Raw genomic sequence first — 40,619 nt, 5'->3', positions numbered from 1 at the left:
CGGTGAAGCCGCCTCGCACGGTCCGTTCGGATGGTCAGCGGGACCTCCGGTCCCGCACGACTTGAGGCCGGAGGCTCCGCCTCGAAAACTGCTGAACCGGTTACTGGGATATTCAGGCTTCGACGCCGAGCTGTTGGTCTTCGTCGAGGGCGTCGAAGAGAACCTCTCGAATCATCATCGATGCCTCGATGAGCCGTTCGTCGCGGATCGCGTAGTAGCTCCGGTTTCCTTCGCTTCGCTTCGCCACGACACCCTTGTCTCGCATTTTGCGAAGGTGCTGTGATACCGTCGGCTGGGGGATGTCGGTGGTTTCTGCGAGATCTGTCACCGCCCGCTCCCCGTCCTTGAGGACGTAGAGCATCTTCTGTCGTTTAGCGTTGCACAGTACCTGGCAGAGATCGGCGTGCCGCTCGAAGATTTCATCGTCGGGGAGTTCGGTCATCTGTATATTCTAAGCTCCTAATGCCTAAAAAGGTGTGGTGGCTGCGTAGAATCGATGCCAAACCGTAATAAAAGGTTATAATTACCCTTGGACGCCATCGAGGTTCCACTCCGGTTCGGTGTCGGTTCGAGATTTACATTCAGCGGCACTGATCAATACGAAGATGCTCTGGATTTCTCCGTTGCGAATCTGACGAGTCGCTTCGGGAGGGATTCGGATGGCATCACCAGCTTCCATCGGGACTGGGTCATCGCCGACGATGACCGTTGCTTTGCCCTCGATCAGTACGTAGATCTCTTCGTGGTTGTTCTGGCTGTGATCGTGCGGACGGCTCTGCCAGTTTGGATCACACTGGGCGATGGTCACGCCGAGCCGATCGCTATCGAGTGGCTCCTTCAGAAAGTGCATCACTCCCGAGACCGGCTCGACTTCGCTGTAATTGACTCGGTTATAGGTTGACATTGTTCTCTCGGCAGCTCTTTTTGGTGTCGAGCTTCCATCTAAGACAGTTCTGCAGGGCTGGATAATGGTCCGCCATATTATATTCGAGTATTCGAATACCAATAATCCTTTGGGCTATTGGCGATCAGGCCGATCTAGAAGAATATCCTGATACTGACGAACAAAAGAATGTACACACGACGCACGAGGATCACGCCGTTCGACGGAGCGAACGGCGAATCACTCGTGAGTCGGTTTCATTTGATTTCGTCCACCAGTATGAATCGTCTGTAGGGCTTCAACGAGTCGCTCGTCACGGATTCGATATAGTAAACATCGTAACTACGTACACATCGATCGCACTGCCGCCGTGCGATCGAGTGTGTATTGTCTTCCGATGAGCGTGTCATAGAAGAGTTCTCATGATTTGCTGAATTAGCTTTGACGAGTTGAAATCGCCGTGCACTTGGTGCACGCTGTTCTTCGCTTGTCGTAGCTATGACGAAAGAGAAGTTCGGAGTCGCTGTTGACGAGGAAATCGTCCGAGAAGTGGATGAACTGGTCGGTGAGTGTGACGATCTCGGAGTCAGCCGCTCCGAGATCGTCGAGGCCATCCTCACAGCATTCGTTCAATCCGAGACAAACCACGTTGAACGGGTTCGAGAGATCATTATTCGGAAACGAAAAGGCACTCTCTGACTGTTTCTAAACGTCGTGCACTTAGTGCACGTATCTCTAAATCAGTAATACGCTATAATAGTAATCGTACTGATTATAGTATGTGAAGAGTTCTATGACACGCTCTTCCGATCTCTACTATAGTTCACCACACTCACATACGGTTTCCATGGTACGAAATGTTCCTGTTCACGCGTAGTGTTCCACGAGATAGTCGACGATATCATCACTCTCATACATCGTAATCTCGCGCTCGGTGTCGACGAGGTATGGAATCTGATCCTCACCACCGCCGGTGAGTTCATCGTGGGTGAGTTGGTTGGTCACGTCTCCACCCTCGTCACCGGGTAGACGCGGATTGTGAATGACATACGAGAGTCCGAGTTCCGACAGCTTCTCTCGAACCTTCGCACAGTACGGACAGCCCTCCGACTGGTAGAGTTCCAGCATGGTTACGATAGATTTGAAGATGCGAATATACTAAAGTGTTAGTTCTTAGGATGGGACGTGTCTCCAACTCAAATGTCTCGACGGACGGTCTTCCGAACTATTGTGCGCAGAAACCACACTGAAGCAGTTTCCACTGACCGAATAGGGCAAATTCACGCAGTAGACCACCGCTATACCCAGTGTAGTCTCAACTTCTACGAACCGGACGTCGAGACGGGTGCCATCGATGCATGCGCCGCAAGCCCCCGTCTGCTCGGTAGTTCGGAGTTAGTCGACCGGTTCGTCGGTCATCTCGAAGCCCTCGCTCGGTAGAACAAGAACGGACGTTCGAGACCCGATCCAGAGCAGTTCCCGGTCGCGGATTCGGTCAAAATCGCGCAGTACAGCGCCGGTGAATCCGGTGCAGTCTCACGTCCGAAAACTGGACGTCCCGGGCGAACCGGCCGGTGCCTTTCGAAGCGCTTAACCGCGCCTGTGGTGAAATCCGGGTATCTCGCCGGACGACGGGCACCGGTGGGCACCTGTCTACGCAGGTCGGGATGTGACTTCGGCGGGCGGCGTTGCCGTCGGGCGAAGTTGAACCACACAACGCCCGTGGTGAAACTATGGCACGAAGCTTCTACTCACACATCCGAGAGGCGTGGAAGACGCCCAAGGAAGGAAAGCTCGCGGAACTGCAGTGGCAACGACAACAGGAGTGGCGCGATCAGGGCTCCATCGAACGGATCGACCGTCCGACGCGCCTCGATAAGGCCCGCTCGCTCGGCTACAAGGCCAAACAGGGCGTCGTCGTCGCCCGCGTTTCGGTCCGGAAGGGTAGCGCCCGCAAACAGCGCTTCAAGGCCGGTCGCCGCTCGAAACGGCAGGGTGTCAACAAGATCACCCGCCGGAAGAACCTCCAGCGGATCGCCGAGGAGCGTTCGGGCCGGAAGTTCCGGAACCTCCGCGTTCTGAACAGCTACTGGGTCGGTGAGGACGGATCCCAGAAGTGGTTCGAGGTGATCCTCCTCGATCCCGAACACGGCGCAATCGAAAACGACGACGACCTGGGCTGGATCTGCAACAACAGCCAGCGCGGGCGGGCCTACCGTGGCCGGACCTCCGCCGGTCAGCGCGGCCGCGGTCAACAACAACGTGGCAAGGGCACGGAGCACACCCGCCCGAGCATCCGTTCGGACCGCAACCGCGGCAAATAACACGACGCGCGCCGCCTTGCGATGCGGCCGTTTTCTAGTTCATCGCCCGGACGTTTTCATCGCCCGGACGTTTATAACCGAATACGCGGCCAGGCGGCGTATGGGCCACCGGACACTCATCGCATACGAGCGGGACGGGTACGACCTCCACTACGCACACTGGGGCGTCGACCCGGGCGAACTCACCCCGGAGGAGCCCTTCGGCGGCCCGCCGGACGACGGGTGGGCGCGCGAGCGGGCCGAGGAGTTGCTCACGGTGGAGAACGGGCGGTTCACCGACGAGGACGGGACGGCCGTGGATACCGACCCGGTCGCGACGGGGCTGTCGTTCGTCGAATTGGAGGCGTACATCGATCCGATCGAGCACGAGGCGCTGTACGTCGTCGACAGCGATTTTTCCGTCCGGACGTACCTCGTTTTCGCACTGGATAGCCGTCGGTTCGGGCGGGCGGACGGTCCGGCGGTCGCACTCGTCGGCTACGACGGTGGGAGGGACGCGGCGTATCTCCGCGGCTGGCTGGCAGGCGGTCGCGCCGTTCGGGGGGTCTGTGGCCCCGGTGACGGGGTGGTAATAAAGGCGCTCAGGTGGCTCGATCCCGCCCGAGGAACGATCGTGTGGATCGCCGGGGGTCGGCCGGTGGACCCCGCCGGCGAGGGGACCGGCGCGTGAACGGTCCTGAACCGGGAGGCGATCGGGATCCGAGTGGACGACCGCGGGCCGGGAAACCCTTTTTTAGCACCCCCGGCTCTATCCGGTATGGATCCCCTCGAGGGCGAGGCGTCATCCCCCGTGGCGTACGAGCCGGTAAGCGTCAAGGACGTGCTGGTGGAGATGAAAGACACCGCCGAGTTACTCATCGACCTCTCGTACTCCGCCGTGTTGCACCGCAACACCGGCCTCGCCGGAGAGGTACTCCAACTCGAAGAGCGGATGGACGTCCTCGAAATGCGGGCCCGGATGAGCCTCCTCATGGCTGCCAGAAGCCCCGACGATGCCGAGCGGCTCGCGCCGGTGCTCAGTATCGTCGCCGCTACCGACCAGATAAGCGACGCCGCGGGGGATATCGCGAAGATCGTCCTCGAGGACATCCGGATTCCCGAAGCGATGCGGATGGCGCTGCCGGACGCGGTCGAGACGCTCGTCAGGGGCGTCGTTTCGACGACGTCGGCGTATACCGGACGGACGCTGAAGGACATCGACCTCGAATCCGAGACGGGCGTCCGGGTGATCGCGCTGCGCCGGGGGTCGGAGTGGCTACTGAATCCGGGGCCGACGACGCAGATCGAGACCGACGACGTTGCGCTCCTCCGGGGGCCGGAAGCCGAGGTAGAACAGGTGTATCGGTCGATGACGGGCGAGGAGTACGAACCGATCGAGTCGGAGTCGCCCGCGGTGGACGATCTCGAACGGGCGGTCGATACGATCGTCCACATGAAGAACCTCTCGGAACTCGCTGTCGATCTCGCCTACAGCAGCGTACTCTTCGACAGCGAGGAGCTCGCCGAGGAGGTCCAGAACCTGGAGATCGAAGTCGACGCGCTCGAATCGCGCTTCGAGGCGTGGGTGCTTCGGGCCGCAGCGAACGCCGACGACCCCGTTTCTCTCCGAGGGCTGATACATTTGGGCACCAGTACCGAGATGATAAGCGACGCCGCGATCGATATCAGCGAGGGCGTCCTGCGCGATATCGAGGTCCATCCGGTCGTGGGAATGGCCGTCCAGGAGAGCGACGAAATCATCACCCGCATCGAGATCGAACCGGGGAGCGACCTCGATGGCACACCGGTCTCGGCCGGCGTTCCCGACGCCGACGTGACGGTATCGGTCATCGCCATCCGCAGACCCGGCGAGGGATGGTTGCTGGTCGCCGACGCCGACGCGGACCTCCGGGCGGGCGACGTCGTGATCGCGAAGGGGACCCGGACCGCCGCCGAACGGTTCGACGAACTGTCGTCGGGAGGTTCGTGACGGCCATCGCAGCGACGAGAAAGCGGGGGCTCATCGCGGCGAGAGGCTCATCGCGGCGAGACGAGCGAAACGCGTGCGGGAACGGTGGCCGGCGATGCCAACTCAGATCGGCGTCGATACGGTGATCTCAACTCAACACCAGCGTCGATACGCCGATGAAAATCAACATCCCGAACACATCGACGACGTTCGTCACAATCGGGATCGTGGTATCGTCGGGGTCGATACCGAGCCGATAGGACCCGTACGTCGTGGCGAAACTGAACACGACGGCGATCACGGCGACGGACATCCCGCTGACGAGCGAGATCGTAAGCAACGCCGAAAGCGGCAGCGGCGCGCCGATCAGTCTCCCGATGATCCACGCGCCGACGGCGAGCGTCGTGAACACCGTCGCGGCGAGGGCCAAGACCGCCGCGACGTTCGCCCACAGTACCCGGTCGTGGAGATCCAGATTCGTCGTCCCCAAGTGGAGTCGCGTGGTGAGTCGCGAACTCAGGATCGTCCCGAGGTTACCGCCCGCGCCGACCATCGTCGGAACCATGACCGCGAGTACCCCGAACTCGTCGAGCAACGCCTCGGCTTCCTCCAGGGTGATCCCCGCCCAGAGGACGATCGTACATAACACGACCAACAGCGGGAGCATGTTCGAGACGATCGCTCGGGCATCCCACGTCCCGAGCGACCCGTCGGCGGCCGGCATCAGACGAACACCACCTCGACGACGGTGACGGCGACGAGCAAAAAGAGCATCCCGAAGACGTCGCCGAGCGTCGTGACGATCGGACCGACCAGGTTGTCGGGGTCGTAGCCGAGTTTGTATCCGCCGAAGAGGATCGCAAGCAGGCCGAAAATGAGCACGACGGACGTCAGCGTTCCGGCGATCAACATGATGGCGACGAGTTCGGAAAGTGCCGCCGACGGCCACCCGAGCAACTGCAGCGCGACCCAGGAGATGACGCCGATGACGCCCGAGATGGTGACTCCGTTGATGAAGGAGGCGACGACCGCGTTCACGAGACGTTCGTTCCACTCGAAATCGGGAGGTATGAGCCCCTGGTGGAGACCACTGGAGATCCGCCCACCCAACGCGCCGTAGACGTTGCCGCGGGTGGCGAGAAAGACGGGGACCATCACGAGGAGGCCGGGAAACCGGGCGACGCTCTCTAGGAGCTCTTCGAGAACCAACCCCGAAAAGAGCCCCCCGGCGAGCGCGACGAGCAGGATCGGCAACGCCTCGCGGTAGATAGCCCAGAACTCCTCCCGGAAGTTCATATCCGTGGATATCCCAGTTCGGGGTTAAATCTACCGAACGCGGGCGAATCGGGCGGCTCGTTCGCATCTAGACGCCGTTCTGTCGTCGCGGCGGTCGCCGGTACGGTTCGACGGCGGTGTATAAAAATCGACGACGGCCCGTCTCAGGGCCACCCCGAATGGTCCTCGTCGTCCTCCTCGGGATCACCGTCGTGGAGGAGCCATCCGGCCGTGTCGGCGGCCTCCGTTATCTCCCGGAACTCCCACTCGTGGCGCTCGGCGACCGATCGCATCCCCTCGTCCGCGGAGACGAAGACGTAGCGGTCGGCGTCGTGTTCGGGCTGGTGTCTGACCTTCGCGAGGCTCTCGGCCCGATCGCGGGGGCCCGGGAGGAAATCGGGGGTGAGCCCGTAGTCGCGGGCCCGCTTTCGAACCAGATGCGTCGGTTCGTCGCTTACGATCCCGAGGTGATCCGTCCACCGTTGGGTGTCCCGAAGGACGTCTGATGGATCCAAGAGCCGTTCGAGCGCCGCCAACTCGAATGCGAGCGTGATCGTTTCGGCGTCGTCTGGCATAGCCGTGGTTCGGCCGAGACGTCAAAAACGGTGTCGGTCGACGGGATGGCGGTGAGTATTTGGCCGGTGAGACACACGCTCGGATATGGACGAGGCGCTGGGGCCGCCACCCGAGATGGCCGAAAAGGCCGAGGAACTCACGCCGATGCTGTCGCAGTATCTCGAGTTGTGTGAGCGCTACGACGACGCGCTCGTTCTCTTTCAGGTGGGTGATTTCTACGAGACGTTCTGTGTGGCCGCCGAGGCGACCGCGAGGATCCTTGAGATCACGCTCACCCAACGGGAGGACTCGACCGGCACGTATCCGATGGCGGGGATCCCGATCGACAACGCCGAGTCGTACGTCGAGACGCTGCTCGATGCCGGCTACCGGGTCGCCATCGCCGACCAGGTCGAGGACGCCGAGGCGGCTTCGGGGCTGGTCGATCGGGCCGTCACCCGGGTCGTCACGCCGGGGACGCTCACCGAGACGGAACTGCTTTCGGCGGCGGACAACAACTTCGTCGCCTGCCTGACGGACGGCTACGGTCTGGCGCTCCTCGACGTCTCGACCGGCGACTTCTACGCGACGGAGCTCGACCGGATCGGTGCCGTCTCCGACGAGCTCGAACGGTTCGACCCCGCGGAGGCGATCGTCGGCCCCGATGCCCCGACGGAGCCGTTTGGGTCCGAGTGCATGGTGACCCCCTACGAGCGCTCGGCGTTCGACGCCGAGGCCGCAAAGCGGAAGGTCACCTCCTACTTCGGCGAGGGGTCACTCGCGGGCGAGGCGGAGACGCGTGCGATCGGGGCGCTGCTCGCCTACGCCGAGTACGCCCGTGGCGCTCGGACCGACGGCGAGACCGGCCGGCTGGAGTATCTCACACACCTCACCCGGTATGATCCCCGCGAGTACATGCTCTTGGACGCGGTCGCGCTCCGCTCGCTCGAGGTGTTCGAGCCACGGCACGTCCACGGGCTGGAGGGTGCGTCCCTGATCGAGACGATCGACGAGACCGCGAGCGCGCTCGGGGGACGGACGCTCCGGGATTGGCTCCGACGGCCGCTTTTGGATCCGACCCGGATCGAGGGGCGTCTCGACGCGGTCGGGGCGCTTCGGGACCGCGTCGGCGACCGAGAGCGTGCGGGGGAACTGCTCGCCGACGTCTACGACGTCGAACGGCTCGTCTCGCGGGTCTCGCGGGGTCGCGCCGACGCCCGCGATCTTCGGGCGCTCGAATCGACGCTGTCGGTCGTCCCCGACCTCCGGGCGTGCCTGTCGGCGGCCACGGAGGACAGCGAACTGTTGGCCGAGATCAAGGCCGAACTCGACGACTGTCCGTCGGTCAGGGAGTTGATCGACGCGGCGATCGCCGAGTCACCGCCGGTCGAGATCACGGAGGGCGGCGTCATCCGCGAGGGGTACGACGACGCCCTCGACGACCTCCGACGGACGGAACGCGAAGGGAAGGCCTGGGTCGATGCCCTCGAAACCGAAGAGCGCGAGCGGACGGGGATCAACTCGCTGAAGGTCGGACACAACTCGGTCCACGGCTACTACATCGAGGTGACTGACCCGAACCTCGAGTCGGTCCCCGAGGAGTACCACCGCAGACAGACGCTCAAAAACGCCGAGCGATTCTATACACCCGAACTGAAAGAGCGTGAGGACGAGATCATCCGCGCCGGCGAGCGCGCCGACGAGTTGGAGTACGGCCTCTTCAGGGAGGTCCGAAGCGAGGTCGCCGAAGCGACGGAACGGATGCAACGAACCGCCGACGCGATCGCCCGGCTGGACGCGCTCTGCTCGCTCGCGACCGTCGCCGCGGAGTACGGCTACCGCCGACCCGAGATCGGGGCGGCGGGGATCGAGATCGAGGGCGGGCGTCATCCGGTCGTCGAACGGAGCGAGGCGTCGTTCGTCCCGAACCCCACGGCGCTCCTGCAGGAGCAGCCGATGGCGGTTCTCACGGGTCCGAACATGTCGGGGAAGTCGACGTACATGCGTCAGGTCGCGCTCGTCGCGTTACTCGCACAGGTGGGCAGTTTCGTCCCCGCCAGACACGCGGCGCTGCCGGTCGTCGAACGGGTATTCACCCGTGTCGGTGCCTCCGACGACATCGCGGGCGGGCGCTCGACGTTCATGGTCGAGATGACCGAACTCGCCGCGATCCTGAAGGCGGCCGACGAGAACTCCCTCGTCGTCCTCGACGAGGTGGGGCGTGGAACCTCGACGCGGGACGGCTACGCCATCGCGCAGGCGGCGACCGAACACCTCCACGATTCGGTCGGCGCGTATACCCTCTTTGCGACGCATCACCACGAGTTGACCGACGTCGTCGAGGGGCTTCCACGGGCACGGAACTACCACTTCTCGGCGGTTCGAGACGACGACGGCGTAGAGTTCGAACACGACCTCCGGGCAGGTCCCGCCGAGGCCTCCTACGGCGTCGAGGTCGCCGAGATGGCCGGCGTCCCCGCGGGCGTCGTCGACCGGGCGAGCGAGTTGCTCGACGGTAGTGGTGCGTCGGCTCGGCCGGCCACGGCTGCTCGCCCCGAACCGGAGGCCGCCAGCACCGACGGCGGCCGGGAGGCGCTGCTCGCGGAACTCGCGGCCGTCGACCTCGCTGAAACCACGCCGCTGGAGGCGTTGAACGTCCTCTCACGGCTACAGTCCGAACTGGAGTAGCGGCTCTACGTTCCGCCATCGGGCGGAGTCAGCGGGACGAACTCGAGGCCCTCCTCGGCGAGAAGCGCCCTGGCCCGTTCGGTTACCGACGGTGCGACGAGCAGCCCTCGGATCTCCGCACCGGCATGAAGGTCGCGCTCGAGCGCCTCGACGTAGCGGGTGAGTTGGCCGACCGCGTCCGGCCCGACGCGCCGCCGCTTCAGTTCGAGGACGACTGTTCGGCCCTCGCTGTCCTCCCCGTAGACGTCGATGGCACCGGCGGGGGTCCGACGCTCCGTCGCGAGCGGCCTGAAGCCGGCTTCGACGAGCGACGGCTCCTCGAGGATCCGGCGTTTCAGATCCGCTTCGGTCCCGACCACGTCGAGAGACTCCTCGTCGGTTGGGTCGAACGCGGCCGCGAAGGCGAGCGCGGAAAACCGAACGGTGAGCCGCTCCGCCGGCGACGAACGGCGGCTCCCGACCACGAGATCCTCGCCGTCGAGCCGACAGTCGTGGACACAGCCGGGAGGCTGCCAGTTCACCGGCTTTTGCCCCTCGTCCGTGTGGACGAGCGCCGTCCCGTCGGGCTTCAACATGAGGTGTCTCTCCCCCGCCGCCAACGACGAGGCCGCTCGGCCGTCGTACTCGACGGTACACCGACCGAAGAGCGTTACGAGCGCGCCCCGCTCGATCGACTCGGCGACGAGCGAGGCGGCCTCGGACGCGTCGGGGTCGGAACGGATCCGGGGGCTTCGGTCCGTCTGCTCGTCCTCGGTCACAGCGCCCGATAGCCGTCTCGGGGCGTTAAACCCGGCGCTTGCCGGCCGCGAACCGCCGGCCGTGAGCGGGCGTTCGCTTTCGGGCTGTCTGGCATACGCCCCAGACGGGTGTCGAGCCCACGGTGACGGGGCAAACAGCCATATCCGGCAGTATACGCCGTCGTATCAGCCGTCGAGAACGAGCATGCGGGCGACGTAGACGAAGACGGCCACCACCAAAAGGATCGACCCCCAGACGAGCGCCGCAAAGACCGTGGGGCTGATGGCCGCGGCGACGATCATCGGCCCCCCTCCGATTTCTCGTCGCCGCCGGTGGTCGCCTTCGTCCCTCCGTCGGCGACCGGGTCATCGAGCGTGCGAACCCGTCCGTCGATCGCATCGAGGTCGACGTCGGCGTCCGAAAGCGCCGTCGAGAGGAGGGTAATCCCCGCCGAAACGGCCGTCGCGCCGACGAAGGCGACGAGGAACGACGGCTCCGGCAACACGCCGTCGAGGCCGGGGACGGTGGCGAGAGCCGCCCGCAACAGCGGGAAGTGAACGACGCCGACGGCGATGCCGGCGACGCTCGCGGTGATCGCGCCGGTGCCGGAGAGTCGCTCGGTATACAGCCCGGCGATGAAGGGAACGAACACCGCGGCGGCCAACAGATCCGCGGTCAAGAACAACTGGAGGACGCTGTAGCCCTGCGCCCCGATGAGGATCGCACCGGCCGCGACCGCGACCGTCAGCCCCCGGCCGCCGAGCCAGAGGGTGCGCTGGTCGGCATCGACCAGCCTGGCGAGATCGGCGGTGACGACGCTCGTGATGGCGTTAAGCATGGTATCGGCCGAACTCATCACGAGGAGCACGACGAGGACGACGATGGCGAGGGTGACCCACGTCGGGAACGCCGCATCGAGGACGAGAAAGAAGGCGATGCTCGCGGTATCGGGGCCGGTGAGGCCGAGAGCCGCCGCCGCGACGCCGAACAGTCCCGCGAGCAGAACCATCGGGACGACGACGACGGCGGCGACGCCGAGGCCGCGACGGAGCGACGCCTCGCCGTCGGCGGCGTAGACCCGTTGCCAGACTCCCTGATTCAGCATGTTCGCCCCGAGGATCGCAAAGGCGACGTAGATCCCGAACTCGATGCCGGGGCGAAAGGAGGGATCGAGCAGCGTCGCGTCGGCGGCGGTGGCGGCAGCGTGGAGTTCACCCGACCCGCCCAACGCGACCAGTGCGCCGCCGAACCCGACCGCCAACAGCGGGAGGACGACGAGCGTCTGGATCGTGTCGGTGACGATACTGGCGACGAGACCGCCGTAGACGGTGTAGACGAGGACGAACCCACCGATGAGCAGCGCCGTCTGCCACTGGGGGACGCCGGCGATGAGCGAGAGCGCGCCGGCGACGCCGGTCATTTCGGCGGCGAGAAAGACGAACATGTAGAACACCGACACGACGAGCACGAAGACGTACATGGCTGCGCCGAAGCGGGCGTAGGCGAACTCCGTCAGCGAGTGGCCTGAGGGCAGCACAGAACGGATCCGCAAACCGACGGGAATAAACAACAACAGCGGGATCGCGCTCCCGACCGCATAGCCCAGGATCGCCGGCAGGCCGCCGAAGGCAGCGCCCGCCTCGGCGGGGCTAAACAGGATCCACGCCCCCATCATCGAGGCGACGACCGTCGCAGTCACCGTCCCGGGACCGGCGGAGTCCCGTGCGGAGATGAAGTCCTCGACGGAGTGAACCCGGCCGCGGGTGGCGAGGAGACCGACCGCGGTGACCGCCGCGACCGTCACGGCCGTGATACCGAGGACGAGCGCGGTCGAGACCATCTCACGCACCTCCGGGATAGTGTGTATCGAAGAAGGCGACTTCGAGTTCGACGGCGCGGCCAAACAGGTGTTCGACGCGCCCGCGCCGGTCGGCCGACAGTTCCGGGCCGACCGAATCCAGTTGTCCCCGAAGCCACCCGACGAACGCACGGAACGAGTCGGTAGCGTGGAGGTCGATCCACTCGGCGTAGTAGAACGGGAGGCCAGCGCCGTCGCTCGGCGGGTCCGTCGCCGGATCGGCGTGGCGCTCCGCGGCCGCGGCCGCCCACGACTCGTAGATCCACTCCGCGGGCACCAACACGGCAAGCGTCTCCGCGTAGCCGCCCTCGCGGGCGGCCCGTTCGAGGAGGTCCACGAAGGCGTCGGTCGTCCCGGTCCGTTCGGGGGCCGTGTACCGATCAGCCGGCACGCCGAGCGCCTCGAAGGAGCGCTCGAAGTAGTCGCTCTCCTCATCGGTCACGACGTCGAGAAACTCGATCAAGGGACGTTTCGAGCCGATCCCCGGGGCTTCCCCGACCGCGAAGCCGAAGCCCCCGACGAGTGATTCGAGGAACGCGTAGTCCTGGAGCAGGTACTCCGCGAACGCATCAGTATCGAGCGTCCCGGCACCGAGGTCGACGGTAAAGGGATGTTCGACCGCCTCGCTAAAGGCCGGCTCGGAACGTTCCCGGAGCCAGTCGCTGAAACGCGGTTCGTCGGTCCGGTCGGCGTAGGTCTCGTACGTATCGGCAGCCGTCATAGCGTCACGATCGTGGCCCGGCGATATATAATTGACTAATATAACTAACGTATATTACGTGGCTACCGGTGCATTGGGGCCGGTCGCGAGCGACTCGCTGACCGCCAGTACTGCTGGCTGTCCGTCGCAAACGGACATCGTACCCGGGGGTCGTGACTCGCTCGACACGGGGGCCGCCAGCAGTATACGGAGTCGAGATGACACGGGACCCGTCCGTGGCGCCGATTCATCCCCGTCGTCTGGCGGATACGGACGGCGTATCCGGGCCGTTTCGGGCGTTTCACCGCGGCCCGCGAGGCGGTGCCCAACGCCCCCGGCGGCCGAGCGGGGGAGTACAAAAACGGGCTACCGACCGAGCTTCGAGCGCGAGATACCGACGCCACCGGGCGTGATGATGAGCTGGTCGTCTTCCTTTTGGACGATGTCGCCGCCGACCTCGTTTGCGACCTGTTTCAGCTCGTCGATGATGTGTTCCATCGTCCGGTCACTCGTCGTGTGTCGGATGATATCGGCGACGACGATGTCGCCGTCGTAGACGGCGTCTTTGATGTCGATGACGTCGTTTTTCTCGCTGATATCGGTGAACCGGACCTGTACCCGTGTGTTCGAGGCACCCGTGTCGAAGTCGTCGACGTCGAGTTCGAGGTAATCCTCGGTGCTGGACGAGCCGCCTCCGAGGAGTTTACTCATGAGTCCCATGTCTTTGACAGCGGTTGCCGGTGGCATAGGTCTTACGCGTCGTTCGAGGAGAAAGCCTCGCCGTTCACAGTGGTTGCCGAACCTCGGGGTGAGTGTCGCTGACTGCCAACAGCCCGTGTGGGCTCCGGTAGCTATCACGGAGGCTGGTGGCATTCATGTATATACGTATTGATATGGGGGGAGCCATCGACATTCATTTCGATCCATGTGTCCAGACGTAATCGCAGAGAGCATTGATTCGGCAACTACTGTTCAGCGCGGGGAGGATGTCAAACCTGAAACTCGTAGAGCTCGTCCCCGACGTGGTGGAGCGACTCGACGACGTTCCCCGACTCGCCGATCATCTCCGAGCCATCGGTCTCGGCGCGGCCGATCGCCAGCGCCTTTCCGTGGACCTCCTCGACGATGACGACGAGGTCGCCCGGTCCGATGTCGTCCGTCGCCTCCGTGATGCCGGGGCGCATCACGTTCGCGCCGTCGGAGACGAACGATATCGCCCCGCGATCGACGGTGACGACGTGGCTTTCGGGCGGGTAGGTGTTCGCGCCACGAACGGTCACGAACAGGTCGCCGTCGAAGGAGGCGACGAGCGGGTCGCCGTCGACGAGGATGACGTCCCGGTCGACGTCGGTGAACTCGACGCGTTCGTAGCTGTCGCCGTCGAGGTCGATTCCGAGTTGATCGGCGAGGGAGGCCTCCAGCTCGTCGATCTCGTCGGACCGAAGGTGGTGGCGGGATTTCACCTGCATACCTCTCTTTCGTCCCCGTGTCGATTAAAAACCGCCGGTCGGCCCGCCGGATCGAGCGCAGTCCTTTTGCGGCAAAGAGCCGTTGGAACACGCATGAGCGATTTTGATCGGGAGGCCGAACGCGAGAAACTCCGCGAGAAGTACGAACGGGACAAACAAAAACGGGAAGCCTCAGAACAGATGAGTGAACTCCTCCTCCAGGGGGCGACGATGACGAACCGTCACTGCCCGGAGTGTCACTCGCCGGTGTTCCGGTACGAGGGCCAGGAGTTCTGTCCGACCTGTCAAAAAGAGATTACGGAGGAGGGCGAACTCCTTGATGACGAAGACGAAACGGGGACACAGCCGGAGACGGAGGGGACCGACGCCGACGCCCCCGACGCCGACGCCGACGCCCCCGACGCCGACGCCCCCGACGCCGACGCCGACGCCCCCGACGCCGACGCCCCCGACGCCGACGCCGACGCCCCCGACGCCGACGCCGACGCCCCCGACGCCGACGCCGACGCCCCCGACGCCGAACCGGAGTCCGACCGCAGTACCGTCGAGTCCGGGCGTGCACCCGAGCGGGACTCGGCCAGCGGTTCGCCGCCGACTCCGGCCCGCGACCGTCGGCCCGCCCGCGTCGACCCGCCCGCGAGAAGGGAGACCGGGACGACTGACGAGGCGTCCGGACGCGACGTCACCGAGAACCGGGTGCGGACGGGGCAGCCCGGCTCCGAGCGCGGACAGCTCCGGGAGGCGGAGCGGACGCTCGTCGACGAGATCACCTCGCTAACTCGGCGGGCGGAGGAAACACGGGACGTCGGTCGAAAGCGAGATCTCCTCGCGGCGGCACGGGAGGCCGCCGAGACGCTCGAAACCGTCCGCAGGCTCTAGTCGCGGTTCGCGTATTCGCGTTTCGTCACGGTTCGGATCCGCTCTGCCGTCACCTCGCCGACGCCATCGGCCTCGCGGAGGTCGTCTTCATCGGCGCTCATGACCGCCTCGACGCTGCCGAAGTGCTCTAAGAGTGCCCGAGCGGTCACCGGGCCGACTTCGGCGACCGATCCGACGACGTACTCCTGTTGCTCGGCGAGGGTCTTGCCGCCCTTTTCGCCGTGAACGGAGACGCTTCGGTCATCGGCCTCTTGTTCGCGTCGGGCGATGACGTCGAGCAGGTCGGCGGTATCGTCTGCGTCTGTCGTCCGCATCACGCTCGCACCGAAATCGACCGCGAGCGAGGCAAGTGCCCCGCGGATCGCGTTCGGGTGAACGTTTCGGGTCTCATAGAGACGGTCGCCCTCGATGATCACGACCGGGCGGGCGTAGTATCGGGCCGCCGCGCCGACCTGTTCGAAAAGCGACCGGTCGCCCCCTACGAGCGTCTCGAGGAAGTCGTCGACTGCCTTGCGTTCGACGACGACCCGATCCGAGAGGACGTAATCGCCGACTTCGAGCGTTTCGAGCCGCGTCTCGATGCCCTCGCGGGTCGAGAGATCACGGGCGATGTGTGCGTCGAGTTCCCGCTGGTCGGCGACGATCTCGACTGTCTCGCCGTCCGGCGTCGCCTCGGCGACCGTCGGCTGTCCGGCGAAATCAGTGAGGCCTGCCTGTCCAGCGTCGTGTGAACCGTCCACCCCGGCGTCGTCGTTCGAGTCGGCGCTCGAGTCAGGTCGGCCGTCAGCGCCCGGAGCGTCCGCTCCGCCATCCGCTTCCGCGCTGTCGTCACGGCTTCCGCCGCCACCGTCAGAGCCGTCGAACTCGCCGATCCCGGCCTGCTGTCTGATTTCGGATTCGATCTCGCCTTCGAGGTTTTTCAGCTTCCGCAGTTCCTTCTCCATCCGCTTTTCCTCGTTCCGGGAGATCCAAAAGAACGCCTCGTCGCGGGTGTCCTCCGCGAGGAGGACGACGACGCGACCGTCGCTCGCACGCCCCGTGCGGCCCTTCCGTTGGATCGAGCGGATCCCCTTCGGTACCGGTTCGTAAAACAACACGAGATCGACGTCCGGGACGTCGAGGCCCTCCTCGGCGACGGAAGTCGAGACGAGCACCTCGAATTCGCCGCTTCGAAACGCATCGAGGGTGTCTTTCTGCTCGGTCTGGGTCATCCCATCGGAGCCGTCCTTATCGCCCTGACCGACGAAGCGGCGGGTCGAGAAGTGCTCGCCAAGGAACTCGGTCAGCGTCTCCGCGGTGTCGCGTGACTCCGTAAAGACGATCACCCGCTCGCCGTCCTCAATCCCGAGCGTCTGTGCGAGCAGGATTCGGGTCCGGCGGAACTTCGGATGGAGGTCGTCGAAGGCCTCCGCGCGGCGCATCGCCTCCTTGACTCGGGGGTCGCTGACGAAGCGCTGGCTGGCCTTCGAGGCACCGGAGGATCTGGCGTCTTCGCGCTGGCGTTCGAAGTACCGCCGGAGCGACTCGACGCTTTGGGTCTCGACCAACTCGACGGCACGCCGAAGCTTCATGATCTCGGCGTGGGCGCTCATCCCCTTGTACCCCTCCGAGCTGTCGTTGTTTATGAGCTCTTGAAGCTTCGCGCGGATCGCGTTGAGTTGGGACTGGGACATGCTCGGATCCGTCGAGTTCGTCACGCCCAGCCCCTTCAGCTTCGTCAGCCGCTCGGAGATCACGTCGTTGAGCGCGTCCCGGATGTGGATGACTGTCTCGGGGAGGTCGACGCGCTCCCACTCGACGTCGGTATCGTGGGTGTGTGCGGAAACGTCGGCGTCGTTCTCGGTCATCACCGCCACGTCACGGATCCCAAGGTTGTCACACACCGTCAGGATCTCCTCTTTGTCGCCACCCGGGGAGGCGCTCATCCCGGTGACGAGCGGCTCGTCCGCATCGGCGTGATAGCGGTCGGCGATGTAATTGTACGCGTAGTTGCCGGTCGCACGGTGGCACTCATCGAAGGTGACGTGCGTCACGTCAGCAAGCGAGATCCGGTTGCCGACGAGGTCGTTTTCGATCACCTGTGGCGTCGCACAGACGATCCGTGCCGACTCCCAGAGATCGGCGCGGTCGTCGGGACGAACGGCACCGGTGAAGACGACGATATCGTCGTCATCCACCGAAAGCGCCTCGCGGTAGAACGCGGCGTGTTGTTGGACGAGCGGCTTCGTCGGCGCGAGAAGCAGCGAGGTCCCACCGTGTTCGGCCAGCCGCTCGGCGGTGACGAGCAAACTGACCGCCGTCTTTCCAAGCCCGGTCGGCAGACAGACGAGCGTATGGTCCGTCGCGGCGGTTTCGGCGAGGCTGAGCTGATAGCTACGCTTTTCGAGTAGGCCGTCCACCAAGAGCGGCCCTTCGATGTACTCCGGCTCGCCGGAAGCTGTCGCCATCTACTGACGAGTTCGTCGCTTCACTGTATAAGGGTTCGGCCACCGAGGTGGAAGTGAACGTATCTCTCCCAATTGTTTATATACTGAGACGGGGGCAGACCCCACATCGTGTGAACGATCGTCGGCGATCCGCCGAGGCGGGAGTGCGGCGCACGGATCGCTGGAGGGCATGCGCCGCCTGTTTGCCATTTGCCACGGGAGCCGGGGCATCGTCATCGCGGGTCGGAAGGGGGCACCGCGAAGGTTCCGGTATATCGTCGAACAGGGCCGTCGACACTGTCGACCCGGAACGGCTCTCTATCGAACGTAGCGACCGTTCTGTCCGGCAACAGAGAGCCGGACCGATGGCGACGGTTCGCGTTCATTCGGGGACCGGTCCCTCGTTGAGGACGAATCGCTCGAAGAACGGCGAGTACTGCATGAGCATCGTTCCGAGGATGCTCATCACGAGGACGTATCCGACGGCGACGGCCGGGATCGTCTCGGTGAGAACGGTTCCCCCGATGACCGCGTCGGTCGCGATGGCTGCGATGATGAGCGAGAACTCCCCGCGTGTGATCATTCCCAGTCCGACCCGGACGTTACGCCGGTCGTCGAGGCCGTAGAGCCGGCCGCCCACGAACCCGGTGAACAGTTTCGTCGGCGCTGTTACGAGGACGAGAACGGCGATGATGCCCGCGACTGCCGGGAACACGGCCGGATCGGTGCGGATCCCGATCCAAAAGAAGAAGACGGCCGCGAAGACGTCCCGGAGCGGGATGAGCCGGCGCTCGAGGTCGTGGAGGTGGTCCGTCCCGGAGAAAGCCATCCCGACAAAGAACGCCGCGACGGCCTCGCTGACGCCGATCGCGAGGGCGAACCCGGCGACGAGGACGGTTATCGCTACCGCCCGGAGGACGAACATCTCCTCGGAATCGACGTCGAGAAACCGCTCGAAGTACCTGGCCCCGAAATGAACCGATCCCACGAGCACGAGCAAGAACGCCATCGCGGTGCCGACGTCGACGGCGATTGCTGCCAACTCGCCGCCACCAAGGAGGACGGCGGACAGGACGGCCAAATAGAAGGCGATGAACAGGTCCTCATAGACGAGCGTCCCGAGGATCGGGTTCGATTCGTCGTTCGCGATCCATCCCAGATCGATGAGCGACTTCGTGATGACTGCAGACGAGGAAACGTAGACGATGCCCCCGAGAACCAACGCCTCGAGCAGCGACCACCCGAGAGCGAGGGCGACCACGATGCCGGCGGGGAGGTTCACGGCCAGATCGAGCGTTCCCGCTTTCGCGATCCTCTCGCTCGATTCGACCAGCCGTTCGAGGCTGAACTCCAAGCCGAGAAAGAACAGCAAGAAGACGATACCCAGTTCGGCCAGCAGGGTGATGTACGGCTGGAGTTCGATCGCGTATCCCGCCACCGCGGGGACGTCGAGCCGGCCGAGGACGAATGGACCCATCAGCATCCCGGAGACTACATAAAACGGTATGACCGACTGGCCGAGTCCCCGTGCGACCGTTCCCGCGAGCGCGAGGGCCGCGAGTATGAGCCCGGTCTCGAGGAGGACCTCCGCCATGTCTCAGGCGCCGTCCTCGTCGTCAACCTCGCCGGAAGCGAGCGATTCCGCCCGGTGACACGCCTCCCGCGTTCCGAGGATGATCAGCGTGTCGTCGGCCTCGACGGCGGTCTCGGGACCGGGGTTGGATTCGGTGTCGTCGTCCCGCTGAATCGCGACGACCGATGCACCCGTGGCGTTGCGGAAATCAAGTTCCTCGAGCGTTCGGCCGACGATCCCCGAGTCGTCGGGGACGTCGACCCACTCAAGCAGCGAGTTGTCGTCCAGCATCGTCTCGGTCGTATCGGTGGCGATCGGCTGGAAGTACGCGCCCTCCAGGATCGAGCCGACCTGCCGGGCCAGCTGGTCTGTGATCTCGAACAGTTTCACGGAATCATCCTCGCCCTCGCGCCGGAACACCTCACGCTTGCCGGTGTTGTGGATGACGACGACGAGCCTCGACTCGTCGTCGAGGTCGATCTCGAACTTCTTTCCGACGCCCGGGAGATCGGACTCATATATACTCATACCGATCATTCCCTCCGGGGAGAATAAAAGCTATAGGCCGATATCGGGCGGCCAAGACAGCGGAGGTAGTGGCCGTCAAGCGCGGTTCACAGCTCCGATAGCGTCTCACCGGCGACGAGCCGGCCGATCGCGTCGGGGAGGTCCTCGATCTGGACCCGAGTCTGCTCCGTCGAATCACGCTCTCGAACCGTCACCGTGTCGTCTTCTTTCGTCTCGTAATCGACGGTAACGCAGTAGGGCGTTCCGACCTCGTCTTGTCTCCGGTAGCGCCGGCCGATGTTTCCGGTGTCGTCGTAGCTGACCTCGAAGCCCTCGACCCGAAGTCGGTCGGCGATCGAGCGGGCCCGATCGTCGAGGCCGTCCTTCGTCATCAGCGGGAAGACTGCGACCGTCGTCGGGGCCATCGTCGGCGACAGTTCGAGGAACGAACGCTCCTCACCATCTACAGTATCGGCCTCCAGGCCGTGGATCAACACGCTATAAACGAGGCGGTCGACGCCGAACGAGGGTTCGACGACGTGTGGCGTGATGTGTTCACCGGCTTCGGTCTGTTCTTCGACGGCGAAGCCGGTCTTCTTGACGGGGATCGTATACGTCTCGCCGTCGATGTTGACGCCGACCTCGTCGCCGTCGAACGCCGATCGGTCGCGTGCGGCGAGTGCCTCGAGTGCCTCGGCGATCGCGGCCGCCTCGCCGCCGAACTCCGGTCCGAGGTAGCTCATATCTGGGTCGACGGCCGCGCGTTCGACCGTCCGCGGCTCCTCGTACTGCCGAAAGATCGTGAACGACTCTTCGGCGTACTCGCCGTGTTTCGAGAGATCGTAGTCGGACCGGTAGGCGAAGCCGGTCACTTCGATCCAGTTGCCGCCGAGTTCCGTCTCGGCGTCCCAGCAGTCGGCGGCGTAGTGGGCCCGTTCACCGCTGAGGTGCTGGCGATACCGGAACCGATCCATGTCGATCCCGATCCGCTCGTAGAACTCCATCGCCCGCCCGAGATAATACGCGACCCACTCGCTTCCGACGATTCCGTCGTCGAGGGCCTCTCGGACCGTGTGGGGTTCAGGTTCGCCGTCGTCAGCGTGTTGTGCCGTCGCAGGGTACAGCGGCAACTCGACGTCGGCGACCCGATCGATCGGGGGTTCGTCGCGCTCGGGATCGATGAAATGCTCCAGTTCGGCCTGCGTGAACTCCCGGACGCGGACCAGTGCCCGACGGGGGGAGATTTCGTTTCGGTAGGCCCGCCCGATCTGGGCGACGCCGAAGGGGAGTTGATTTCTGGCGTACTCCTTCAGCCGGGGGAACTCGACGAAGATGCCCTGTGCCGTCTCGGGACGGAGATAGCCCGGCGACGCCGAACCGGGGCCGATGTTCGTCCCGAACATGAGGTTGAACTCATCGACAGGGGCGTCCGCGAGTTCGGCTTCGCAGGAGGGACAGACGACGTCGTGTTCGGCGATGAGTTCTCCGACCCGATCGGTCCCGAGCGCCTCCGCATCCTCGATATCGGGGACGGCGTCCTCGACGAGGTGGTCGGCGCGGTGAGTCGCACCGCACTCGGCACACTCGACGATCATGTCGTCGAAGCCGTCGAGGTGGCCGGACGCTTCGAACACCGCCTCGGGCATCACGGTCGGCGCTTCGAGTTCTACGTTCCCGAGTTTGCGGACGAAGAGGTCCCGCCAGGCGTCTTCGATGTTCCGTTTGAGGGCTGCACCCTCGGGGCCGTACGTATAGAAACCGGCGGTACCGCCGTACGCCCCGTTCGAGGCGAAAAAGAACCCGCGGCGTTTCGCGAGTTCGGCGAGAGCCGCCGTTTCGCTCATGCGAGCGCCTCCAAGAGGTCGACGTCCCGGACGATGCCAACGAGTTCGTCGCCCGAAAGCAGCGGGATCTGCTCGATGTCGTTCGAGAGCATCAACTGTGCGGTTTCGCGGGCGGTTCGGGTCCTCGAGACCGTAATTAGATCGTCGCTCATGAACTCCGAGACCGCGGTCGACGGGATTTCGACGTTCAGTGTCGGCATCGACCGGCTTTCGACCGCTTTGATTCCTTCCCACATCCAGTCGTCGTCCTGGTTTGCAACGGCGTCACCCGGATTCGACTCGCCCTGTACGACGCGGGCGACCTCGATGATATCGACCTCGGTTATCATCCCGGTTTGTCTGCCGTCATCATCCAACACGACGGCGTAGGGGACGTCCGCGTACGACAGTTCCCGTTCGGTGATTGGCAACGGCGTGTTCTGGTACACCGTGTTGATCTCCCGCGTCGCCAATCCACCGACCGTCGTTTCACCGTTCTGTTGGCCTTCGGCGATTGATCGGACGATATCGGTGACCGTTACGATGCCGACGAGTTCGTCGTCCTCGACCACGGGAATCCGACGTTCCTCGGAGTCGATGACGAGTTCCGCGAGTTTGGTCAGGGACTCGGATCGGCCGATCGTCGGGACATCCCGCGTGAGAAGCGCCAGTTGATCCTCGTCGGGCTGTTCGATGAGCGATTCGCGGGTCACGAGCCCACGGAACTGCTCGCCGTCGTCGTCCACCCGAATGACGGGTACCGACGAGAAGCCGCGGTCCTGTAGATATTCGAGTACGTCCTCGCGGGTCCCCGGAATCTCGACGGTGACCACCTCCGACCGTGGCGTCATCGCGTCTACAACGTTCATACCGACCCCCTTTCGACGCCTCCGTACTAAGTCCACCGACCTGTGCTGTTCCGGGCTGTAGGCCCCGCCGGCTGACTCCCCGCATCCGTCCGCCGTATCGGCGTGGGCCCTGCCGGGTTCGAACCGGAGCCACTTCACTCGCTTTGCTCGCTCGTGGCAGGGCCCGAACCGGCAGTGAATCGCTTCGCTCCTCACGTGCGTTCGTCGCAGAACGGATGGGCCCTGCCGGGTTCGAACCGGAGCCACTTCACTCGCTTTGCTCGCTCGTGGCAGGGCCCGAACCGGCAGTGAATCGCTTCGCTCCTCACGTGCGTTCGTCACAGAACGGATGGGCCCTGCCGGGTTCGAACCGGAACGAGACGTGCTCGCTCCGCTGTGCGCGACTCGTAGGATTCGAACCCGGCAGGCGTCGTTCAGCACTCCTCGCTGTCGCTCGGAGGCTTCATGGGCCCTGCCGGGTTCGAACCGGCGACCACTCGGTATCCCATCCCACCGCCCGGGGGCGGCCGGGAATATGAGCCGAGCGCTCTGACCACTGAGCTAAGGGCCCTCCGGTATCGGATACCGGCCCGTTCCTCTTCAGTCTGCCGGATATCGGACGGCAAAGCGCAGTCGGGCGGCGGACAGACGGCCCGTACCGAAGTCGGATCCGAGCGTCGGTCCGTACGATCCGATACGGCAGCGGCCGCGCTTCGACGCCGCGACTGCCGGTGAGACGTTCACGACGAGTAGACGCATGCTGCGGCGGCTGTGGTGAGTATAGTAGAGATCGGAAGACAAGACACACTCGATCGCACGGCGGCAGTGCGATCGATGTGTACATAGTTGCGATGTTTACTATAGCCGCGGAATATAGGTGGCCTCGCTCCTTACATGCGGTATGGAACTGCGTCGGCGTCACGCGATCGTCGGTGCTGTGGCCGCGCTTGCGGGCTGTTCGTCGCTCCGGACCGAGGTCGACGAGCGGGCCGACAGCGTCCTCGTCCCCGACGAACACCCGCTTGCGGGGGTGACGACGATTACGGTCACCGAGCGGAGCGAGAGCGATCACGATATCGAGACACTCTCGGCGGAGGCGGTCGAGTACTGGAACGAGAACGCCGCCGAATATGCCGGCTTCGACGTGTCGTTCGTGGTCGGCGAGGACACACCCGATGTCGAACTCGTCTTCTTGGATCGGCGGACCGGTCTCGAGGGGTGTCAAGAGCACGCATCTGCTGACGTGCTTGGCTGCTCACCGCTTTTGAAGCCCGAGCACAGGCCGGAACGGCCGGTCACCGTCGAGGTCGTCGCGTCCGATCGCCCCTACGGCGACGTGTTGACCACGACGAAACACGAACTCGGACACGCACTCGGGCTCGGCCACGACGACGATCCGACACACGTCATGTCCGACGACATCGAGGACAGGCTCCCGAAGTACGACCGCCGGGTGGACGTACTCGACACTTTCGGAAACGCCTGGAACGACAGGAACTTCGGGACCCGGGCGTACAACCGGGCAACCGATCGCTGGAACGACGGCGAGTACGACGCCGCCGTATCCGCCTTCGGGAGCGCCGCGGAGCGGTACCGCAGCGCAGTCGCGTCCATCGAGACCGCGGCGGCCCTAGAGGAGGGGTTCGACGGGATGGCCCGGCCGGACACCGTCGACCGGGAGGCGCTCGCGGACGTGTTGGAGCGCGCCCGCGAGTGGGCGACGCTCGCGACCGAACGCGCCGAACTGATGGCCGAGGCGGCAGCGGCGATGCGGGAGGGGAACGCATCGAGAGCCAGGGCCCGACGCCGAGCGGCCGACGGCGCGTCCACGGAACTTCGATCGATCGACGTTCCGGCACCGATCGAGGCCGCCGATGCCCTGGGGTTGCTCCCCGACGGCGGCGCTGACGCGTGATATCGGTGCAACAAACGGTGAGGCGACGAGAGCGTCGACGCCGCCGCCAGGTCTCGAACCTGGGACAACCACGTTAACAGCGTGGTGCTCTACCAACTGAGCTACGGCGGCCCTTCGCATTCCACCATACTTGGATTCGCTTGATATGGCTTTCGTTTCATCGCCGCCACGTCTGTCAATTGATCGCACTCGGGGCAGTGAGTTCCGCGGCTCGCCACCGACACGTTTTATAAATCGACGCCGAAACCGCGGGTATGTCGTTCGAATCGGTCGTCGAGGAGGTTCGCGACCGCGTCGTCCCCGAGGAGCCGGAGAGAGAGGCGCTTGAATCGGCCGTCGAGGGCCTCACAGAACGGGCGACGGCGGCCATCGCGGGGTTGCCGGTCACGGCCGAGACGCGACTCGTCGGGTCGACGGCCCGCGGGACCTGGCTCGCCGGGGACCGCGATATCGATCTGTTCGTGTTGTTCTCGCCGGATCTCGGCCGGGAGCAACTCGAACGGTACGGCCTCGAAGTTGGCCACGCCGTGCTCCCCGACGGCCACGAGGAGTTCGCCGAACACCCATACGTCAAGGGGCAGTATCGGGGATTCGACGTGGACTGTGTCCCGTGTTATGCCGTCGAGGACGCGAGCGAGATCCGGTCGGCGGTCGACCGGACACCGTTTCATACGTCGTATCTGGCGGATCGGATCGGCCCGGTCGCGGACGACGTTCGGGTCGCCAAGGCGTTCCTCTCGGCCATTGGAACGTACGGGAGCGACCTCCGGACCAAGGGGTTCTCGGGGTTTCTGACGGAACTGCTCGTGTTGGAGTACGGTGGATTCCGCCCGTTCGTTACGGCCGCCGCCGACTGGACCCCTCCGGTCCGGCTCGATCCCGAGGGCCACGGCCGTCGACCGTTCGACGATCCGCTCGTCGTCATCGATCCGACCGACCCGGAGCGAAACGTCGCGGCGGTCTGTTCGGCCCGAAACGTCGCCCGAACGATCCACTACGCGCGCGCGCTCTCGGAGGACCCCCGTCCCGGCCTGCTCGAGCCGCGCGAGCGCGACCCGCTGTCGGCGGCCGACGTTCGCGCGGCGGTCGCCGACCGCGGGACGACGCCGGTCGCGGTTCGGTTCCCGACGCCGGATATCGTCGACGATCAGCTGTATCCACAGCTGGAGAAGTCCCTCGACGGCGTCGAGGGTGCCCTCGGGCGTGCCGGCTTCGCGCCGCTACGGAGTGCGTGTTTCGCGGACGACGGCGGGGAGGCCGTCCTGCTCGTCGAGTGCAGCGTCGGAACACTCCCCGCGATCGTCCGACACGGCGGACCGCCGGTGGGCACCAGAGAACACGCCGAGGGGTTTTACGAGGCGTACCGTGACGACGACGTCGTCGGCCCCTACGTCGACGACGAGGGACGCTACGTCGTCGAACGGAGGCGGGAGGCGCGGACGCCGGCGGGGCTCGTCGAGACGAAGCTGTTCGACGTTTCGCTCGGGCCACACGTCGAGTCCGCACTAGAGACACGCCACGAGATCCTCGCCGGAGGGGATCTGACGGCGCTGTCCGAACAGTTCGGGAGGGAACTCGCCGAATACTTCGATCCGGATCCGTGATCGTCACAGCCCGTGGGCGTCCCGAACGTCGTCCATGACGCGTTCGGCCTTCGAGACGACGTCCCCGTCGGGCGTGATCGGTTCGCGGCCGTCGAAGACTTCGTGGACCATCCCGACGGACTCCGAGAGCGCGTCGAGTCCGTAGCCGCCCTCCAGGACGAACGCGAGGGCGGCGTCGTGGCTGTCGGCGATCGTCCTGACGCGATCGGTCAGATAGCCGTACCCCTCCGTCGAAACGCGCATTCGGGAGATAGGGTCGTTTCGATGGGCGTCGAAGCCGGCACTGACGATGAACAGGTCCGGGTCGAACCGCTCCATCGACGGGGCGAGAAGACCGTTGAGGAACGCGGCGTACTCGTCGTCGCCGCTCCCGCCGGGCAGCGGGGCGTTGAGGATCGTCCTCCGGGCGTTCGGCCCGCCGGTTTCGTCGACGTCACCGGTCCCCGGAAAGAGTCCCTGCTCGTGAATCGACGCGTAAAACACGTCGTCCTGGTCGTAAAAGATGTCCTGCGTGCCGTTTCCGTGGTGGACGTCCCAATCGAAGATGACCGCCCGGTCGACGCCGTTGCCCTCGTGGTTGATCGCCTGCTGGGCGGCGACGGCGGCGTTGTTGAAGAAACAAAATCCCATCGCCTCGTCGAACTCGGCGTGATGTCCGGGGGGCCGGCCGATGGAGAACGGCGTCCGGCGGCCGTTCGCGCCGTCGAGGGCCTCGTTGACGGCCCAGCAAGCGAGTCCGGCGGAGGCGAACGCTGCCTCCCACGTCTCTTCGACCGCAACGGTATCGGCATCCCAGGTGCCGCCGCCGTCGGCGCAAAACGCCTCGACGTCGGCGACGTACTCCGGGTCGTGGACCGCTTCGATAGCGTCGCGGTCGGCAAGCGACCCCTCCCGGTACTCGACGCCGTGACGTCTGGCTAATCCCCGACGGATCGCCCGAAGCCGGTCGGCCGTCTCCGGGTGCCGCGGGCCGGTATCGTGTTCCAGACAGATATCTCGGTAGCCGAACCTCATTCGAAGTACGGTTCGAGTTCGTAGTACGTGGTGATGTCATCGGCCTTGACCGTGCGCCGGTCCGCGTGCCGCGCGAGGATGGCGGCCGCGGTGGCGACGGTGTCGGCGTACGATTCGAGTTCGCCCGCGAGGGCGATTCGGGCGTTCATCGATACCCGATATTGGTCATCGATATCGAGTCTAGCGATCCGATCGATCGGCGCGATCGGTAGCTCGAGGAGATCTTTATCGACGGTTGTAGCGTCGAAATCCTCCGCCATCAGGGTTTTCCGACCGTCCTGGGTCGCCTTTCGGGCGGCGTCTTCGGCCAGTTCGGCCCCGCGGGCCTGGATTCGTCGGGCGAGCTCTTCGGCCGCGTCGGCGCTAACCCGAAGCTGCCCGGCGTTCCGTCGGATGACCGTATCGACCGGGGCGAACGGTAACTCGACGCTCATACACCACACCGGGGGCGAGTCGGCCTTAATCTTTGCGAGCCTCTGGCGAACTAGAAGACGTCGTCCGCCAGGAAAGAATCGCCGTCGCGGCGGCCCCGAACGGTGACTTCCTGGCCGAGATGGACCTCGGAGTCGGTTTCGACGCGGACAGTCTCCTCGCCGCTGTCGAGAATGACCGGATCACCGGGTTGGACGACGGTTCCGGTGAATGTCTCCGGTTCGCCGCCGGCCGCTCCGGACGGATCGCCGTCGCCGTCGCCGCCGGAAGCCTCATCGCCGCCGTTCGACGGGCCGTCGGCCGACGACGTATCCGCGGCCGAGCCGTTCGCACGCGCTCCGTCGCCGAACTGATCGAGCCCGGCCGATTCGGCCCCCCGCTCCGGCTCCGCGTCCTCGACGACGACCACCGTCGAGCGCCACCCGGCGGAGGCTTCGAGATCGTCCTGCCACCCCTCCTGTATCTCGACGTCGGCACAGAACACCTCGTCGCCGGGGGCGAGCTCGATGTCGGCCTTCTCGCCCCACAGCGCGACGCGGATATCGTCTGTCGTATCCTGTAGGCGGACGTTCCGAACCTGCCCCTCGCTGCCGTCGTCGCGATCGAACGTCCGCTTCGGATCGGCCGACCGAACGACGCCCGCGATATCGACCGTCTGGCCGATCTCGATCGAATCGATATCGGTCGCCTCGGGCGTGAACTCGACGGCCTCGTCGAGTTCGTCGATCTCGCTTCGGGAGCCGACGTGGAGCTCGAGCGAGCCGTCGCGCTCGCGGACGTAGCCGTCGACGATCTCGACGCTTTCGCCGGCCTCGACGCGCTCGACGGTATCAGCGCGCTCGTCCCACAGCGTCACCCGGACCCGGCCCGTCTCGTCGCCGAGCGTCAGATTCGAGACGCGCCCTTCGGTGCCGTCGTCCCGGTCGAACGTCCGAATCGATCCGGTGTCGAGGACGACCCCCCGGACGTTCACGTCGGACTGTCCCAGCGACAACGAATCCGCGGTCACCCGCCCGCCGACGTCGACGTCGACGGTGGCCTCCTCGTCGGGTTCGAGACGGTCTGCGCTGACCTCGACCCCGTTGTACCCGTCTTTTGGGCGGCCCTTGATGCGGAAGACGTCGCCGGCCGCGATCTCCGCCTCGGCGGCGACCGCGTCCGCATCCCACAGCGCGACCCGGACGGCTCCCGATTCGTCGGCGACGTCGAGGTTCAGGACGTGCCCCTCGTCTTCGCCGTCCTCGCCGTCGCGCTCGAAGGTCCGGAGCTCGCCGACCCCAGTCACCTTACCGAGGAACTTCACCTCCTCTAGGCCGGGTTCGATGTCGGCGACCGTCTCGACTTCGCCCCCGTCGAGATCGTGCGCGATGAGCATCGCCGCGGTCTCTTCGTCAGCGAGTCCGCCCATCTGTTCGACTTTCGCTTCGACGGCCTCACGGAACTCCTCCTCGGAGACGTCGGCGTCGAGGTCCGCATATATCTCCTCGATGGCGCCCATTGCTACGGAGAGCAAACACGGCCTCCCGAAAAGCGTTGTCGGTGTCGGTACGACCCGTGCCCGCGTCGGTGGGGCCCGTGTGGCCGATGCTCGCGTCGATGGGGCCCGTGTGGCCGATGCTCGCGTCGATGGGGCTCGTATACCCTGCGTCCGTGCCGGTACGACCCGCGTCCGTGTCGGTACGACCCGCGTCCGTGTGGACGTCTCATACGCCCGTTTGCTTCGTCTTCGCTTATATACCCTCGGTCGGCGGGGCCTCGAATCGTAACCCATATACGTTGAAGCGGGGTACGTAGAGACGAGTCCTGGTAGGGTAGTGGACTATCCTCTTGGCTTGCGGAGCCAGGGACCGGAGTTCAAATCTCCGTCAGGACGCTCACTCCTCGCGGTCGCTACGAACGCAGCGACCGCGTCGTCGTTCGGTCCTGACGTGCCTCGCACTCGCTCCGTTCGTGCGAGACTCCGTCAGGACGTTTCTGTCGACGCAACGCCACGAGCGACGCGAGCGGTGTTTCCACCGCGGACATCTCGCGAGAACGGGGAGACACCACAATCCATCTCACGCGCGCGGACCGCTTCGTCCGTATCACTGCGTACTCGCCCGTGGTTTTTTATCCGATACACCATAGAGAACCACTGCGCACGGAACGTGCGCCGAGAGGGGGAAGAGCCTGCAAGCATCTGCCCCTCTCACGCCGCTCCTGATACTGGTGGACGAAATCAAATGAAACCGACTCACGAGTGATCCGCCGTTCGCTCCGTCGAACGGCGTGATCCTCGTGCGTCGTGTGTACATTCTTTTGTCCGTCAGTATGAACGGAGCGTTCACTGGTTGGTGGTGGACGAATATATGTCTGATTGCCACCGGAGCGATGAACCGCGGCCAGTCGGCGTACGCTTTCGGGCGTAGGAGGATACACGCATGAGATTCACGATGGACTGTCTGTGCTGTGACGGACAACTCGAGTACGACGGGGACGGGGAACCGAACACGGCCATCAGCTGTGAGTGCGGTTCGCGGTACGCCGTGACGGTTTCGCTGATCCGGGAGTGAGCGCTCCCGGAGCGCTTACCCGAACCGGGCGATCAACTCGCTGCCCTCGACGTACGGAAAGCCGTTGCGATCGGCGTACGATCTGGCGGCCGCCGGCGAGAGCGCGCCGCCGCTCCCGTCGTCGAGCATCTCACAGACGACGACGGCCGGTTCGACGCCGGCCGCGTCGGCAAGCGCCAATCCGAGTTCGGTGTGGCCCTCACGATCCGCGAGGAGGTCGGGCGCGCCGCGCAACAGGTGGACGTGTCCGGGGGCACGGAACGACTCGGCGAAGCTTTCGGCGTCGGTCGCGATCGCTCCGGCCGCGCCGTCGCCCGCGACCCGTCGCTCGTGGGCGATCCGCCCGGCAGCAGCGCCGAGTTCCGAAATCGTGAGCGCGCGGTCGTCGTCGGTGATTCCGGTGAACGTCCCGCGGTGGTTGACGGTGATCGAGAACGACGACCGCTCGTCGTAGTCCAGTTCGTGGTCGGCCCCGGCCGGGTGATCGAGAAGCCCCTGGCTGAACGGTAGCCCCCAGGCCGCACAGACCGAGTCCGGGAGCGCCACACAGACGAGCCCTCCGGCGTCGTTCCGCATCCGTGAGACGTCGGTGGGCGCGACCGCCGCCGCCGGGTAGACGAGGTCGACCTCGCCCTCGCGGTCGGTCGCATCGTGGATCAAGACGGGGCCGCCGCTTGCGAATGCCGACACCGCCGCATCGACGCCGTGGCCGGCCCGCGCCGTGTTACTGCTCCGAGACATGGACGTTGAGTTCGTCGTCGTCCTCGATTTCGAGCGTTTCACGGAGCTTCTCCGGGGCGATCATTTCGAGTTGGTCCGCGTCGTGGTGGGTGCGTTCGGGAGCGATGACGTGGACGTCGTCGTATCGCTCGCCGTCGGTCGTCTCGACCGCCGCCGGCCAGCAGAACGCGGGGCCGTAAGTCCGTTCGTCGTCGGCCCAGCCGTCGATCTCGACCGGATCGAGCGCGTCCATCCGGGCGCGGGTTCGGATGCTTTCGTCGCTCAATTCGACGTTCAGCGTGCCGGGGAACGGCTCGTACCCGAGCCGCTCGCGGAACTGCCGCATGTATCCGGGCAGGGAGATGTAGTGTCGGCCCTCACCCATCCCGCTCGTGACGGTTCCCCGGAGCGTCACGTCGGCGTCGCCCTCGAAGAGCCGTCGGTAGTCGGCGTACTCCCGCTGGAGGGCGCGCTCCCCCTCGTCGGTGAGCGAGACGAGCTGTCCGTTGCCGGTCACCTCCCGGTGGAGATGTCCGGCGTCCTCGAGGCGCTGGAGCCGACGCGAGGCGGTCTGATTCGACGCGTCGAGCCGGTCGGCCAGCTCCGAACACGTGACGGTCGTCCGCCCCTCGAGCGCGCCCTCGAGCGCGACGAGTTTCAGCGTCGCCAACTCGTCGTGACCGACGCGCCCAGTCGTCTGTGACATAGGTCGACGTACGGCGTCCCCGGCCTTAACCGTAACGAATGTGGAATGCATAACAGATATGTGGGTGGAGACTGGGCCGCTCGGTCGGACTACGCGAGTGGCCATATAAAATGTGTCGGAGGTGGGGTGGCGACGTGGCCGACCGTCGGGGGCGGTGACGTGCCCGCGAATTCCGCGTACGCGTTCTGAACGTCCGCGTGTGCCTCAGGGCTCCGCGTACGGTTCCTCGCGCCAGAACTCGCTGTCGCCTTTCAGTTCGGGTACCATCGTGTCCGCATCGCGCGCGAGCAGGGCGACCCGGGAGGCTTCGACGTCCCGAACGACGGGATGTGTCGGCAGGTACGACTGGACGGCCTCGGCGAACCCGAGGACCGCTTCGTGGTCGGGCATCACGTCCCGGTCGAGCCGGCCACGGGAGTTCCCGACGTGCATGTAGGCTTTCAACTCGACGAAGTCGGCGTCCGCGCGGTCGTACATCGCCGCGTACCACTCCGGATGGTGGGTGTTGTGCCCCGACAGCAGCGTCGTCCGGAGGACCGTCCGCGTGTCGTCCTTCTCCGCGAGCACGTCGAGCGTCTCGATGAGCCGGTCCCAGGCGTCGCCCTCGACGGCCTTGACGACCTCCTCGAAGGTCCTCCGGTCAGCCGCGTCGACGCTCACGTACAACTGCGTCGGATCACACTGTGCGATGACCTCGGGGCGGGTTCCGTTCGAGACCAGAAACGTCGTGATCCCCCGCTCGTGGAACGCCTCGATGAGCTCCGGCAGGTACGGATACAGCGTCGGCTCACCGTCCAGTGAGATGGCGACGTGGCGGGGCTTCATCGCCTCCTCGAAGGCGGTGTCGGGGACCTTGTCGTTGCCGCCGAAGCCCGACAGCAGGTTCCGCTGGAGGTCGATCGAGGCCTCGGCGACGGCGTCGGGGTCGTCCCACTCGACGTCGCCGAGTTCGTAGGCGTGGCCGGCGTGGTCGCGCCAACAGAACACGCAGCGCTCGTTGCACTTGACGACGGGCGTCATCTGGATACAGCGATGCGATTGGATACCGTAAAAGTGATTTTTATAACAACGGCCCTCACCGCGGAGGGCGTTGGCCGTCCACCCGCAGGTCTGGGCGGCGGTGTGGTTCTCGCTGTGGTAGTCGGGATCGTCGACCTGCTTGGGCATACGTTTCCGTTGATACACAGCGTCCTAAAGGCCGCGGTCCGCCGACCGCGGGTCCCCGTCCTTCGAAAGCCCCTTTATCGGGTAGCGGGGAAAGACGGGTATGTTCATCGCTCTACGCGAGGAGGTCGAGGCGGCCCTCGCCGGCGCGCTCGCCGACTGTGGCTACCCGTCCGACGACCTCGGAATCGAGGAGCCACCCGAGGGACGGGAGGCCGTCTTCGCCTCCAGCGTCGCCTTCCGACTCGCCGCCGAGGCCGGTGCGCCCCCGCCGGCGGTCGCCGCCGAACTGCGCGCGGAACTGGACGAGGACGACTACACCTACGTCGGACGGGTCGACGTCGAGGGGCCGTATCTCAACTTCGTCCCGAGCGAGGCGTACTTCGAGGGGACGCTGGAGGCCGGCCAGAACGAGGCGTACGGCTCGCTGCCGGCGCGGGACACGTCCGTCGTCGTCGAACACACCTCCGCGAACCCGACCGGACCGGTCCACGTCGGCCGGGCGCGCAACCCGATCGTCGGCGACGCCGTTGCGAACCTGCTCGAGTACGCCGGCTACGACGTAGACCGGCATTACTACGTCAACGACGCCGGCCGCCAGATGGCCGTCTTCACGTGGGCCTACGAGACGTTCGACGAGAACGACCTGCCGGAACCGGCCCGCGACCGCGCGGAGTACCGGATGGTCCGGTACTACCGGAAGGGCAACGACTTTCTGGAGAACGCGGACCCCGACGCCGTCGAGGAAGCCGAAGCGGAGATCGAAGCGATCATGCAGGGGCTCGAAGCCGGCGACGAGCGGACGTACGAACGCGTCACGGAGGTCGTCGACACCGTATTGGACGGGATGCGCCGCTGTCTCGCTCGCCTCCCCGCGGAGTTCGACGAGTTCGTCAAGGAGACCCGGTTCATGCGTGACGGCTCCACGGACGACGTCGTCGCCCGCCTCAAAGACCACGATCGGGCGGTCTACGAGGACGACGCCTGGCAACTCGAGTTCGAGGAGATCGAAAAGAACCTCGTCTTCCTGCGTTCGGACGGCACCTCGCTGTACACGACGCGGGATCTCGCCCACCACGAGTGGAAGTTCGACACCTACGATCGGGCGGTGACGGTGCTCGGTGAGGACCACAAACTCCAGGCCCGCCAGCTCCGGTCGGCCCTGGAGGACCTCGGCAACGACACCGACGGCCTCGATACGGTCATCTACTCGTACGTCAACCTCCCGGAGGGGAAGATGTCGACGCGGGCGGGCACCGGAGTCCAACTCGACGACCTGCTCGACGAGGCGATCGGCCGCGCCCGTGCGGAGGTCGAAGAGCGGCTCGACGACCGACTCCGCGACGACGACCTCGACGAGGCCGACGTCGAACGAATCGCGAGACAGGTCGGGATCGGCGCAGTCCGCTACGACATCGTCTCGAAACAGCCGGCCAAGGCGATCACCTTCGAGTGGGAGCGCGCCCTCGATTTCGAGGCCCAGTCGGCACCTTACGTCCAGTACGTCCACGCGCGCTGTCGGGGGATCGAGAGCGAGGCCGAGGGGATCGAGCCCGAACTCGACGTCTCGGTGCTGTCGAGCGACGCCGAGCGCGACCTGCTTTCGGCGATCGCGCGCTTCCCCGGCATCATTGAGGGTGCCGCGGAGGCCCACGAGCCACACCGGATCGCGACCTACACCCGCGAGATCGCCGACCGCTTCAACGGGTTCTACCGCGAGTGCCCGGTCGTGACGGCCGAGGACGACCGTACGCGTGCGGCCCGGCTTGCGCTCGTCGTCGCGGCCCGACACACCGTCGCCAACGCCCTCGACGTCCTCGGGGTCGAAGCGCCCGAGTCGATGTAGGGGCGGGGGATTCATTTCGCTCGCGGGCGAAGCGTCGGTAGGAGGAACGATATATCCGTGTCCACCCGCGTCGTCTCCCTGCTGCCGTCCGCGACCGAGATCGTCGCCGCCCTCGGTGTCCAGCCGGTGGCGACGTCCCACGAGTGTGATCACCCCCCGGCGGTCGCCGACACCCCATCCGTCGTCGAATCGCGAATCGACGCCTCGGCGTCCAGCGCCGAGATCGACAGCCAGGTCCGGGAGTCGGCCGCCGAGGGCGGTGTCTACCGGATCGACCGGGAGGCGCTCGAAGCCGCAGACCCCGACGTCGTCATCGCACAGGGCATCTGTGACGTCTGTGCCGTCGACACCGTCGTCGTGGAGTCGGCGATCGAGGAGCTTGGACTGGCGTGTGAGCTCTTGACGACCGACCCCCACAGCGTCGAGGACGTCCTCTCGGATATCGAGGTGATCGGCGAGGCCCTCGGACGGCGCGGACGGGCGGCCGAACTCCGTTCGGACCTGCGGGACCGCATCGACCGCGTCGCGACGGCGGCCGACGAGCGTCCGTTCCGCCCGGAAGTCGTCGTCCTCGATTGGCTCGAGCCGCCGATGGTCGCCGGCCACTGGGTGCCCGAACTGGTCGAACTCGCCGGCGGCGAGTACGGACTCGCCGATCCCGGCGACGCCTCGACGCCGAGGGAGTGGGCGGAGATCCGCGAGTACGACCCCGACGTCCTCGTGGCCGCGCCCTGTGGGTTCGAACTCGACCAGACCGCCCGAAACCGGGACGACCTGACCGGCCGGGAGGGGTGGTCGACCCTCCGGGCCGTCCGCATGAACCGGATCTACGCGATCGACGGACACCATCTGATGAATCGCCCCGGCCCCCGCCTCGTCGAGACGCTCGAGGTACTCGCGGCGCTGATACAGCCGGAGACGTTCGACGTCCCGGAGCCGTGGATGAGCCGACCGCTCACGGCGATCCGACGGGACGCCTGAGCATGACGCTGGAACTCCCGAACGCACATCGTATGGCGCTCGTCGAACACGCCCGCGAGGGGGCTCCCGAGGAGGTCGTCGGCGTCCTCGCCGGGAGCCACGGGGAGCCCTCGGCCGTCGAGCGGACCGACCGGGCCCGAAACGCGGCCGAAACCCCACACACGCGCTACGAGATCGCCCCGAAAGCCGAACTCGTCGTCCTCGAGAGGATCGAGGCGGCGGGCCTCGACGTCGTCGGGTTCTATCACTCACATCCCCGAGGACCGCTCGAACCGAGCGCCACGGACGCCCGGCTCGCGGCGTGGCCGGGCTACTCCTACGTCATCGTCTCGCTGGCCGACGGCGGGGCGAATCTGGGAAGCTGGCGTTGGCGGGGCGGGCGCTTCGAGCGCGAGCCGATTCGGGAGTGATACCGCCGGCTGTTCGGATTGTACGGTACTCGCGCGCCGGTGACGTGGCCTCGTCACGGACGTATAGCCGGCAGCGTGACGTCGCCCCCTACTCGTCGACCGGCGTCTTGACCACCGTCACCGGCCGTTCGGCCATCCGGGTGACCCGTTCGGCGACGCTCCCGAGCAGGCGGCGGTACTCCCCGGACCGGTTCTTCGAGCCGATGACGGTGAGCCCGGCGTCGGCCTCCTCGGCGTACGCGAGGATCTCCTCGTGAGGGACGCCGTGTCTGATGGCGGTTTCCGTCTCGACGCCCGCCGCCTCGGCGGTCTCGACGATCGCCTCGACCGCTTCCTCGCCGGCCTGCTCGAGGGCGCTTTCGAGCCCCTCGAGTTCGTGGACGTACTCGTCGCCGGAGTAGGTACCGTAGGTGTCCGTATCGACGACGTAGAGCACGTGTAGGGTCGCGTCGTACCGGCTCGCGGCGTCGAGGGCGTGTTCGACCGCTCGGCCCATGCCGGCGCTGTCGTCGGTCGGCAACAGGATGCTGTCGTACATACTTTGGACTCCTTGGTGGGGATACCTATGTTTTTTGCCGGCTCCCGTCGAGCGAGAGCGGCCGAGCGGTCTGTCCCGTCCGCCGCCCGTCGCCATTCGAACCCGTTTACTTCCCTCGCGAGCAACGTGGGAACGAACCCGATGTACGACGACATACTCGTTCCGACGGACGGCGGCGAACAGATGGGCGCGGTCATCGACGCGGCGACCGACATCGCGATGCGACGAGAGGCGACGATCCACGCCCTCTCGGTCATCGATAGGGGCGTGTTCCTCACGCTGGAGGAGGGACTGACCGACGCCGTCGACGAGGAGCTCACGGCCAACGCCGAAAACGCGGTCGAGGGCGTCACGGCGGCCGCATCGGAGGCGGGACTCGAACACGAGGGCATCGTTCGACGGGGCCGCCCCGGCGAGGAGATCATCGCCTACGCCGACGAGATCGGGGCCGATCTCATCGTGATGGGGTCGCGGGGGGCCAACGGCCACGAGCGCCGGATGCTCGGCAGCGTCTCCCAGGACGTCATCACCGAGACCGACTGCCAGACGCTCGTCGTTCCGCTCGACGCGGCGTAGCCGACCCGGCGACGCCCATTTGTACACGTGGCCGGAAAGGGGAGACATGGACCGCATGCGGGTCGGAATCGCCCTCTACAATGCGGGACGCTATCTCGCCGCCCGCGAACCGCTCGAAGAACGGTGGCTCGGATCGCCCGCGGGCGAGCGCGGGGAGTGTCTCCGAGGGCTGGTTCAGGCGAGCGCCGCGGTATATAACTCCCGCGGGGGGAACGAGCCGGGAGCGCCCGACCTCGCAGAAAGTGCGCCCGACCTCGCAGAAAGCGCATCCGGGCACTTAGATGGCTGTGAGGTGATCGACGTCGACGCACTCGGTGGATGGCTCGATCGGCTCGCGGCCGACCCGACCCTCGGCGAGCGCGAGGAACCGCCCGAGATCCGCCTCGACGGCCCGGAAACCGTCGGCCCGGAGGCGATCGGTGTGTACGATCTCACCCCCGAAGGGGTCGTCGCCGCGGCCGAGGCCGTCGCCGGGACGACCGACGACGACCTGCTCCGTGCGGCGGCCGGCTACGCCGAATCGGCCCTCGACGACGGCGACGAGTCGAGCCCGTTCGTGACGCTGACGCTGGATTACGTACGCGATCCGACCCCGATCGTACGCCAGCGCTTGCGCGAGCACGTCGGCCGTCGTCGGACGCGGACGGCCGACGTCGAGGGACTGTTCGAGTGATTCGGGATGCGACCGTCCCGGTGACAGACGGATCGACACGGACGTCGGCCGGCGTACCGACTCCCTCGTCCGGCCGATCGAGATCACTCTGATCAGTCGAGACTACTCCGGTCTATCGAGATCACTCCGACCGATCGAGACCACTCCGGGCGAGTCGGCGGCATCCGGTCGATTGATGATAACAGTTTACTTTCGCAGGTGATTATCCGTAATCAGCAATCGATGTATGGTTTTGACACGGTCGCCCGCCGGCTTGGGGGGCGTGCCGACGATCCGATGGGGACGGAGACGCTATTCGTGCGCAAACGTCGGGTGCTGTTGTTCTGTGCGGTGTTTTCTCTCGCTCTCGGGGGGCTCGCTACCGCGTCGATATCCACGTCCGCAGCGCAGGCGAACGGCCAGATCTCCTCGGTGAACGTGACCACCGACGAACCGATCACGGGCGACAGCGTACTCATCGAGACCACCGTTTCTAACCTCGAAAGCAGCGACGGGACCCTCGATATCAACGACGTGTACGTCCGAACGGCGCCGGGGGCGAAGACGTTCACCCGGATCGAAGACGTCGGCACCCTCGATCCGGGCGGTTCGGTCACGATCCCGGTATCGGTGACGTTCGGGACGCCCGGCGAGAGAGACCTCACGGTGAACGTCGTCGTCGAAAGCGAGGACGGCACGATCCAGACGTATCAGAGCCCGCTGATACTCGACGTCGACGAACCGAGGGTACGTGCCCAACTGGATGCCGACGCCGACAACGGCCAGTACGGGACGACCGACCTGGATATCACGAACGCCGGCAACACGGAGTTGACCGACGTCGAAATAACGGCCAGCGCGGACGACGCGGTGATCGACCGGGCGTATCTGTTCGACATGGAGCCCGAGACGAATCAGACGGCCGCCTTTGACACCAGGGGCGTCTCGGACGACGTCGTCACGTTCGAGGCCACGTTCACGGCGAACGATCGAACACATACCGCCACCCACACCATCGACCTGCGGGAGCGAGAGCAGGTACTCGGCGAGGTGCTGCTCACGAGCGTCGAGGCGACGCGAACGGCGACGGGGGTCACACTCGAAGGTGACGCCTCGAACGTCGGCGGTACCGACGCCGGGTCGGTACTCGTAGAGATCCCGGATACCGGGGGCGTACGGCCGGTCTCCCCCTCCGGTAGGTACTTCGTGGGGGAGGTCGAGGCGGGCGAGTTCGCGACCTTCGAACTCACGGCCGAGACGCCGGCGAACGCGTCGTCCGTCCCGGTCGAGATCTCGTACGTCGCCGAAAACGAGCGGATGCGGACGACTCAGCGCATCGACCTCTCGGGGGCCGGCGGGGTGACGCCGGCGGTCGAAAGCGGCGGGGACGGCGGTTCGGGCGGGGGAGGTGGCCTACCGCTCGAGGCGATCGGAATCGGCCTCGGCGCGATCGTGGTACTCGTCGTGGGTGTGCTCATATGGCGCAGACAGTAAACGTCATCGAGATCGAGAACGTCGTCAAGCGCTACGAGAGCGGTCAGGGCGTCGTCGAGGCGCTGAAAGGGGTCGACTTCCACGCCCGCCACGGCGAGATGGTGACGATCATCGGGCCGTCGGGATCGGGAAAGAGCACGCTGCTCAACATGATCGGACTGCTCGATACGCCGACCGAGGGAACCGTGCATCTCGACGGCACGGACGTGACCGACTTCACGGAGGACGAACTCACCGAGGAGCGCCGCTCGAAACTCGGGTTCGTCTTCCAGGCGTTTCATCTGTTACCTATGCTCACCGCGGTCGAGAACGTCGAGCTCCCGTCGCGGTGGGATACGTCCGTCGACAGACGCGACCGGGCGGTCGATCTGCTCGAACGGGTCGGGCTCGGCGACCGGACCACGCACACGCCCGAGGAACTGTCCGGCGGCCAGCGCCAGCGCGTCGCCATCGCCCGGGCACTGATAAACAAGCCGGACGTCGTCCTCGCCGACGAACCGACGGGAAACTTAGATCAGGACACGAGCGATACGGTCCTGACGGAGCTCACCCGGTTGAAAGACGACGAGGGCGTCGCGATCGTCGCCGTCACGCACGACGAACAGCTGCTCGAGTATACGGATCGGGTCGTCGAGTTGATCGATGGGAGGATCCAGTCGTGACCCGCCTGGGTCTGTTGCGTCGGTTTCCGAGCGTCGAGATCGCGTGGCAGAACCTCGGGCGCAACCGCGCCCGAACCGGCCTGGCGACGCTCGGGGTCATCATCGGCGTCGTGGCTATCGTCTCCCTCGGCATGGCCGGGGCGGCGATCCAACAGCAGGCGAATACGAACCTCGGCAGCCTGACGAACGAGGTAAGCGTCTCGTCGGGAGCTGACAGCGACGAGGACGGCGTCACCGACGGCCAGGTGGACGACATCCGGAGCGTCGTCGTTGACGCCGACGTGGTCCCGCAAAAATCCAACGCGACGACGCTTTCGACACGGAGCGGCGAGCGGACGCGCGTCACCGTCTCGGGAGTGACACGGGCGGACGTGCTCTATGAGACGTCGGCCGGCGTCGCCCCCGAGCGACTTCGCTCCGGTGCGCTGTTGAGCGCCGATACGGCGGCGGAACTCGGTCTCGAACTCGGCGATCCCGTGGAGTACGACGGAACGCTGTACCGACTCCGGGGGTTCATCGAGTCCGACGAAGGGTTCGGACCCGGAGGCGACGAGCTCGTCCTCCCGGTCTCTGCGCTCTCCGAGCAGGAGCACTACGATACGGTGACGGTCGTCGCCGAGGACGGCAACGCCGCCACCGACATCGCCGACACGCTCGAAGCCGAGTTCAACGACGAGGACGAGGAGATACTAAGCGTCACGAGCTTCGCGGGAACCCAAGAGGACATCAACTCCTTTCTGGGGACGCTCAACCTGGCGCTGCTCGGGATCGGGCTAATCTCGCTCGTCGTCGCGAGCGTCGCGATCCTCAACATCATGCTGATGAGTACGATAGAGCGCCGCGGCGAGATCGGCGTGTT

The 40,619-nt window shown here is 65.5% G+C and carries 40 protein-coding genes and 3 tRNA genes (1 of these 43 only partly in view); 18 read left to right on the top strand and 25 right to left on the bottom strand.

The annotated features are described in order from the left end of the window. Positions 1–112: 112 nt before the first annotated feature. Positions 113–442 carry an ArsR/SmtB family transcription factor gene (locus HZR14_RS10185; RefSeq protein WP_181692761.1) on the bottom strand — a complete coding sequence of 110 codons (330 nt, stop codon included), beginning with the start codon at positions 440–442 and terminating at the stop codon, positions 113–115. A gap of 81 nt (positions 443–523) precedes the next feature. Further along, complete coding sequence (locus tag HZR14_RS10180; protein WP_181692760.1) at positions 524–904, bottom strand: cupin domain-containing protein; 381 nt, start codon at positions 902–904, stop codon at positions 524–526. A gap of 477 nt (positions 905–1,381) precedes the next feature. On the opposite strand from HZR14_RS10180, the gene HZR14_RS10175 reads away from it, so the two are divergent. Beyond that, the gene (locus HZR14_RS10175) at positions 1,382–1,582 is read left to right on the top strand and encodes a ribbon-helix-helix protein, CopG family (RefSeq protein WP_181692759.1); all 201 of its coding nucleotides are present in this window, start codon (positions 1,382–1,384) and stop codon (positions 1,580–1,582) included. 168 nt (positions 1,583–1,750) lie between these two features. Here HZR14_RS10175 and HZR14_RS10170 read toward each other — a convergent pair whose 3' ends face one another. Beyond that, positions 1,751–2,011, bottom strand: a complete 261-nt coding sequence (locus HZR14_RS10170) for a glutathione S-transferase N-terminal domain-containing protein (RefSeq protein ID WP_181692758.1) — start codon at positions 2,009–2,011, stop codon at positions 1,751–1,753. Positions 2,012–2,616: 605 nt separating this feature from the next. Here HZR14_RS10170 and HZR14_RS10165 point away from each other — a divergent pair. The 3 genes from HZR14_RS10165 (at position 2,617) to HZR14_RS10155 (ending at position 5,176) form a co-directional block, all read left to right on the top strand. Beyond that, positions 2,617–3,207 carry a 50S ribosomal protein L15e gene (locus tag HZR14_RS10165; RefSeq protein WP_181692757.1) on the top strand — a complete coding sequence of 197 codons (591 nt, stop codon included), beginning with the start codon at positions 2,617–2,619 and terminating at the stop codon, positions 3,205–3,207. 100 nt (positions 3,208–3,307) lie between these two features. Beyond that, complete coding sequence (locus HZR14_RS10160; protein ID WP_181692756.1) at positions 3,308–3,877, top strand: DUF6735 family protein; 570 nt, start codon at positions 3,308–3,310, stop codon at positions 3,875–3,877. Positions 3,878–3,964: 87 nt separating this feature from the next. Continuing rightward, positions 3,965–5,176: a potassium channel family protein gene (locus HZR14_RS10155; RefSeq protein ID WP_181692755.1), complete on the top strand. Its 1,212-nt coding sequence runs from the start codon at positions 3,965–3,967 to the stop codon at positions 5,174–5,176. A gap of 127 nt (positions 5,177–5,303) precedes the next feature. On the opposite strand, the gene HZR14_RS10150 is transcribed toward HZR14_RS10155, so the two are convergent. The 3 genes from HZR14_RS10150 to HZR14_RS10140 form a co-directional block, all read right to left on the bottom strand. Next, a complete protein-coding gene (locus tag HZR14_RS10150; RefSeq protein WP_181692754.1) occupies positions 5,304–5,879 on the bottom strand; it encodes a magnesium transporter in 576 nt (191 codons plus the stop codon). Further along, positions 5,879–6,451 carry a magnesium transporter gene (locus HZR14_RS10145; RefSeq protein WP_181692753.1) on the bottom strand — a complete coding sequence of 191 codons (573 nt, stop codon included), beginning with the start codon at positions 6,449–6,451 and terminating at the stop codon, positions 5,879–5,881. Before HZR14_RS10145 ends, HZR14_RS10150 begins: the two co-directional genes overlap by 1 nt. 143 nt (positions 6,452–6,594) lie before the next feature. Further along, positions 6,595–7,005, bottom strand: coding sequence for a DUF7124 domain-containing protein (locus tag HZR14_RS10140; RefSeq protein WP_181692752.1), 411 nt, complete (start codon positions 7,003–7,005; stop codon positions 6,595–6,597). Positions 7,006–7,090: 85 nt separating this feature from the next. On the opposite strand from HZR14_RS10140, the gene mutS reads away from it, so the two are divergent. Next, entirely contained in the window at positions 7,091–9,673 is a 2,583-nt protein-coding gene (gene mutS / locus HZR14_RS10135; protein ID WP_181692751.1) for a DNA mismatch repair protein MutS, read from the top strand. A gap of 5 nt (positions 9,674–9,678) precedes the next feature. On the opposite strand, the gene nucS is transcribed toward mutS, so the two are convergent. The 5 genes from nucS to HZR14_RS10110 all read right to left on the bottom strand — a co-directional run bounded on the left by nucS (position 9,679) and on the right by HZR14_RS10110 (position 14,438). Then, positions 9,679–10,395 (bottom strand): endonuclease NucS, encoded by a 717-nt coding sequence (gene nucS, locus HZR14_RS10130; protein WP_181692765.1) that lies wholly within the window; start codon positions 10,393–10,395, stop codon positions 9,679–9,681. Positions 10,396–10,709: 314 nt separating this feature from the next. Further along, complete coding sequence (locus HZR14_RS10125; RefSeq protein ID WP_181692750.1) at positions 10,710–12,251, bottom strand: sodium:solute symporter family transporter; 1,542 nt, start codon at positions 12,249–12,251, stop codon at positions 10,710–10,712. Position 12,252: 1 nt separating this feature from the next. After that, the gene (locus tag HZR14_RS10120; RefSeq protein WP_181692749.1) at positions 12,253–12,990 is read right to left on the bottom strand and encodes a TenA family protein; all 738 of its coding nucleotides are present in this window, start codon (positions 12,988–12,990) and stop codon (positions 12,253–12,255) included. A 345-nt stretch (positions 12,991–13,335) separates the two neighbouring features. Beyond that, positions 13,336–13,689 carry a cell division protein SepF gene (locus HZR14_RS10115; protein WP_181692748.1) on the bottom strand — a complete coding sequence of 118 codons (354 nt, stop codon included), beginning with the start codon at positions 13,687–13,689 and terminating at the stop codon, positions 13,336–13,338. 269 nt (positions 13,690–13,958) lie between these two features. Continuing rightward, entirely contained in the window at positions 13,959–14,438 is a 480-nt protein-coding gene (locus HZR14_RS10110; protein WP_181692747.1) for an RNA-binding protein, read from the bottom strand. A gap of 93 nt (positions 14,439–14,531) precedes the next feature. Here HZR14_RS10110 and HZR14_RS10105 point away from each other — a divergent pair, with 93 nt between their 5' ends. Beyond that, complete coding sequence (locus HZR14_RS10105; protein ID WP_181692746.1) at positions 14,532–15,317, top strand: Sjogren's syndrome/scleroderma autoantigen 1 family protein; 786 nt, start codon at positions 14,532–14,534, stop codon at positions 15,315–15,317. Here HZR14_RS10105 and HZR14_RS10100 read toward each other — a convergent pair. From HZR14_RS10100 to HZR14_RS10075, 6 genes are all read right to left on the bottom strand, one after another. Continuing rightward, the gene (locus tag HZR14_RS10100) at positions 15,314–17,764 is read right to left on the bottom strand and encodes a DEAD/DEAH box helicase (protein WP_181692745.1); all 2,451 of its coding nucleotides are present in this window, start codon (positions 17,762–17,764) and stop codon (positions 15,314–15,316) included. The two genes, HZR14_RS10105 and HZR14_RS10100, sit on opposite strands and share 4 nt — an antisense overlap. A gap of 361 nt (positions 17,765–18,125) precedes the next feature. Next, positions 18,126–19,337, bottom strand: a complete 1,212-nt coding sequence (locus tag HZR14_RS10095) for a cation:proton antiporter (RefSeq protein WP_181692744.1) — start codon at positions 19,335–19,337, stop codon at positions 18,126–18,128. A 3-nt stretch (positions 19,338–19,340) separates the two neighbouring features. Beyond that, positions 19,341–19,844: a cation:proton antiporter regulatory subunit gene (locus HZR14_RS10090; protein ID WP_181692743.1), complete on the bottom strand. Its 504-nt coding sequence runs from the start codon at positions 19,842–19,844 to the stop codon at positions 19,341–19,343. 86 nt (positions 19,845–19,930) lie between these two features. Further along, positions 19,931–21,667, bottom strand: a complete 1,737-nt coding sequence (glyS, locus tag HZR14_RS10085) for a glycine--tRNA ligase (protein WP_181692742.1) — start codon at positions 21,665–21,667, stop codon at positions 19,931–19,933. After that, on the bottom strand, positions 21,664–22,515 hold the full coding sequence (locus HZR14_RS10080) for a CBS domain-containing protein (protein ID WP_181692741.1): 852 nt from the start codon (positions 22,513–22,515) through the stop codon (positions 21,664–21,666). The genes glyS and HZR14_RS10080 overlap by 4 nt, the downstream gene beginning before the upstream one ends. A 445-nt stretch (positions 22,516–22,960) precedes the next feature. Further along, positions 22,961–23,065, bottom strand: a tRNA-Ile gene (locus tag HZR14_RS10075). Between the two features lie 330 nt (positions 23,066–23,395). On the opposite strand from HZR14_RS10075, the gene HZR14_RS10070 reads away from it, so the two are divergent. Beyond that, on the top strand, positions 23,396–24,409 hold the full coding sequence (locus HZR14_RS10070) for a zinc metalloprotease (protein ID WP_181692740.1): 1,014 nt from the start codon (positions 23,396–23,398) through the stop codon (positions 24,407–24,409). A gap of 38 nt (positions 24,410–24,447) precedes the next feature. Here the strand turns inward: HZR14_RS10070 and HZR14_RS10065 are convergent. Further along, positions 24,448–24,520, bottom strand: a tRNA-Asn gene (locus HZR14_RS10065). A 143-nt stretch (positions 24,521–24,663) separates the two neighbouring features. Here HZR14_RS10065 and cca point away from each other — a divergent pair. After that, on the top strand, positions 24,664–26,013 hold the full coding sequence (gene cca, locus HZR14_RS10060) for a CCA tRNA nucleotidyltransferase (protein WP_181692739.1): 1,350 nt from the start codon (positions 24,664–24,666) through the stop codon (positions 26,011–26,013). Between the two features lie 3 nt (positions 26,014–26,016). On the opposite strand, the gene HZR14_RS10055 is transcribed toward cca, so the two are convergent. The 3 genes from HZR14_RS10055 to HZR14_RS10045 are packed head-to-tail and all read right to left on the bottom strand — an operon-like array spanning position 26,017 to position 28,957. After that, the gene (locus HZR14_RS10055) at positions 26,017–27,027 is read right to left on the bottom strand and encodes a histone deacetylase family protein (protein WP_181692738.1); all 1,011 of its coding nucleotides are present in this window, start codon (positions 27,025–27,027) and stop codon (positions 26,017–26,019) included. Next, complete coding sequence (locus tag HZR14_RS10050) at positions 27,024–27,461, bottom strand: histone (RefSeq protein WP_181692737.1); 438 nt, start codon at positions 27,459–27,461, stop codon at positions 27,024–27,026. Before HZR14_RS10050 ends, HZR14_RS10055 begins: the two co-directional genes overlap by 4 nt. 50 nt (positions 27,462–27,511) lie before the next feature. Continuing rightward, positions 27,512–28,957: a single-stranded DNA binding protein gene (locus tag HZR14_RS10045; protein WP_181692736.1), complete on the bottom strand. Its 1,446-nt coding sequence runs from the start codon at positions 28,955–28,957 to the stop codon at positions 27,512–27,514. A gap of 302 nt (positions 28,958–29,259) precedes the next feature. Here HZR14_RS10045 and HZR14_RS10040 point away from each other — a divergent pair. Both HZR14_RS10040 and HZR14_RS14415 read left to right on the top strand, forming a co-directional pair. Next, positions 29,260–29,332 (top strand) — tRNA-Arg (locus HZR14_RS10040). A gap of 547 nt (positions 29,333–29,879) precedes the next feature. After that, the gene (locus HZR14_RS14415; protein ID WP_255479230.1) at positions 29,880–30,011 is read left to right on the top strand and encodes a hypothetical protein; all 132 of its coding nucleotides are present in this window, start codon (positions 29,880–29,882) and stop codon (positions 30,009–30,011) included. A gap of 15 nt (positions 30,012–30,026) precedes the next feature. On the opposite strand, the gene ribB is transcribed toward HZR14_RS14415, so the two are convergent. The 3 genes from ribB to twy1 all read right to left on the bottom strand — a co-directional run bounded on the left by ribB (position 30,027) and on the right by twy1 (position 32,604). Continuing rightward, on the bottom strand, positions 30,027–30,752 hold the full coding sequence (ribB, locus tag HZR14_RS10035) for a 3,4-dihydroxy-2-butanone-4-phosphate synthase (RefSeq protein ID WP_181692735.1): 726 nt from the start codon (positions 30,750–30,752) through the stop codon (positions 30,027–30,029). After that, positions 30,736–31,437 carry a DUF120 domain-containing protein gene (locus HZR14_RS10030; protein ID WP_181692734.1) on the bottom strand — a complete coding sequence of 234 codons (702 nt, stop codon included), beginning with the start codon at positions 31,435–31,437 and terminating at the stop codon, positions 30,736–30,738. The genes ribB and HZR14_RS10030 overlap by 17 nt, the downstream gene beginning before the upstream one ends. Before the next feature lie 204 nt (positions 31,438–31,641). Next, positions 31,642–32,604: a 4-demethylwyosine synthase TYW1 gene (gene twy1 / locus HZR14_RS10025; RefSeq protein ID WP_181692733.1), complete on the bottom strand. Its 963-nt coding sequence runs from the start codon at positions 32,602–32,604 to the stop codon at positions 31,642–31,644. Between the two features lie 100 nt (positions 32,605–32,704). Here twy1 and argS point away from each other — a divergent pair, with 100 nt between their 5' ends. Genes argS through HZR14_RS10010 form a run of 3 tightly spaced genes read left to right on the top strand, consistent with a single transcriptional unit; the run spans position 32,705 to position 35,838 of the window. Further along, positions 32,705–34,447: an arginine--tRNA ligase gene (gene argS / locus HZR14_RS10020; RefSeq protein WP_181692732.1), complete on the top strand. Its 1,743-nt coding sequence runs from the start codon at positions 32,705–32,707 to the stop codon at positions 34,445–34,447. 57 nt (positions 34,448–34,504) lie between these two features. Beyond that, on the top strand, positions 34,505–35,428 hold the full coding sequence (locus HZR14_RS10015; protein WP_181692731.1) for an ABC transporter substrate-binding protein: 924 nt from the start codon (positions 34,505–34,507) through the stop codon (positions 35,426–35,428). Positions 35,429–35,430: 2 nt separating this feature from the next. After that, positions 35,431–35,838: a desampylase gene (locus HZR14_RS10010; RefSeq protein ID WP_181692730.1), complete on the top strand. Its 408-nt coding sequence runs from the start codon at positions 35,431–35,433 to the stop codon at positions 35,836–35,838. Between the two features lie 88 nt (positions 35,839–35,926). Here HZR14_RS10010 and HZR14_RS10005 read toward each other — a convergent pair whose 3' ends face one another. Next, positions 35,927–36,376: a universal stress protein gene (locus HZR14_RS10005; RefSeq protein WP_181692729.1), complete on the bottom strand. Its 450-nt coding sequence runs from the start codon at positions 36,374–36,376 to the stop codon at positions 35,927–35,929. A 141-nt stretch (positions 36,377–36,517) separates the two neighbouring features. On the opposite strand from HZR14_RS10005, the gene HZR14_RS10000 reads away from it, so the two are divergent. The 5 genes from HZR14_RS10000 to HZR14_RS09980 form a co-directional block, all read left to right on the top strand. Further along, positions 36,518–36,952: a universal stress protein gene (locus HZR14_RS10000; protein ID WP_181692728.1), complete on the top strand. Its 435-nt coding sequence runs from the start codon at positions 36,518–36,520 to the stop codon at positions 36,950–36,952. 46 nt (positions 36,953–36,998) lie between these two features. Then, complete coding sequence (locus HZR14_RS09995; protein ID WP_181692727.1) at positions 36,999–37,625, top strand: DUF309 domain-containing protein; 627 nt, start codon at positions 36,999–37,001, stop codon at positions 37,623–37,625. A 222-nt stretch (positions 37,626–37,847) separates the two neighbouring features. Continuing rightward, positions 37,848–39,098, top strand: coding sequence for a COG1361 family protein (locus HZR14_RS09990; RefSeq protein WP_181692726.1), 1,251 nt, complete (start codon positions 37,848–37,850; stop codon positions 39,096–39,098). Beyond that, entirely contained in the window at positions 39,083–39,760 is a 678-nt protein-coding gene (locus tag HZR14_RS09985) for an ABC transporter ATP-binding protein (protein WP_181692725.1), read from the top strand. The genes HZR14_RS09990 and HZR14_RS09985 overlap by 16 nt, the downstream gene beginning before the upstream one ends. Further along, positions 39,757–40,619, top strand: partial view of an ABC transporter permease gene (locus HZR14_RS09980; protein ID WP_181692724.1) — the 5' portion only. It continues 283 nt past the right edge of the window; 863 of the gene's 1,146 nt are visible here — the first part of the coding sequence; its start codon is at positions 39,757–39,759; its stop codon lies beyond the right edge, outside the window. The genes HZR14_RS09985 and HZR14_RS09980 overlap by 4 nt, the downstream gene beginning before the upstream one ends.

The organism is Natronomonas salinimetallica, from assembly GCF_013839515.1.
GTDB lineage: Archaea > Halobacteriota > Halobacteria > Halobacteriales > Haloarculaceae > Natronomonas.
Note: the sequence above shows the minus strand (reverse complement) of the source record. Positions and strands in the feature narration are given on the sequence as shown.

What these genes read in the sequence shown, in the direction of transcription:
- HZR14_RS10185 (WP_181692761.1), bottom strand. Translation starts at nt 442, where the DNA reads ATGACCGAACTCCCCGACGATGAAATCTTCGAGCGGCACGCCGATCTC.
- HZR14_RS10180 (WP_181692760.1), bottom strand. Translation starts at nt 904, where the DNA reads ATGTCAACCTATAACCGAGTCAATTACAGCGAAGTCGAGCCGGTCTCG.
- HZR14_RS10175 (WP_181692759.1), top strand. Translation starts at nt 1,382, where the DNA reads ATGACGAAAGAGAAGTTCGGAGTCGCTGTTGACGAGGAAATCGTCCGA.
- HZR14_RS10170 (WP_181692758.1), bottom strand. Translation starts at nt 2,011, where the DNA reads ATGCTGGAACTCTACCAGTCGGAGGGCTGTCCGTACTGTGCGAAGGTT.
- HZR14_RS10165 (WP_181692757.1), top strand. Translation starts at nt 2,617, where the DNA reads ATGGCACGAAGCTTCTACTCACACATCCGAGAGGCGTGGAAGACGCCC.
- HZR14_RS10160 (WP_181692756.1), top strand. Translation starts at nt 3,308, where the DNA reads ATGGGCCACCGGACACTCATCGCATACGAGCGGGACGGGTACGACCTC.
- HZR14_RS10155 (WP_181692755.1), top strand. Translation starts at nt 3,965, where the DNA reads ATGGATCCCCTCGAGGGCGAGGCGTCATCCCCCGTGGCGTACGAGCCG.
- HZR14_RS10150 (WP_181692754.1), bottom strand. Translation starts at nt 5,879, where the DNA reads ATGCCGGCCGCCGACGGGTCGCTCGGGACGTGGGATGCCCGAGCGATC.
- HZR14_RS10145 (WP_181692753.1), bottom strand. Translation starts at nt 6,451, where the DNA reads ATGAACTTCCGGGAGGAGTTCTGGGCTATCTACCGCGAGGCGTTGCCG.
- HZR14_RS10140 (WP_181692752.1), bottom strand. Translation starts at nt 7,005, where the DNA reads ATGCCAGACGACGCCGAAACGATCACGCTCGCATTCGAGTTGGCGGCG.
- mutS (WP_181692751.1), top strand. Translation starts at nt 7,091, where the DNA reads ATGGACGAGGCGCTGGGGCCGCCACCCGAGATGGCCGAAAAGGCCGAG.
- HZR14_RS10125 (WP_181692750.1), bottom strand. Translation starts at nt 12,251, where the DNA reads ATGGTCTCGACCGCGCTCGTCCTCGGTATCACGGCCGTGACGGTCGCG.
- HZR14_RS10120 (WP_181692749.1), bottom strand. Translation starts at nt 12,990, where the DNA reads ATGACGGCTGCCGATACGTACGAGACCTACGCCGACCGGACCGACGAA.
- HZR14_RS10115 (WP_181692748.1), bottom strand. Translation starts at nt 13,689, where the DNA reads ATGGGACTCATGAGTAAACTCCTCGGAGGCGGCTCGTCCAGCACCGAG.
- HZR14_RS10110 (WP_181692747.1), bottom strand. Translation starts at nt 14,438, where the DNA reads ATGCAGGTGAAATCCCGCCACCACCTTCGGTCCGACGAGATCGACGAG.
- HZR14_RS10105 (WP_181692746.1), top strand. Translation starts at nt 14,532, where the DNA reads ATGAGCGATTTTGATCGGGAGGCCGAACGCGAGAAACTCCGCGAGAAG.
- HZR14_RS10100 (WP_181692745.1), bottom strand. Translation starts at nt 17,764, where the DNA reads ATGGCGACAGCTTCCGGCGAGCCGGAGTACATCGAAGGGCCGCTCTTG.
- HZR14_RS10095 (WP_181692744.1), bottom strand. Translation starts at nt 19,337, where the DNA reads ATGGCGGAGGTCCTCCTCGAGACCGGGCTCATACTCGCGGCCCTCGCG.
- HZR14_RS10090 (WP_181692743.1), bottom strand. Translation starts at nt 19,844, where the DNA reads ATGAGTATATATGAGTCCGATCTCCCGGGCGTCGGAAAGAAGTTCGAG.
- glyS (WP_181692742.1), bottom strand. Translation starts at nt 21,667, where the DNA reads ATGAGCGAAACGGCGGCTCTCGCCGAACTCGCGAAACGCCGCGGGTTC.
- HZR14_RS10080 (WP_181692741.1), bottom strand. Translation starts at nt 22,515, where the DNA reads ATGAACGTTGTAGACGCGATGACGCCACGGTCGGAGGTGGTCACCGTC.
- HZR14_RS10070 (WP_181692740.1), top strand. Translation starts at nt 23,396, where the DNA reads ATGGAACTGCGTCGGCGTCACGCGATCGTCGGTGCTGTGGCCGCGCTT.
- cca (WP_181692739.1), top strand. Translation starts at nt 24,664, where the DNA reads ATGTCGTTCGAATCGGTCGTCGAGGAGGTTCGCGACCGCGTCGTCCCC.
- HZR14_RS10055 (WP_181692738.1), bottom strand. Translation starts at nt 27,027, where the DNA reads ATGAGGTTCGGCTACCGAGATATCTGTCTGGAACACGATACCGGCCCG.
- HZR14_RS10050 (WP_181692737.1), bottom strand. Translation starts at nt 27,461, where the DNA reads ATGAGCGTCGAGTTACCGTTCGCCCCGGTCGATACGGTCATCCGACGG.
- HZR14_RS10045 (WP_181692736.1), bottom strand. Translation starts at nt 28,957, where the DNA reads ATGGGCGCCATCGAGGAGATATATGCGGACCTCGACGCCGACGTCTCC.
- HZR14_RS14415 (WP_255479230.1), top strand. Translation starts at nt 29,880, where the DNA reads ATGAGATTCACGATGGACTGTCTGTGCTGTGACGGACAACTCGAGTAC.
- ribB (WP_181692735.1), bottom strand. Translation starts at nt 30,752, where the DNA reads ATGTCTCGGAGCAGTAACACGGCGCGGGCCGGCCACGGCGTCGATGCG.
- HZR14_RS10030 (WP_181692734.1), bottom strand. Translation starts at nt 31,437, where the DNA reads ATGTCACAGACGACTGGGCGCGTCGGTCACGACGAGTTGGCGACGCTG.
- twy1 (WP_181692733.1), bottom strand. Translation starts at nt 32,604, where the DNA reads ATGCCCAAGCAGGTCGACGATCCCGACTACCACAGCGAGAACCACACC.
- argS (WP_181692732.1), top strand. Translation starts at nt 32,705, where the DNA reads ATGTTCATCGCTCTACGCGAGGAGGTCGAGGCGGCCCTCGCCGGCGCG.
- HZR14_RS10010 (WP_181692730.1), top strand. Translation starts at nt 35,431, where the DNA reads ATGACGCTGGAACTCCCGAACGCACATCGTATGGCGCTCGTCGAACAC.
- HZR14_RS10005 (WP_181692729.1), bottom strand. Translation starts at nt 36,376, where the DNA reads ATGTACGACAGCATCCTGTTGCCGACCGACGACAGCGCCGGCATGGGC.
- HZR14_RS10000 (WP_181692728.1), top strand. Translation starts at nt 36,518, where the DNA reads ATGTACGACGACATACTCGTTCCGACGGACGGCGGCGAACAGATGGGC.
- HZR14_RS09995 (WP_181692727.1), top strand. Translation starts at nt 36,999, where the DNA reads ATGGACCGCATGCGGGTCGGAATCGCCCTCTACAATGCGGGACGCTAT.
- HZR14_RS09990 (WP_181692726.1), top strand. Translation starts at nt 37,848, where the DNA reads ATGTATGGTTTTGACACGGTCGCCCGCCGGCTTGGGGGGCGTGCCGAC.
- HZR14_RS09985 (WP_181692725.1), top strand. Translation starts at nt 39,083, where the DNA reads ATGGCGCAGACAGTAAACGTCATCGAGATCGAGAACGTCGTCAAGCGC.